Source organism: Paenarthrobacter sp. PPS72 (genome assembly GCF_048537125.1).
In the GTDB taxonomy this organism is placed as follows: Bacteria; Actinomycetota; Actinomycetes; order Actinomycetales; family Micrococcaceae; genus Arthrobacter; species Arthrobacter nitroguajacolicus_E.
Genome location: NZ_JBLYIE010000050.1, coordinates 1 through 57228 on the forward strand (window position 1 = coordinate 1; position 57228 = coordinate 57228).

Below are 57228 nucleotides of genomic sequence, written 5' to 3' on the forward strand. Positions count from 1 at the left end.
ACCCCGAAGCACGCACACCAGGCCCCGCAACGGGCGCACCAATAGCGATGGGGTAGGGTGGTCCCAGCTTCAAGAGATGTGGTGCCAAGCTCCGACTGGCCACACACCAACCCCATGTTCACGGGTGGTTCGGATGAGGAAGCGGCCCGTCCCGGACCAGAGACAACCGAGCGGGCAAGAGCACTCCCCCAAGGAGCAGTCCCTTGCCGTACCAAGGCGATACCACCCCTGCAGGCAGCACAACAGCCGCAAGCAGCCCAGCACCCCCAGCCAAAACAACCACAACGGCGCCCCACGTGGTGACGGTGATTCCCGCCGTCGACCTTTTCCTCGGCACGGTAACCATTACCGTTAAGGCCGGAACGGAGTGGTTCAGACATCCCCAACCACTCCTGATCGCGCAGTCGCTGGCACAAGCCGTCCGGCCGACACATTGGTGCGAGGCGTCAAGAACCCTGACGGTGACTGTTGCCGCCGCCGGAAAACGCGCCGGTGTGCAGCGACACTACACACTCAGCCGCGAAGACCCGGCAGAAGAGGGCCCGGCGTAAGAGGACCTGCCTAAAAAGATGGCCCCCTAGATCTCCTCGTCTTCCTCGCGGAACTCTTCGGTTTCGTCGATGGGGACAACACGTTCGTCGTCCTCTGGGGCGTCCACTTCCTCAACCCAGGGCTCGTCCACTTCCTGGTCTTCGGCGTAGTCGTAGGCCGGGTCGGACTCAATAGTGGTCCGTTCCGGGTAGTTGGCGTGTGATTCGGTGGTGTTCATGGCGCAACCTCCGTCTGGGCCGGTTCTCGTGGGCGGTTCGGCCCGTTGACCCGAATTCAGGAATCCAGTGGCGGAAGGGCCCCGCCCCTGTCCTTCCATCTGAGCACCGGCGCCAGCGAGGGTCAAGGAGATTACGGTGCACCGAACATTCCATTTGAGGAATACCAGCCAAAATTCCGCGCGGATAAGCGGTATTGTGGGGCGTGCAATGGGGCCGTAACTACCCCACCCAGCGCAGGAGACAAAGTGCAGATGCACCAGGAATCCCCCAGTTCGTCGAGCCCCGCTCCGGACCCCACCCCCGAGTCAGCCACGCCCGAGCCAGCAACCGCCGAAAACGCCGCTACGAACGCCGCGCCGCAACCCGCGCCGCCTTCCAATGCGGACATCCGACGGTGGCGCCAGTACCTTGCCGATGAGCGCGCCGAGGCCGCCGTTTACCGCGAACTCGCCCAACGGCGTGACGGTGAAGAACGCCAAATCCTGCTCGCACTGGCCGAAGCCGAAGGCAGGCATGAGGCCCATTGGCTCAAGCTCCTGGGCGACCACGCCGGAATGCCCAAGGCAGCTTCCACCCGCAGCCAGTTCCTGGGCTTCCTGGCCCGCAACTTCGGCTCCGTTTTTGTGCTCGCCTTGGCGCAGCGGGCGGAAGGCCGTTCCCCTTACGGAACCGAGCCTGCCGCGACGCCTGCCATGGTGGCCGACGAACAAATCCACGAAGAAGTGGTCCGGGGCTTGGCCACGCGTGGACGCAACCGGCTCTCCGGTACCTTCCGGGCCGCTGTTTTCGGCGCCAACGACGGCCTGGTCAGCAACCTTTCGCTGGTCATGGGCATGGCCGCGACCGGGGTGCCCAGCCCCGTGGTGCTCATGAGTGGAGTGGCTGGCCTGCTGGCCGGTGCGCTGTCCATGGGAGCCGGTGAATACGTCTCGGTCCGCTCCCAGCGGGAGCTCCTCAATGCCACCTTGCCCACGCAGGCAACATTGACTGCCGCGCCGTCGTTGGACATCGAGCACAACGAACTGGTCCTGGTGTACTTGGCTCGTGGCATGACCCGCGAAGCCGCGGAGCACCGCGCTGCCGAGCGCATGGGATTGTTCAGCTGCGACTGCGATCCCAGCCTCTCCCTGCAGCCGGAGAAGCCACCCACTGACGACCACGAATCCGTTGGTTCTGCCTGGGGTGCGGCGATGTCCAGCTTCTGTTTCTTCGCCTCCGGTGCCATCGTGCCCATCCTGCCCTTCATTTTCGGCATGACCGGTATCGCGGCCTTGCTGGTAGCCGGCGTTCTGGTGGGCATCGCGCTCCTGGCTACCGGCGCCGTCGTCGGTTTGCTGTCCGGAACATCGCCGCTGAGCCGCGGGCTGCGGCAGCTCGCCATCGGCCTGGGAGCCGCGGCGGCCACCTACGGGCTGGGCCTGGCATTCGGAGCAACGATCGTCTAAGTTGGACGGCTCGGTCCGGAGACCGTAATGTTGGTTCGTCCTCCGCGCTGCCCCGCGTGACCAGGGCATCAGGAATGGAGAACCGTGGACCCGGAGCGGGAAGTAACGCGTGCGCCAAAGCACCGACGCACTGGAACAGCCGCGCGTGTTCTCCGCGGAGCCATCATGGCCGCCGTTGCCGCCGTCGTCGCCGTCCTGGTCAGCGGGTATTTGCAGGGAAACCCCCACATTACGGCGCTGTTCCCGGGTTTGAACGTTCCGGGCGCCGCCCAGGACGGGCCGGGGGTAGCTGAACCGGCACGCGCCCTCGATGCACCTCCGCCGGGGCTTGAGGAGTCGGACGCCCCGTTGGCATCGCCTTCAGCGCCCGGAACCACCAACGATTCGTACAAATTCCTGGCCACCAACGACGACGGCACCCCGGTTGGTTACTCGCCCTGCCGCCCGCTTCATTACGTCGTCAACGACGCGTCCGCCCCCGTTGGCTCCCACGCCTTGCTGGCCACCGCCCTGGCAAATATTTCCGCGGCGTCCGGGATCCAGTTCATCAACGATGGCACCACGGACGAGTTGCCCGTGGAGCGGCGTGAGCCGTACCAACCCTCCAAATACGGCGACCGGTGGGCTCCCCTGCTGATCTCGTGGACCACACCCGTGGAAGCGCCTGCATTGGCGGACAATGTCATCGGTACCGGCGGCAGTACCATGTACTCCCTGAACAAGGGTCCTAAAAGCTACATCACCGGGAGCTTGGAGCTGGACACCCCGCAGGTCACGGAACTGCTTGCCAGTCCAGGCGGGGCCGATTACGTCCTGGCAGTCATGCAGCACGAACTGGGGCATGTGATGGGCCTGGACCATGTTGATGATCCGATCCAACTTATGTACCCGGAAATAGGGTTGCCCGACGGCCTCGCGGCGGGCGACCTCAACGGCCTGCACCTTCTTGCCTCGGCCCCTTGCCGCAAGGACATCTGAGCTTCAGGCCGCAAACATTCACGGCATGGACTTCCCGGCGGAGTGGGACTTATGCTGGCGACTACGGCCGACGGCGGCGCCCCACCTCCCGTCGCAGCCGCCATGTCAGGGGGTTCCATGGAACCTTACGGGTCGCCTGGATGGCCGGACCCCGATCCCCCTCGTCCGAATTACCTTCCGCATACCCCGCGCCCGCCGGATCCTCCTCCGGTCAGGCCGCCCATCAAACACAGCAGCATTGCTGCCATCCTGTTCCTCTTCAGCGTCCTCGGCCTGGTGTGTGCAGGAGCCTACTTCAGCGGTGAACTCCACCAGCTCATCTACGGATCGTCCGCCACGCAAAGCCAGGCACCGCGCCCCGGGTTGGTACCGTTCGGCCAGCGACAGGAGCCGGTGCCGGGATTCGAGGAAGCCGACGCCCCGCTGGGCACGCCGGCACCACTGAACCGCACCAGCTCCTCGTACAAGTTCCTGGCCGTCAAGGAAGACGGAACCCCACTGGCATACTCCCCGTGCCGGCCCATCCACTACGTCATCAACTCGGACCTCGCTCCGCCCTCCTGGCAACCCTTGGTGGAGGAAGCCGTGAGACAGGCCGGCGAAGCTACAGGACTAAGGTTCATCTACGACGGCCCCAGTTCCGAAGTTCCCTCCCCCAACAGGTCCGGATACCAGCCCGAGAGGTACGGCGACCGCTGGGCGCCTGTGCTCATCGCATGGAGCACACCGGAGCAGGTGCCGCGCCTGACCGGGCAGACCGTGGGCTTGGGCGGGAGCTCCTCCATTGGCCTCAGCAACGGCTATAAGGCCTACGTCACAGGGACGGTGTCCTTGGATGCTCCACAGTTCGCGGAGATCGTGGACGTTCCCAGCGGGGAGGAAATCGGCGTAGCGGTCATCATGCATGAGTTGGGACACCTGCTGGGACTGGATCATGTGGATGATCCCCGGCAACTCATGTTCGACCAAGCTTCCTGGGTTCGCGGATACGCTGCGGGAGATCGGACCGGATTGGCCCAGCTCGGCAGGGGCCCTTGCAGCAAGGACTTCTGAGGTCCTACCCGGCAACCACTGCGAGCGCGTCCTCCACGGTATCCACCAGGAAGATCCTGTCCTCCATAGGCTTACCTGCTGCGAGGCTCTGCAACATTGGCCAGGCCGGGAACGTCTCTTCCCAGTGTTTGCGACCCACCAGCACCATGGGCGTGATTATCTCCGGGGCTCCGTAGTAGTTTTCGCACGCGTCCTGGGAGATCTCCTGTATGGTGCCTGCCGCGCCCGGGAGGAACACAATGCCGCCGTTGCAGAGCTCCAGCAGGATGGCCTCACGGACAGCGTTGGCGAAGTACTTGGCGATGTGGGTGGCGAACAGATTGGGCGGCTCGTGTCCGTAGAACCAAGTCGGAATGCCGAGCGTCGGGGTGCCGTCCGGATAACGTTCGACGACGACGGCTGCTTGCCGCGCCCAAGCCGTCACGGAGGGCCTGAACCCCGGCACAGCGGCGAGCGCTTCAAGCGCGGCGGTGGAGTCGGCGTCGGGCCGTCGGCTCAGATAGGCGCCGAGGTTGGCGGCCTCCATGGCACCAGGACCCCCGCCTGTGGCTACTGTCAAACCTGCCTGGGCGAGCAGGCGTCCCAGCTGTGCGGCGTCGGCAAATTCTTGGGTGCCCCGCTGCGCGGCATGGCCGCCCATGACACCCACCAGCTTGGTCCCGGCGAGATCGCCGTGATCCAGCAGTTCGTCCAGGGCGTCGCCGATTGCGTGATCGTGCAGGGCTGCAGCGAGGGTGGCATCCAGGCGTCCGCGTTGCCCGGGCAGGATGCTCCACTGGTAGACGCGGGCATCGAGAGTGGATTCGTACTCTGTGGAGGCGATGTCCGCATAAAGTTCATTAGCCGTATAAATGCCGTTTCGGTACGGGTTGAACGGCACGTTGTGAAGTTTGGGGAAGATGAGTGCTCCACGCCGGCGAAGGCTCTCCTCCACGCCGTCGTCGAAAGTGCATCCCAGGAAGATCGCGCCTTGGGGGTCCAACGCTTTGAGGTCCCGTGAATGGCCCCGAAGATCCAAGGACTGCGCGTGCCAGCCGTTCATGGACCTGGCCCCGGCGCGTACCAGTTGGTGGAAGTGGACCACGCTTTCGACGTCGAGCGTCCGCGGGCTCGGGTTCAAGGCTCCGGAGCGTTTCATGCTTTCAGCGTAGTGGCGCTCGAAGAAGTTTGCCGGGACCCTACCCATGGCCCGTCTGCGGGAGTACAGTAGCGCTCACTGCATCGCTTTCACGCCGCTGATGGTCGGAGCAGTGAATAACTCCATTCGAAATGACGTCCTGGGGGCGTCGTAAGTTTGCCGGCTGGGGGGCCCAACATCTGCTCAAGGAGCATGGTTGTGGACCGTCCAAAATACGCTCGTCGTCATACTCGTTTACTGCTCATCAGCACCCGTTCATTCGCCCGGCGAATCCTTGGATTCCTGCTGGGCCTTTCTGTTGCCCTTTCCTCTTTGGTCTTCGGGCTGGCCAGGCCCGCCTCGGCCGCCGTACCTCCTTGCCCGGGCACAGGCGGTGCGCAGATGATCGTCGCTCATACAGATGACGACCTGATCTTCATCAGCCCCGATTTCATGCGGGACATCCAGGCCAAGCGTTGCGTCCAGACGATCTACGTCACGGCGGGAGACGCCGGGGAGGGCCAGTCCTATTGGGCCGGTCTGGAGGACGGGATCCGGTCCAGCTACGCCCAGATGGCGGGGGTCGCCAACGCATGGACGGCTTCGGACGCCGGTGTTCCCGAGCGCCCGGTCACCGTGCACACGCTCAACGCCGCGCCCAATGTCTCGGTAGTTTTCCTGCGGCTTCCGGATGGCTTCCCCAATGGCAATGGCAGCAGTCGCTTCAATGGCCAAAGCATCCTGAAGCTGTGGGACGGACGAATTTCGTCCATTCGTCCTGTGGATGGATCGGCAACTTACTCAAAATCGATGCTTCAAAACGTGTTGAACCGGCTGGTGGCCAATTACAAGCCCACCACGTTCCGTACTCAGGACTGGACAGGCTCGTTCACCTCCCCCTATGACCACACCGACCACTGGGCTGCGGCAAAGTTCGGGCAGTTGGCCACCCGCGCCTACACCGGACCTCATACTTCTTCCGCCTACGATGCATATGTCATCGATGAATACGCACAAAACGTCACTGGCGCCGAACTGACCAGCAAGGTCAACGCGTTCAGGCTTTTTGCCGAATTTGATGAGCTTCTTTGTGGCGCCATTTGCCCGGACGTGCCTTACAGCGACTGGCTGAAGCGGCAATACATTACGGCCATCGAGTGGACTGGAAACGCAGCGAAGTCGGCCGGAACCACCGTGTCGGCGTCCTCCCAAAAAGCCTCGGGACAAAGCCCGGAGAAAGCGCGGGACGGTTACGCCTGGGGCACCCCCATGGACGGGAACCGCGAGTGGGTCACTAATGGAGGCCGGGCAGGTAGCTGGATCCAGTACAACTTCTCCCCGGCCCGCACCATCAACGCGGTGACACTTTCCGACCGCCCGTTGCCCAGTGACCAGGTGACCGGCGGCAATCTCACCTTCTCCGACGGAAGCACCGTTCCGGTTGCTGCCCTGCCAAACAACGGCTCCGGGCTGACCGTGAACTTCCCTGCCAGAACAGTCAGTTCAGTGCGCTTCAACATCAGCTCCGTCAGCGGGTCCACCACCAATGTGGGCCTGGCGGAGTTCGAGGCCCACATCACCGCTGACGTGGTAGCCCCCGTGGTGACAGCCACACCGGCCGGCGGCACTTACGACGTCGGGCAGAAAGTCACGCTGACCGCGAATGAGCCGGCCACCATCTACTACACGGTGGACGGGTCTACGCCCACCGCCGCCAGCAGCAAGTACGCCACGCCCATCACTGTGAACGGACCCTTGACCCTGAAGTACTTCGCGGTGGACACCGCGAACAACCCTTCCACCGTGGTCACCCAGACCTACTCCACCGGTCCTGACGTAACCAAACCGGTGGTATCGGCCAACCCTGCGGGTGGCGCGTACGCTCCGGGCACCACCATCACACTCACTGTCAATGAAGCCAACTCGGTCATCAAATACACCACGAACGGCGCCGACCCCGTGACGGCCGGGCAGGTGTATTCAGCACCCATCACGTTCCCGGGTACGGCTCCCATGACGTTGAAGTATTTCGCCACGGATCCGGCCGGAAACGCCTCCGACGTCGCCACCCAGACGTACACGGTTCCCCCGGACACCACAGCTCCAACGGTCACAGCCAACCCCACCAGCCGGGCATTGGCCAGCGGGGCCACCATCACCCTCTCGGCGAATGAACCCGGGGCAGCCATCTACTACACCACCGATGGCAGCACACCCACGGCCACGGAATCAGCCACCAACATCAAGTACACAACTCCGATCATCATGGGAAGTTCCACGTTCGTCCTGAAGTACCTTGGGGTGGACACAGCCGGCAACCCTTCGGCCGTGGGCACGCAGACGTACACCGTGCCCGCAGCCGGACCGCCGTCGGCCCATGACTTCAACGGTGACGGTAAAGCCGATGTCCTGGCCTCCGATAATGCCGGTAATTTGTACCTCTACCCTGGGGACGGGGCGGGCGGCGTCCTCACACGGCAGATAGCCCTCGCGGCACCGGCATGGTCAACAATCAATGAGGCGATCACTCCCGGTGACTTCAACAGGGACGGCAAACCCGACCTGCTGGCCCGCGCCGGAGACGTCCTGTGGTTCTACCCGGGTGACGGCGCCGGGAGCTTCGGGGCCAGGATACAGGTCAGCACGGGCTGGAGCACCATGAGTCAACTGCTCTCCCCTGGCGACTTCAGCGGCGACGGTATTCCGGACTTCATCGGCCGGCTCAGCACAGGCGAGTTGCGGCTCTACGAAGGCAACGGAACCGGCGGTCAGCGCACACCTACCACCATTGGATCAGGCTGGAATGTCATGAATGCAATCTTCAGCACGGGGGACTTTAATGGAGACGGTAAGGGAGACGTGCTGGCCCGACGCTCTGACACAGGCGCCCTGTGGCTCTATCCCGGAAACGGAACCCGCGGGTGGCTCCAGTGGAAGCAGATCTCCACGGGTTGGGACAACAGAACATCGATGGCCGGGCCCCGCGACCTCAACGGCGATGGCAGCAACGACGTCATTGGCCGCATCGGCGACACCCTGTGGCTGTACCCAGGCACAGGCGCCGGAGCATTCAGCACTGTGCCGCCCATCAGCCTCGGCAACGGCTGGCAGGCCATGAAGATCATCGCCTAGTCGGCCCCCCCTGGACCTGGCGCGGGTCGGAGTTTTCCCCCAGACTCTTCGGCCCGCGTCAGCTACGTTATAGAACGACGACGGCCCTGCACCTTCCGTTGGGAAGGCACAGGGCCGTCGTCGTGAATTTGCTGTAAAGACTAGAGCGTTGCGTAGACTTCGCGCAGCAGCTTGGCGGTCTCGGACGGCGTCTTGCCGACCTTCACGCCTGCTGCTTCGAGAGCTTCCTTCTTGGCCTGGGCCGTACCGGCGGAACCGGATACGATAGCGCCTGCGTGACCCATGGTCTTGCCCTCGGGAGCGGTAAAGCCGGCAACGTAGCCAACAACCGGCTTGGTGACGTTGGCCTTGATGAAGTCGGCTGCGCGCTCTTCAGCGTCGCCACCGATCTCACCGATCATGACGATCGCTTTGGTTTCCGGGTCAGCTTCGAACGCAGCCAGGGCGTCGATGTGCGTGGTGCCGATGACGGGGTCGCCACCGATGCCGATCGCAGTGGAGAAACCGAGGTCGCGGAGTTCGTACATCATCTGGTAGGTCAAGGTGCCGGACTTGGACACGAGGCCGATGGGACCCTTGCCCGTGATGTTCGCCGGGGTGATGCCAACCAGGGCTTCGCCCGGGGTGATGATGCCGGGGCAGTTCGGCCCGATGATGCGGGTGATCTGCTTGCCGTCAGCGTCCACCTTGGACTGGGCAAGCGCCCAGAACTCGGCGGAATCCTGAACCGGAACGCCTTCGGTGATGACCACTACGAGGCCGATGCCGGCTTCGATGGCTTCAACCACGGCGTCCTTGGTGAATGCCGGGGGAACGAAGACGATGGAGACGTCCGCGCCGGTTTCGGCGATGGCTTCCTTGACGGTGCCGAAGACGTTGATTTCCTTGTCGCCGTGCAGGACCGTGGTGCCGGCCTTGCGGGCGTTGACGCCACCAACAATGTTGGTGCCGGCCTTGAGCATCAGGGCGGTGTGCTTGGTGCCCTCACCGCCGGTGATGCCCTGAACGATGACCTTGGAGTCCTTGTTGAGGTAGATAGACATTGTCGCGTCCCTTTACTTAGCTGCGTTGGCGAGCTCGGCGGCCTTGTCGGCGCCCTCGTCCATGGTGGCGGCCAGGGTAACCAGCGGGTGGTTGGCCTCGGTCAGGATGCGGCGGCCTTCCTCAACGTTGTTGCCGTCGAGGCGAACTACCAGCGGCTTGTTCGCGGAAGAACCGAGCTCAGCCAAAGCACCGACAATGCCCCTGGCAACAGCGTCACAAGCGGTGATGCCACCGAAGACGTTCACGAACACGCTCTTGACCTGGGAGTCGCCCAGGATGACGTCCAGACCGTTGGCCATGACCTCGGCGGATGCTCCACCACCGATGTCCAGGAAGTTGGCGGGCTTGACGTTGCCGTGGTTCTCGCCGGCGTAGGCAACGACGTCGAGGGTGGACATCACAAGACCGGCGCCGTTGCCGATGATGCCTACTTCGCCGTCCAGCTTGACGTAGTTGAGGTCCTGCGCCTTGGCCTTGGCCTCCAGCGGGTCAGCTGCGTCCTTGTCTTCCAGGTGTGCGTGGTGCACGTGGCGGAAGTCAGCGTTCTCGTCCAAGGAGACCTTGCCGTCGAGGGCAACGATCTCGCCTGCGCCGGTGCGGACCAGCGGGTTGACCTCAACCAGGGTTGCGTCTTCCTTCTTGAAAACGTCCCAGAGCTTCAGAATGACGTCGGCTACCTTGCCGCGCAGTTCTTCGGCGAAACCTGCAGCTGCGACGATCTCGTCAGCCTTGGCCTGGTCGATGCCCACAGCGGGGTCGATGGCGATCTTGGCCAGGGCCTCGGGACGCTCGACTGCAAGCTGCTCGATTTCCATGCCGCCCTCTACCGAGCACATGGCCAGGTAGTTGCGGTTGGCGCGGTCCAGGAGGACCGAGAAGTAGAATTCCTCGGCGATGTCAGCACCCTGGGCGATCATCACCTTGTTGACGGTGTGGCCCTTGATGTCCATGCCCAGGATGTTGGTGGAGTGCTCAAGCGCCTCTTCGGCGGTCTTGGCGACCTTGACGCCGCCGGCCTTGCCGCGGCCACCGACCTTAACCTGTGCCTTGACGACAGTTACGCCGCCGATCTTCTCGGCAGCTGCCTTCGCTTCTTCAGGAGTGTGCGCCACGATGCCGGCGAGCACGGGTACACCGTGCGCCTCGAACATATCGCGCGCCTGATATTCAAACAGGTCCACGGTTTAGTGTCCTTCTACGTCGAAGTAGTTTTCTGTTCAGCCGGGAACCGCGATGACCGCGATAGCCAGCTGCGGAAAGTACGCGGTAACAACCGGGATTGAAGCCGGTCACATTGCGTAAGGTCCTCTCGGAACTCTAGCCCTTTGAGGACTCCCGCCAGCTACACACTACCCGTTAAGTGAGTAACCTTACACTTCTATCGCATGTAGAACAACCGCATAATGGCGCGGTTTTTGGGGTGCACGACGGCGGTCCGGCCAGGTTTAGGACGCTTGTTTCAGGTTCCCGCGGACGGTCTTGCCGCCGTCGGAAATCAACTGGTATCCCTCGCGGCTGACGAAGAATGCCACGCCACCTGAGACGTTTCCGCAGGCAACGCCGCCGTTATAGGCCGAACACCGGAGACCGTTGCGCTCGATGTTCTGACCGTCCGCCAGCTCCCGGAGTTTGGAAATGGGCCCCCCGGGAGTGCCCTTCGGCCCGAACTCCGACTCCATTTGTGTTACGCCGGAACGACACGAGCCATACGTTGCCTTCTCCGGGGTCAGGAGCGCGGTCCCACCAAGATAACCAAGCCTGGTTCCGGCGCAGTCGTCCGCGATGTCGGTCAGGTCCGGCTGGGCATACTTGGCCAGCTCACAATGCGCCACCGGGACTACGGCGAATTTGTTGTTGGCAGCGTCAGAGTAGGAGTTGGCCTCATAGGGCAAGTTGAGGTGCCCGCCCCTGGCAGAGGTCAGGGCGCACACAATGTTCTTGTCAGCGGTGATGAACGCTGTGACATCCTCCCCTGCGGACAGGCTGGTCTGCTCCGTGACCGGAACCTGCCGCAGCTGCTCCAGCGGCGGCAGCGGAGCCGGCGGTACATAATCCGGATCTTTGGTGGCAAAGGAGCATCCCGCGGCCAGCACCATGATCAAGGCGGCCAGGATCCCCCAAACAGTCCGTCGCATGCCCCCCATTATGCCGTGCGGCTTCATGCATCCAGTTTGGTCAGGGGTGCGTACCGCAACAGCAGACGCTTCTCGCCGACGTCGAACTTCACCTTCGCCACCGTCTTATCCCCGGAGCCCTCGATCCCCAGCACCACTCCGTTGCCGAAGCTGGTGTGGTTGACCTTGTCCCCCACCACCACCGAAATGACTTCCTTTTGTGGTTGGACCCTGTTGCGCACGACGGCGGCAGGGACGTCGGCGTCGAAACCTGCGGTGGGGCTGGCGGCAGCACCACGGGAGGCGCCCGCGCCCCAGAACGATCCGCCGTAGCGGTTGGAGCCGATAGGGGCGCTTCCCCAGCCACCTGCGGACTGACGGCTCATACCTTCGCGCTTCCACTCCACCAGTTCCGAAGGGATTTCTTCCAGGAACTGGCTGGCCGGGTTGTACTGGCTCTGGCCCCACATGCTGCGGACCTCGGAACGAGTGACATAGAGACGCTTGCGGGCCCTGGTCAAGCCCACGTAGGCCAGGCGCCGTTCTTCCGCGAGCTCCTTGGGGTCCGTGGCGGAGCGCTGGTGGGGGAAGATGCCGTGCTCCATGCCGGTGAGGAATACCACCGGGAACTCCAGGCCCTTGGCTGTGTGCAGTGTCATGAGCGTGACAACGCCCATGCGCTTGGCCTCCGCAACGGCAGCGTCGATATCCGCACCCGGAGCATCCGGGATCTGGTCGGCATCAGCCACCAAGGAGACCTGCTCCAGGAACTCGCCGAGCGAGCCATCTGGATTGTCGCGCTCATATTCCCGGACCACGGCCACAAGTTCGGCAAGGTTCTCCACGCGGGATTCGTCCTGAGGATCGTTGCTTGCGCGCAGGCCTGCGAGGTAACCGGTCTGTTCAAGAACTGCCTCCAAGGCTGCGGAAGCCCCGGAGCCCGATGCCACCTCGGCGAGATCGTCCAGCAGTTTCACAAAGCCCAGAACGGCATTGACGGAGCGCGTGGCCATGCCCGGCGCTTGGTCAGCGCGGCGCGCAGCGGCCATGAAGGACGTGCGTTCCCGCTCAGCCAACGCCGCCACGGCGCCCTCGGCGCGGTCGCCGATTCCGCGTTTGGGTTCGTTCAGTACCCTGCGGAGGTTGACGTCGTCGTCCGGGTTCACCAGCACTCGCAGGTAGGCCAAGGCATCCTTGATTTCCTTGCGCTCATAGAAGCGGGTGCCGCCCACTACTTTGTACGGCAGCCCGACCCGGACCAGGACGTCTTCAATGGAACGGGACTGGGCGTTGGTGCGGTAGAAGATAGCGACATCTCCCGGACGCAAGCCGTCCTCATCCTGCAGCCGATCGATCTCCTTGGCGATGAACTGGGCTTCGTCGTGCTCGTTCTCCCCCACGTAGCCAATGATTTTCTCGCCATCGCCCTCCGCGGTCCACAGACGCTTTTCCTGGCGGTTGGGGTTACGGGAGATGACCGAGTTGGCAGCGCTGAGGATGTTCTGCGTGGAGCGGTAGTTTTGCTCCAGTTTGATGGTGCGGGCATTGGGGTAGTCGTGCTCGAACTCCACAATGTTGCGGATATCCGCGCCGCGGAAGGCATAAATGGACTGATCGGAATCGCCCACCACAGTGAGTTCGCTGGGTGCCACGCCCGTGTCCGTTCCCAGGCCCACGATTTCCCTGACCAAGGCGTACTGGGCGTGGTTGGTGTCCTGGTACTCGTCCACCAGGACGTGCCGGAAGCGGCGCCGGTAGGATTCCGCGAGCGCCGGGAAGGCACGGAACATGTACACGGTTTCCGCGATGAGGTCATCGAAGTCCATCGCGTTGGCTTGCCGGAGGCGCTGCGTGTAACCCTTGAACACTTCGGCTACGGCTTGTTCGAAGGGGTCGTTGTAGTTTGCTGAAGAAACGTAGGAGTCGGCATCGATGAGCTCGTTCTTGAGCGCCGAAATCTTGTGCTGGATGGCTTTGGGGGCGAACTTCTTGGGGTCCAGGTCAAGGTTCTTCGCCACAAGGGTAATCAGGCGCAGGGAATCAGCGGAGTCGTAGATGGAGAAGTTCGAATTCAGGCCCACATTGGCGGCCTCCCGGCGCAGGATGCGCACGCAGGACGAGTGGAACGTGGAGATCCACATTCCCTTGGCCCGCGGACCTACCAGGGCTTCGATGCGTTCCCGCATTTCGGCCGCTGCCTTGTTGGTGAAGGTGATCGCGAGGATTTCGCCGTGATGCGCACGCTTGGTGGCGATGAGGTAGGCGATCCTGTTACTCAGTACACGGGTCTTTCCCGAGCCCGCACCTGCAACGATCAGCAAAGGGCTTCCGGCGTGCTTTACGGCTTCTTCCTGCTGCGGATTCAGCCCTTGGAGGAGGGCATCAGCGTTTGGCAACCCGTGGGCGCCCTGGTTGCCCCACCCTTCCGGGGCAGGTGTTTGGTGAGCGTTCCCTGACCCGCCGGTTCCCTCCTGGAGGCGGGGGCCGGAGGCGCCTCCCCCGGAATGGGGAAGCTCCGGGGCAGCCTTGATTGCGGCTTTGGTGCCTGCTTTGAAGGGTCCGTCTGCGTAGGGGTCAAACAACATATCCATGGTGCCTACCAGTCTAGGCGGTGCCCCTGACACTATGAGGCGTCCTGTCCTCAGGGCGTCCTGTCCACAGGCATTGTGTCCACGGCGTTCTGTCCACAAGCCGGTGGATCCCGTTCAGGTCTCCGACAGTTGCTGGCCCTGGTCCTCGAGCAGCCAGCCGCCTGATATCAGCCGGTCCCTGAGCGCCAGTCTCGTCAACGGCTCCTGGCCCTCTTGGAACTTCCGCCGAACCGATGCGAGGTGCTTTTTTACACCGTCAACGGAGATGCCAAGGGCGTGGGCGGTTTCGGCCATGGTCCCGGCGACGCCACCCAGATAAACCGAAACCACCTGATGTTCCCTTGCGGACAACTGAGGTCCTGACTGTTCTGCTTCCATGGCCGAAGCCACTTCCGCCGTCATATACGGCAGCCCTTGAGCTGCCCTGCGGACCGCAGTTTCCACCACCCATGCAGCTGCCGTCTTGGGGATGTAGGCCAACGCGCCGGCCGTGATCGCTTGGCGCATTACTGCGGGGTCCACTACCGAGCTGCAGACCACAACCTGCGGCCCGGCCGACAGGATGGCCTGGATCTTGGCGCGCAGTGGCATTTGGTCACCGAGCAGTACGTCCAGGATCACGACGTCGGACAACGCCCCCAGGTTTGCGGCCGCTTCAGCCCAGGATGAAAACCGTCCCACTACGCTGATTCCGGGCGCATTTGCTTGAAGCCATTCGGCCAGTCCTTCAAGGAGTACGGCATGGTCTTCCACGATGTCTACTTCGACGGTGGGTCGGGACACCGGGTAGCGCACCATTTTGCGGCCTCCCCAACATATGATTCTGCCTAGTGGTCATCATATTGGGTGACGGCTGTCGGGGGAGACATTTTTGTGGGGGCATGCATGGGCGGGCTAACAACTCGGGTGCTGAACCTGGATCGTTCAGATCTGGTGGTTCGGGGCGGCGCATTGATGGGTTTTGTTTTCGTCGCGAGTTCATGGCTCTATGTCAGACCTATCATGGGCGGTCCCTTGTGGCAGCGTGCTGCGGCGTCCGCCCTGGTGGTACTGCTGGTTGTCTGCTTGGCTGCGATGTTGTGGACCGATGTTTGGCCTCTCCGGCTCCTTCTGGTGGTCAGCCTGATTACCCTGTCCGAGGTCATGGCAGGTGTCACCTACCGTCAGGAGTCCGATTCCCTTCTTCTGGCGCACAGCCTGGTCATGGGTGCCAGTTCCGTTGTAGCGCTCTCCTTACGCCGATCCTGGAAGTCGGCGGTTTTCACGGGGCTGATGGGAGTCCTGGTCTTCGGTCATACCCACGCTTCATCCATGGTTCACGATCTGGGCCCCGCCACCTTGTTGATCGTCACGGGTTTCTGGCTGATCATGCTGGCCATCCGGCACGCAGTGCCCAAAGCGCTGGACGTGCTGTGGCAGGACCATGCGGTCAGAGCCGTATCGCATGCCGCCCAAACAGTAGCCCGGAGCAGAATCAGTGCTCACCGGACAGACGCGCGCGTCCTGCACGACACCGTTCTGCGATCACTCGCGGTCGTGGCGCATGGCGGGGCGGTAACCGATCCTGAAGAGCTGCGGGAAATGCTTACGGTCAGGCAGTACGACGGCGGCGCGCCGGGTTCCGGGCCTTCCGCACCGCCCGCTGGACGGACGGCAGGGGCCGATGCTGCCGAACGCGCCCAAAGCCGCGTGGCCGTCGTCGAGCGTTCCACGGCACCTACCTTGTCTTCCATGCTGGAAGAGCGCGCCGCCCGCCATAACCGGCAGGGGTTCACCGTAGGTGTCTATGGGGAGGTGGGGACGCTTCCTGCACGGGTTCAGGCGGCCGTTGTGGACGCAGCGGAGGAGTGCATGGTCAACGCCGCCCGGCATGCCGGAACTGACAGGGTAGACGTGCTGGTCTCCCGTGCCGGGTCCTTGGTGTCAGTCCTCATCAGCGATGCCGGCTGCGGGTTCGATCCCGAAAAGATTTCCCTGGAGCGGTTTGGCGTCAGACGTTCCGTGGTGGAACGCATGGGCGAGGTTGGTGGCAGGGCAAAGGTTATGTCTGTCCGCGGTCGCGGAACCACGGTGGTCCTTGAAGTCGGGACATCATGAGCCTGGCGCATACCCGGGCGGCCCGTTTGGCCGGTCCACTTTTCGTGTCCCGCAGCATTCTCGTGGTTTCAAGCTCGATACTCTGGGTTCTCTCGTTGGTTACGGCCGCGTTATCGCTGGACGGTGGCAGCAAACAGTACTTGACGTTCGGCGCCTTGGCTTTCGATCTCGTCGGCTTTCTGGCGGCCGTCCTTGCCTCCGCTCCGAAAACCCCGCGCCCCCAGCTCCCTTGGCTGCGGTTACTGTGGCTTGCGTCCTCCATCGCCTCAGGCATGATGACATCCCAAGCAGTCACGGTTAGTTCCGGCTACTTCGCCTTGGCATTCAATGTGGTGCTCGGAACATCGCTGGTGTTCCTTGTCGCCATGCGCTGGGATCTGTTGGGCTTCCTCCTCCTGATCGCAGCCAACTCCGTTCTCAGCGGCGCTTACTATGCCACCACTCCGCGCTTCGGCTCCGGCGACGGACTCCTCATTTTCTTCATCACGCTTTTCCCCGGGCTCCTTGGCGCGCTCACCGTTTTCATTCTTCGCAGCATTGTTGAAGGTCATATGGCCCGGCAGACGCTCCATGCCCTGCAAACGCTTATGGAGCACGCAGATGCAAGAGCCTCGGAACGGTCGGGTGGCCTGGCTGAGACACATCTGCACATCCAGGAGCTGTTCGCCAAAGTGGCTGAAGCCCGCGGCGGCCCCCTTGACCCCGAATTATCTGAACAGGCACAAGCCTTGGGTGGGCAGCTGCGGGCCCAGCTGATGATGTCGCAGTCCACCAATTGGCTGACCGAGTCCCTGGCTTTGGCCGGGCTGGAAGGCAAAGTGGCTGTGGTGGCGCAGCCGGACCTCCTGGAACGTCTCCCGCAGGCGTCCCGCTCTGCCGTGCTGGCCGTCACCATGCTGCTGGCGGCCACACCCGTCAATGCCCCGGAGAACGCCGCAACCAGGACACCAGGCGCAACCGTGTCACCAGGAAAGCTTCATCTCTACGTCGAACCACATGTGGACGAAATGCTGCTCATGACCTGGAGAGTGACCGAGCTGAACCCCCACCGTTGCACCCCTGCGTTATGGAGCGAGCTCGAATCGCTGGGTGTACCGCGCGTCCGGACCGACCCCGAAGGAGCCAGCATCATGGTCCATGTGAAGGCGCCCAAGGCATGGTAACGCGTTTGCTTGTGGTGGATCACCACCAACTGATGATCGACACGTTGGATGCATGGTTCCGCTGCAACACCCCGGATTTGGTGGTATCGGCAGGACTCAACGTTGTCCCCGGCCATCATCGCGTGCCGTTGGGGCCTGAGCTGTCAGGAACAGCGCCGTTGGGGCCTGAGCTGTCAGGAACAGCGTCGTCGTGGCCAGAGCAGGAAATCACTGTGGCCATCCTGGGCACCCTCGATCCCAGCACGGAGCTGATCCCGGCAGTTCATCTTCTGGTGGAGTCGGGCCTCCGGGTGGTGGTTCTCGCCACAAGGCTGGACGGCTGGGAAGCCGGGGCAGTCCGGGTAGCCGGAGCCCTGGGATATGTGCCGAAATCTGCAGGTCCCCGGCACATCGAACTCGCCATCCGGGCAGCAGCAGCCGGACGGGAATACCTTCACCCGGACGCCGCCGCCGTGGTGGTGGATACGGCGCCCGTACGCGTGAAGCTATCGCTCCGGGAACAGCGGCTCGCGGAGCTTTACCTCGGCAGCGAAGCCATGTCCGTGCGCGGGGTAGCGGATGCCATGGGGATCAGCGAACAGACCGTCAAAGCCCACCTGCACAGGATCCGCCAGCGCTATGGAGCTGCCGGAATCAAGCTTGGCAATGTGATCAGCCTGCGCCAGCAGCTAAGCGCTGACGGCTGGATCACGTGACGGCTGGACCACGTAGCTGCCGGATCACGTGGCGGCTAGATCACCTGGCTGCTGCCGCAAGATCTTTGGGAACGGCCTTATTCGAGGCAAGGATACTGATCAAGGCCACCAAGAGGGGTACGCACAGTGCCCCCAGGAACCCCGAAACGACCAATTGCCTGTAGATCTCGGGTTGTCCGGACATCACCATAACTACCCAGAACTGCAGCCATCCGCCCAGCACCACAACAACGGCCAAGCGCCCGACGGCGGCCCCCTTGCGGAAGGCGACGGCCAATCCCAGCATGAGAGTCAGGAGCTGCAAGGCCACCAGAGCCACTGGGGCGGCTTTCATTGCTGTAAAAAACCCCAAGACCACGGGGAACCTTCGGTCCTTGGCGAATGGTTCGTGGCCCTGCCCTTCCATGAACGAACCTACGTAACCCAGTTCGGGTGTCAGCATGGCGGAGATGCCCCGTTCACCCATGCCGATCAGGCGTTCAGGATGAGTGGCATAGAAAGCGGCCAGCTTGGCGGGGCCGATCTGTTCCTGGAACTCGTTGAACTTCGGGTTCAAGGCGGCCGATTTCGGTGACGCCACCGTGGTGCCGCTTGCAGCGAGGAAACCGGGATCGAGTCCCAGCCATTTGAGGTCATCCTCCGGGACAGGACTGTGTGGCAAGAGTTCGGCAAAAACAGCGTTGTACAGGTTCACGTCGGTGGTGCGTTTAGGCTGCAAGGCAAAGACTGCCACTGACATAGCGGCAACGGCCACCACTGCGGTGAGCGGCAGGACGCGCTTCCGCCACCAGGTCTTCTGGGGCAAGCGCCGCCCGGAACGCCTGGACGGACCGGCCGGCAGCCAAAGCAGGCCCAGTGCAAGCAAGGGCAGCCAGGACACCATCTCCGGCTTGGCAGCAAGGGTAAAGGCTCCGGCAGCCACCACGAACGCAACGGCCAGCCAGCTGTTACCGCCACCATTCCAGTAGTGCAGGAGTGCCACCATCAAGGCCAGGATTCCCAGAAAAGCAGCAGCTTCGGGGTAGGGCGAAATGAAGAAATCAGCGAACACTCCGTCCGCCATCACCACGGTGACCAAAGCTGCAATGAGGATTCGGAAGTTGGCGCGGCCCGGCAGGGCGGCAACCAGCGCCGCTATCAGCGCCCCAAAGACCAGGCAGCAGACGATCCCCACCGCCCGCATGTCCATTCCGGCGCCCCATCCGAGGAGGGGCGTGATCAGCTTCCCTAACCACAAGAAGGCGAGCTGGGACGAGTAGACGGGCTCGCCGGAGCCGGCAGAACCGCACGCTTCACCAACGAATTCATGCGGAACCCAGCTGGGATAGATGAAGCTGGTGAACTCGCCATAGTCCCAGGGACGGACGTTGCTCACACCCAGTGAACAAATCAGCGCGTGGCCTTCGCCTTGGTCACCCATACCTACGGGTCCGGGAACGAACAGCCGGACGATCATGGCAATGGCTGATACTAGACCTGCGAGGATGGCCGGCAGGAGGAACCCTCCGGTTCTCAACTCACCAGGACCAAACACCCTGGCAAGGAACCTGCCGGTCCTGCGAAGATGCCCGGGCCGGGGGCTCTTGCCGGACCTGACGGGTACTGGCTCGAATTCCTCCACCGTGGCCGGGCTCTCAGGCTGGGTCTCAACCAACTGCTGCTCCACTACTTGCACCTCGTGCCCGCGCCAAGGTCCCGGTCCACGCGGCCGGCACTACTTGTTTGGGTGCAACGGCGCAGCGGATTGCCCGTGCACCGCCGTCTACCCTGACGATCGGCCTGACTTCCTTGTCTTCCGGGAGGACTTCTGCGTTGAGGAACTCCAGCACGAACGGCAAGCAGCGCTCCTGCTGTGCGGCGAGGCTGACCAGGGAGGCATCCTGGCCGATCCAAGCGCTGACATCCTCGGCTGTGTGGGGTTCCGAACATGAGGTGTCCGTGCCCTCGGCACTCAGCACGCCATCCTTGATGCCCTGCGAATAGCAAAGCCGGATATGTGCCGAGTCCGGGCCTGCGAGCGCTCCCTTGAGACTGCGGGTGCTTTGCTGCGGGGCCCCGGTTTTTGAGGTCAGCAGGACGTCGCAGCGGACCGCGCGGCTTCCGGCAGCCCATTCTGCGCGACTGGGATAGTAGCCTGCGATGGTCATGCCGGTTGTGGCGTCACGGGGCGCTCCACCAAGGTATTTGCGCAGTTCATCAGCGGGGCAGAGGCGGTTGGTTGCGTTACGAAGTTGCTCCTGCAACGGCCGTTCCATCTGGCTCGCCAAGGGCTCTGGAAAGGTTGTCACCAGGAACGTTTGTGAAGTGTGCGGTTCCGAGCAGTTCACCGGCGGCCTTGAGTCGCTGGGGGCAGCGTATTCTTCCTGCGTGGTGATGACGTGGCATTGATCCAGCTCAGCGGAGCTTTCCGCGGATACGTTCTCGGCGTCGGCGCCAGCAGGCCCGGCGACGCCGGATGCGCAGCCAGCCAATGCCACGAGCAAGGCCAGCGCTGCAGCCACGACGGCAGTCCGTGTGACACCCGGAAGAAGGGGAAGAGTCAGATTACGACGCACGCCGACCCTTGGGGGAAGCGGTGCGGCCCTTGCGGACGACGGCGGCACGCACCAGGACGATGATGGCGGCAACAAAACCAAAAATCACCACGAAGGACCCCAGGAAATGGTGCATCAGATCGAAGCCCTGCTGCCCCCAATTTTGTTGGGCAGCAGCAATCATGAAGTATCGGGTGGCGTTGCTGACGCTCACGATGACCAGCGCAATGATGGCGGCAGGCATCAGCCGCGAAACCGGGATGCGCCCCATCAGGAAGAGGACCCCGGCCAGCCCTGCGATGGGAGCCAGGAGCACTGCACTGGAACAAAGGCCGGTGACTTGCAAGGCAAATGGCTGGCCCCCTCCCACGTTGTGGAAGATGATGTCATCCACGCTGTACGACGCCCCGCCGAGGATGCCGTCGAACACGGCTGCCATGAGCCAGGCTTCTGCTGCCCGGATCTGCTCCTGCTGCATCATTGCCGCAGCGGCTGCGGCGAGGAAGACCAGCCCGATCAGGCCCCCGCTGCGTGCCTCCCTTACCGGGATGGCCCGCGGTCCTCGCGGGGCATGGATGTCACTGGTCTCGGCACTCATCGCCACTAGGCTTCCTTCGCTAGGAGTTTGACGTCTGTTTCCTGATTGCGCCGGGTTTTGGCCCACCCTTGGCGACCTGTGATAAGGCGGTACGTAGCCCGCAGCACGGTGACGTAGTTCTGATACATGTAGAGCCAATAACCAAGGCCCCACCCCACGCCCGTCAGGAAGTTCTTTTCCGGTGTGACCTGCCTCCTGTAAACCAGTCCCCAGAGGGCAAAAGGCAGGACGCCCGTTGCAAAAATCAGGGGAACGATGAACCAAGCCGCGCTGATCCAGGCCCCGAAGCTGCCCATGGTGAGGGCGCCTTGGGCCACCATGGTGATGAACAGGGTGGGCCACAGGACCAGTCCCATGATTTGGATGAATGGCTGGACCAGGAAGTAGCTGGACTCGATGGCGCCCACATTACTGAAGTACGGCGATTCAAAGATCCGCTTCAAGTAGACGCTGCATTGCATACCGCCGTGGCACCAGCGGGTCCGCTGCGTCAGGAGGCGCCGAAGGTCCGGAAGTGCTTCCTGTGCCACGTGGGTGTCATGCATGTACACGGTTTTGTAGCCGCCGAGCATGATGTGGATGGCCAGTTCATAGTCTTCCAGGAGGGCGCCGTGCCACGGTTGTCCGGAGGTCCTGGCAATGGCGTCCAGCGCGGACAAACGGGTGAACTGGCCGTTGCCGCCCAGGCCGACAGTCAGGGTGTGGCGTCGCAACGATTGCATGGCTGCAATGGTGGTGCGGAATTCCATGTCCTGCATCAGTACCAGGTACCGTCCGAAGGACTTCTTCAGACGCGCCAGGCCCGTGCCGCCCTTGAGGTCGGGGTCATCCAGGTTGGACATCCAGACGGCAGTCTGGGCAGCACCCACCTCGGCGTCACCGAACGCGAGGGACCCGGCAGCTTGACGGAAGGCATTTTCCGCGAGGTGACCGTCGGCGTCGACCACCAGGACGATCACTGATGAACGGTCGACGCCGGCGGGCAGCCACCCGTCCAGGGTGCGGTAGGCGGCATTAAGCGCGTCCCCCTTGCCTGTGCGGGCCAGCGGGCGGCGACGACGCACCAAGTGGATCATGCTGTCGCGGTCCGAGGCGGCTTCGACTATGCCCGCGGTTGAGTCGTCGCTGTCATCATCGACAACCCATACGTGTGCCCGCGGGAACCGGACGCGGAGCAATTCCAAGGTATTGGCGATGACCACTTCCTCGTCCCGGCACGGGATGAACACGTGCCAGGAGAAAGCATCGGGATCGCCCTCGGGGTCCGGCTTGCGCCGGAGGAAGGGCACCAGAATCACGAGGATGTACGAAAGAAAAACCACCAGGAGCACAAAAGCCAGCGCCTGTGCGGATTCGAGTACCGACATTTAATTCCGATGCTTGTGCAAGGCCGAATGGGCCATGGGAAAAATTGGGGTGGCGGGACGGCTCCCGGGGAGCCGCCCCGCCGATGGTATTACGAGGTGGGATCCGCTCCCCGCTTTGCGGCTTTGAGCCTGCTGTTACGCAGGACCACAAAACCGGTGATCAGCAGGGCGATACCCACCAGAATGACCCAACCAAGGGTTGGGGCGCCGGTGGCAGCGAGCGTGGTACCGCCTGCAACTGTGCCGCCGGCAGTCCAGTTATTGCCGTACATGAGTGGTTCTCCTTTCGCCGTTGCTTGATTCGCGCAAGGCGATCAGGCAGCAGCTACCGCGGTCCGGCGGCGCGAGCGAACGAACAGCCAGGAGAGCAGCGCCAGGAGTGCCACGCCACCGGTGATGGCCATGGTGTCGGTGTTGACCAGCGGGATCGCCGCTGCGTCAAGGTTGGGACCAACAGTTGCATTGGCCAGATTGACGGTGGCAATGGAGCCGCCGGCAATTGCTACCTGCAGGGCGCGCTGGGTAAAGGCGCCCGACGGAGCGGTTTCCTGAACGTTGACCTTGGCCGAAACCAGGGCGGTCAGTGCGGTGCTCAGGGGAGCTACGACCGTGGAAGCCACGGCACCGGTTACACCGTTGAGGGTGGTGGACAGCACTGCCAAGGCGGGGCCGGCTACGAGCTGCGTGAGCGGGCTGAGGTTGTTCACCGCGGCCGTGGCAGTTGCCAAGGTGCTGCTCACCACGGAGGTGAGCTTGTTCGCCACAGCCTGCGGAAGGAAGGAAATCAGATCCGTTCCGGCCGGCAGGGAGTTGAGGTCGGCAACACCGGCAACAGCCAGCAGATCCGCCTCGGAGATGGCAATGGTGCCGCCGGCTACCGGGTTTTCAACCGTTACGCCCAACGGGGTGAGGACAGCGTTGGCCGTGTTGATTGCGGTGCTGATGGTGCCTGCAACGCCTCCGACAACAGTGCCGCCCACTTCAGCGGAAACGCCGGCCAGGGCGTAGGCGCCCTGAGGTGCCGCACCCTGGTCCTTCTTGGCTGCTGCCGCGAGGGTGGTGACCTGGAGGTTGACGTTCACCAGATCGGCACCGCCGAGAATCGAGGCTGTGCCGACGCTGACGCGGGCTGCCGGAATGGCGGGATCGCCGGATGTCGGAAGGCCGCCGGGCAGGGTCACCAGGCCGGGAGCGCCGCTCACGGTACCGGAGAATGCTTCAGAGGAACCGTCGTTGACTGCCTTGCCGTACTGGCTGACTGCACCAACCTGGATGATGCCGTTGTTCTGCAGCAGCGGGATGTTGCCCGCGCCAACGTTGACCACGCCGAAGACGGCGCTGAGGTCCAGCGGGGTGTTGTTTTCGATGACGGCCGGTCCGGCCGGCGGCGTCCCGATCTGCTGGGCGGTTGCAGCACCGTTGGCAGCGAGTCCGGCGAAATTCGGGATGGCCAGGACGGAGCCATCGATGATCTGGCCACTGCCGATGGAAATCACGTCAGTGGGTGCTGCGTTTGCAGCCGGTGCGGCCACCAGGCCAATGGCCAAAGCCGAGACGGCGGTGACGCCGACAGCGGCGGGCCACAACTTGCTCTTGCTGTTCAAGTACTTCCCCCTTGCGAACGCTGCAGGACAAGTCAGGGCAGTCCTGCAGCTGAGACCGTGGAGGCGAACGCCTCCCCGGTGCAAAATAACAAGGGGAAACAGGGCAAGCCCGCGGGGTACCCGAAGGGGTTAACGCAGCTTCAGACCCTAAGCAAACTGCGGAACCGAGGTGAGGGCTTCGCTCAACTCGCGTACCGCCGTCTGGCCTCCCGCCACGAACCAGTTCAGTCCGTTGACCTTCACGACGGCGGTGTCCCCGCCGGCAGCGCGGACGATCGCCTTTCCGGGGAGCCAGTCCCATTCCGGGCAGCTGTGCTGGAACCAGCAACCGAGCTCCCCGTCAGCTACCCTGCCGAGGTCGCAGGAGCCTGAACCGAACATCCGCAGTGAGGCCGCGGAGACTGCGGCGGCGTGCCAAGGCATGGCGGCGCGGGGGTCCGCCAACCAAGTGGGGTGGATGTAGGTCGCTGCGGAGATTTGGCCAACAGGGAGGTCACCGGAACCTGAGATAGCCTCGCCGTTCAGGGTGGCCGGGCGTTCCTCCCCTCCCAGCCAGAGCTTGTCCAGTTCGGGCTGGTAGATGGCCCCAAGCAGCACCTCCGGATCGGCAGGCGCGTTGCCTCCGTGGTCTGCGTTGTCACGCTTGAGGGCGATGGCTGAGCACCAGTACGTGGAGCCGTGCAGGAAGTTGTAGGTACCGTCTACTGGATCGATCACCCAGGTCCGGCCGCTCGTCCCCGCGACAGAGGCGCCTTCTTCGCCCAGGATGCCGTCTTCCGGGCGGCAGCGCCGCAACTGTTCCAGGACGTAAGCCTCTGCTGCGTGATCGGCTGCGGTGACGACGTCGGACACTGAGGTCTTGCGTTCGCCCTGCAGTCCGCCCATCCGCATGAGCAGCGCCATCTGGCCTGCCTCGCGGACCAAGGCGCTGGCCAGTTGGTAGTCAGTCAGTGTTGGATCGAGTTCAGTTGCTGTGTGCCTGCCGGTGGTCATGGATCCAGCTTATGTGGCGGGATAATGGATGACATGTCCAAGACACCAGCCCAGCGCATCAAGAAGCACGGATCAAAGGCAGTGGTCCCGGACCACACACAGCCTCCCGTGATCAACACCACCACGCAGCGGACGCCGCAAAAGGCACAGGGCAATTCCAAACTCATTGTGATCGCGGGCGTCGTGGCCAGCCTGTTCCTGTTCTGGTACCTGCACCTGCTCACCCTGAACCAGATGACGCAGCTCTCGGGCGGCTTGGCAATGCCGGATTCGCTGATCGGTGGCTTCTCGCTGGACTATATCGTCCAGCTCCAAGAGGCCATGGACGAGGCCGCGCGTGGCCAGCTGAACTACGTGCATAAGACTGCCGGTACCCTGTTTCCGTTGATCTTCGGCTTCAGCTGGCTCCTGCTGATCGGCACCAATGTGGCACGGAAGTCATGGCGTTGGACCCTGTGGGCCGCTCCCCTGCTGTTCGCAGTGGCCCACCTTTGGTCCAACGTGGCCATTGATTCCGTGCTGGCCGCGGAATCGCCCGACGCCGGTTCTGTGGCCTTGGCATCAGCGGTCACCGTGGCATCCTGGGTACTGCTCCTGATCAGTCTCGTGTGCGGCGTGCTGGCCGTGTTCCTTGGTAAGAAGAGTCCCAAGCCCGCCTGAGAGTTCTCCGCAGCCGGCCCTCAGCGCGAGCCCACCCCCTGTCGCGCCGAGTGGGCCTTCCGTTCCGTGTGGGTGCGCTGGGCAATCACCAGGCCGGCCGCGGCAAGGCCCACCGTCACCGGGTAGCCCATGAGGCGCTCCAGCAAGCCCGGTTCAGGCACTTCCATCCCGGTGATGGCGCCAACTATGAGTGCCCCGAGGCAGGTGAGCCCGCACGCGGCGAGGAACCAACTCACCGGTGTCTGCCGCAACCACAGGATTCCCAGCAGCAGTAAGGCGAACCCGCCGGCGATGAAGAACATCAACGCGCCGGCAAAATGCCAAGGCGAACCCACGTCCTCGGGAACAAGGCCCACAATGATGGTACCCAGCCCGGCAACACCGGTAAGGATGCGAATGGAGACAGCCAATATCCAAGGCACCGTCAGGACCCGGGTCTGAGGGGAGCCGTCCGCCACAGCTCGAAAACGCCGGGCAGTCACACCCGGCTGTGCCGCCACGCTGAGCAAACCTGCAGTCAGGAACAGCGCACCGAGGACCAGGGCCAGGCCCTGCACCACAAACGAGGCATTCATCAGCCAGTGCAATGGCGAGCAAACAGCCCGGTCCTCGTAGATGCCGCAGGAAATTGCCCCGAGATCGCTGATGAAGCCGGCGGCTCGGCTGTACGGCTCGGGGCCTGCCCAGGCCTCGATCACGGCAGCCTCCGCCACGAAGTATTGGACCACGCTCAGCTGCGCCCACCCTCCGACATTCGCCCTGATGCTGCGGGTATCCGGAAGAAATGATCCAGCTGGCGCCGGTGCAGTCGCATGCCCTTTCATGAACGCCAGCCTAGCGGTGTTCGGGCAGCGCCCCGGCAGCTTGTATGCTTGTAGTCGTGTCCGGGCCCTCGAGCTCCAGCAGTGGGATTTAGAGTCATGGACACACAGGCCCTCGTAGCTCAGTGGATAGAGCACGGCTCTCCTAAAGCCGGTGTCGTTGGTTCGATTCCAATCGAGGGCACTTGAAACACCAGCAGCCCACCCAGGACTTGCAGGCCTACTTGGCCGGCAGCTGGCGTGTGGAGCGGACCCTCCTGGACCGGACCTCCGGCACCAACGGAACCTTCACCGGCGTCGTGCGCTATATCCGGAACCCCGACGGCGGCCTGCACTACCGCGAAGACGGAACCATGCATTGGCCCACCCATTCCGGCCCCGCATTCCGCGAGTACCTCCTGAAACCGAGCTCCGGGCCGGAGTCCATGGACGTGTTCTTCCCCGACGGCAGGCCCTTCCACGTGATGAGCTTTACCGAACAGTGCAACCAGGATAAGCACTGGTGCGACCCCGACGAATACCGCGTCAGCTACCTCTGGGAGGGTCCTGATTCGTTCGGCTTCACGTGGGATGTCCGCGGGCCCGCCAAGAATTTGCTGCTTGAATCGCACTTGGTCCGAATCGAAGCCCGTCCGAATCGAAGCCGGGAGGCAACCATGAAGGAAGCCGGCACGGACCTGATAGTGGTGAGCGCCGTCTGCGTCTACAACGGCGAAGGCCGGCTCCTGACCGTCCGCAAGCGCGGCACGGACAAGTTCATGCACCCCGGCGGCAAACCCGAGCCCGGCGAAACCGCCGCGGAGGCCGCTTCCCGGGAGCTCCTGGAGGAGGTCGGCATCGACATAGCGCCGAACCACCTGGAGCCCCTCGGTATGTGGCTCGCGGTGGCGGCCAACGAGGCAGCAACGAACATCGAAGCCACTGTCTTTACTGCTCCCGGAACGTGGGACGCGCACCCTTCGGCGGAGATCGCGGAGATTCGCTGGCTGGACGTGGACGCGCCGCTTCCCACGGACTTGGCCCCGCTGCTGACGGACCACGTACTGCCAGCACTCGCCCGGCCCAAGTAGCCGCCCCGCCCAAGTAGCCGCCCCGCCGAAGTAGGTCGCGCTACAGCTCCGGCACTGCTTCCCGGGCGGCCGCGGTGGCTTCCGCGAACTGGGTTTGATACAGCTCGGCGTACCGCCCGTCCGCGGCCAGCAGCTCAGTGTGCGTGCCTCGCTCCACGATCCTGCCGTCCTCAACCACCAGAATGGCGTCGGCCGCACGGATAGTGGACAGGCGGTGGGCAATCACGACGGCGGTGCGCCCCTCGAGTGCCTCCCCCAAGGCAGCCTGGACGGCGGCTTCATTGGTGGAGTCCAACGCCGCAGTGGCTTCGTCGAGGATCACAACTCGAGGCTGCTTGATCAGCAGGCGGGCAATGGTGAGCCGTTGGCGTTCACCACCGGAGAGACGGTAGCCGCGCTCCCCCACAACGGTTTCCAGGCCATCAGGCAAGGACCGGATCATCGGCTCCAAGCGGGCTCGCCGGAGCACATCCCACATGTCGGATTCGGTAGCATCCGGCCGGGCAAGCCGGAGGTTGGAGGCGATGGTTTCGTGGAACAGGTGGCCGTCCTGGGTCACCATGCCCATGGTGTCCCGCAAGGAATCGAAGCTCAGGTCACGAACATCAACGCCCGTCCCCGGCTTTTGTCCGCCGAGCCGCACGGCACCGGAGTCCACGTCATACAAGCGCGAGAGCAGCTGGGCCACCGTGGACTTACCTGCACCGGAGGAGCCCACCAGGGCAACAGTCTGCCCTGGTTCAACCCTGAAGCTCATGCCGTGCAGGACTTCCTCCCCGCCACGGGTATCCAAGGTGGCAACGTCCTCAAGGGAAGCCAGCGAAACCTTTTCCGCCGAAGGGTAGGAGAAGCGGACGTCGTCGAATTCCACCGCAACCGGTCCGGCCGGAACTGTCACAGCATCCGGCTTCTCAGTGATAAGCGGCTTCAGGTCAAGGATTTCGAACACCCGCTCAAAGCTGACCAAAGCACTCATGATCTCCACGCGGGCGTTGGATAGCGCAGTCAGTGGTGCGTAGAGCCTTGTCAACAGGAGGGCGAGAACCACAACATCACCGGGCGCCAACTGCCCGCCGATCGCCAGCCAACCACCCAAGCCATAGACCAGGGCCAAAGCCAAAGCCGAGACCAAGGTCAGCGCAGTGACGAACGTGAACTGCAGCATGGCAGTCCGGATTCCAATGTCCCGGACCCGGCCGGCCCGCTCAGCGAACTCATGGGATTCCTCATCCGGGCGGCCGAACAACTTCACCAGCGTGGCGCCCGGGGCGGAGAACCTCTCCGTCATCTGCGTGCCCATGGCTGCGTTGTGTGCGGCAGCCTCGCGGCGGAGGTCCGCCAGTCTGGAGCCCATCCGCCGGGCCGGAATCAGGAAGATCGGCAGCAACACCATGGCCAGCACGGTCACAAGCCAAGAGGTATTCAGCATGACCGCAAGTGTCAGGACAAGAGCCACCACATTGCTGACTACGCCGGACAGCGTGCCGGCGAAGGCGGACTGCGCTCCGATGACGTCGTTGTTCAGGCGGCTGACCAGGGCACCGGTTCGTGTTCGCGTGAAGAACGCAATGGGCATCCGCTGCACATGATCGAACACCCGCGTGCGGAGGTCCACAATGACGCCCTCGCCAATGATGGAAGACAACCAACGGGTCAACAAACCCACACCGGCCTCGCCCACGGCCACGATGGCGATCAGGATCGCCAGCCAGATCACCGTGCCCACGCCTGCGTTGGCGATGATGGCATCCACCACCTGCCCGGCCAACACCGGAGTAGCTACAGCAAGGAAAGCACCCGCTATGGAGGCGATCACGAAAGCAATGAGCTTGCCCTTATGCGGCGCGGCAAAAGCCATCACCCGCTTCAGGGTTTCCTTGGAGAACGGCTTCGAGCCGCTCTTGGCAGTGGTGATGTTGTACAGCGAGCTCCAGGCCACGCGGTCCATGCTCATGGGTTACTTCTCCTGGCTTGGGGTGTGATGAAGCTCTTGCACTTGTCCGTTTTCGAGGTGCCAGCGCGAATCGAGTCGAACGTTCTCCAGCAGCCTGCGGTCATGGGTGACCAGCAAAAGCGCTCCCTCGTAGCTTTCCAACGCCTCCTCCAGTTGCTCGATGGCCGGAAGATCCAAATGGTTGGTGGGCTCGTCCAATACCAACAGGTTCACGCCCCGGGCTTGCAGCAAAGCAAGCGCAGCGCGTGTCCGCTCCCCCGGCGACAACGAATCAACCGTGCGGGAGGTGTGATCCGCCTTGAGGCCGAACTTGGCCAGCAGCGTACGGACATCGGCACTGTTCCAGTCCATCAGCACCGCTTCAACAGCCTCGCCAAGTTGCCGCCCGCCGTCGAGCAATCCACGCGCTTGGTCAATTTCGCCGACGGCCACTGACGCACCCATGGAGGCCTCGCCGTCGTTCGGTTCCTGTGTTCCCAACAGCAGGCGCAAAAGCGTCGACTTGCCGGCGCCGTTCGGTCCCGTGATCCCTATGCGCTCGCCGCCGTTGAGTTGGAGGTTCACCGGCCCCAGCGTGAAGTCACCTTGGCGGGCGACGACGTTGCGCAAGGTCGCAACCACGGCACTTGAGCGGGGCGCCTGGCCGATGCTGAACTGCAGTTGCCACTCTTTGCGCGGCTCCTCCACCTCGGTAAGCCGGGCGATGCGGGACTCCATCTGGCGGACCTTCTGGGCCTGCTTCTCCGATGATTCGCTGCTTGCGGCGCGACGGATTTTGTCGTTGTCCGGGTTCTTCTTCATGGCGTTCCGGACGCCTTGGGAGCTCCACTCGCGCTGGGTGCGTGCGCGGGAGACGAGGTCGGCCTTGGTGTTGGCGAACTCTTCGTAACGTTCCCTGGCGTGGCGCTTGGCCACGGCGCGCTCTTCGAGGAATGCTTCATAGCCGCCGTCGTAGACGGCCACGGATTTTTGGGCAAGGTCCAATTCCACCACGGTGGTGACGCAGCGGGCCAGGAACTCGCGGTCGTGGGACACCAGGACCACGCCGCCCCGAAGGCCTTGAACAAAGGCCTCCAGCCGGGCGAGTCCATCAAGGTCGAGGTCGTTGGTGGGTTCGTCCAGGAGGACCACGTCGAAGCGGCTGAGCAGAAGGGCGGCCAAAGCCACGCGTGCGGCTTGCCCGCCGGAAAGGCCCGTCATCAGCGCGTCGGCGCCGAGCTCCAGTCCGAGGTCGGCGAGGACGGCCGGAACCCGGTCCTCCAGGTCCGCCGCGCCGGAGGCCATCCAGCGGTCGAAGGCCAGTGAGTAGGCGTCATCGGCGCCCGGAGCCCCTGAACCGAGGGCTTCGGCGGTGGATTCCATCTCGAAAGTTGCCTGGGCACAGCCGGTGCGCCGGGCGATGTAGGCCGCGATTGTTTCGCCGGCGGTGCGCTCGTGTTCCTGCGGCAACCAACCCACAAAGGCATCTGACGGCGCCAGGTTGACGCTTCCCGCCTGGGGTTGGTCCACTCCGGCAAGGATGCGCAGCAGTGTGGACTTGCCGGCGCCGTTGGCACCCACCACACCCACAACATCGCCCGGCGCAACGGTCAGGGAAAGGTCCGAAAAAAGCGTGCGATGGCCATGACCACCGGCGAGATCCTTGGCCACCAAAGTTGCAGTCATTGTCTATCCTCCAGCAAGGGAACGCAGAAATTCAGGCCGCGATTCCCGCGGGCATGGAAAAACCCGCTGGTCCGGACTTGGGGGGTGTACGGACCAGCGGGTTCAATCATCAAGCATAATTCAATGTGGCGTCGGCGTAAAATCGTTCTGTACTCCCACTTACGGCTTACGCCGCCTTTGCCCTCGCGACCCGTCCAGGAAAGTTCCACATGCCCCTACAGTCCAAGGCGTTCCAGCGCTGGCTTCATGGCATAGCGCCCGATGCCAGCACTGCTGACGTCTGCAGGATCGCCGGCATAAAACGAACAACATTGGCCCAGCAACTGGTCCGCGGCAAGGTCGCGGAGTCCACCTTGGTGAGTATCAGCCGCGGCTTCCACATCAATCCGGTGCAGGCCTTGTCAACTTTCGATCTTTACTCCGAGCTTCGGGGCGACCCCGTCCCGCCCACCTCCTGCGAGCTCGTCAGCCAGGTAGCCACCATCGATCTGCTGCGCGCGGTGGTTGACCGCAGTGAGCCCGGCACAGCTCCCGCTCCGCGCCTTTCCGAGCCACCGCACCCCACCTCCGTACGCAACTGGGTTGACGCGATCGACGACGGCGAGTTGCGGCACCGGGTCAGCGTCGCCACCGGGATCGCACCACAGAACTTCTCCGCCCACCTCACTGCCAACAGACTTCCGCCTGAGTTGGCGATTGCTACCTCGCGCGCTGCCGACGTGGGGCCGGCGGGAGGGCTGGTGGCAGGCGGGCTGATCACGGAGGCCGAAGCAGGATGGCCGCCCAATGCCCGCCAGGAAGCACTGGACAAAATGTCCCAGGGCAGACTGGTGACCTTGGCCGGCGAACGGCTCCTGGCGCTCGGCAAGACTCTGCGCCGGCAGGAACAAGACCATGAACGAGCCGAACGAATTTGGGAGAACCTCGGATGACGGCAGTCCTGCCCTGGGTCACGCTGGCTGTTTGCCTGGCGATAACCCTCGCCCGGGTCCCAAGTGCAGTGCGCGGCGAGAACCGCGAGGTCTTCTATATTTTCTCGCTGATCTCATTGAGCATCTTCATCAGTATCGAGGCCCCGTACCTGATCATCGATGGCTGGCTCGGCGGGATGAACATCGGCAACCTGATCCTGCGTTTCCTGCTGTACGGAACTTTCTACTTCATGGGGATCAGGATCGCCACCGCTTTCGGCTCAGCGTCCGCCGTTCGCGCCATCCGAGGCCCCCTCGGGATCGCCGCAGCAGCAATCATCGGCGCGTTCACCATCTACTTCTTCGTCATTACGGACACACAGGGATCTTCGGCCGGGATGAGCGGGCTGAAGTGGGGTCCTTCGCTGGACGGATACGCGGCGATGGGCCGCTTGTATCCAGGCTTCGTTGCAGCCTGCCTTGTACCTGCCATCTGGCGCACAGTGGTCAGTACTGCGCCCGTTCTCTTGCGGGTGGCATCGGGGTTCCTGCTTCTGGGGTTATCGCTGCTCCTGTCGTCCCAACTTTTTCCCCTCATACCCTTTTCTGAGGCTTGGCTCAGGGTCCTCATCAATTATTCGGCTGCCTTGTTCACGTGCCTTGGACTCGCCGGAATTTGGTTTTCCAAGTCATTTGCGCGGCGAAAGCAACGTCTCTCGGCGTAAGACTTTCACAAAACCATTAGATCGTGGCACAATCATGAATGTGTGAATGCGGCTTTGCAGCCTGGCACCGGAATCAGAGAACGGGTTTCCGGTGGATGTGGCGCCCACGTGATCACAATTGGGGGGATGAGTGGTGGCGGGCTGTTGGGGACCGCCCCCACTCAGCCTTTTTAACGGCACTTTGCACCACGTCACCAAGCCTGGCCGGGGCGGTGACTAAGATGGCTCCATGAACAGCCTTCGCACCCGCCGCTCTGTCCTCGCAGCAACCGTGGCCGCGGCCTCCCTTGCACTTTCCGCGTGCGGCGGAGGGTCAGCGCCCGCTCAATCCGGCGGTGACACCTCCCTTTCGGACGTCAAATCCAAGGGCGAACTCATCATCGCCACCGAAGGTACCTACCGTCCCTTCAGCTTCCACGCTGACGGCGCCGGAGAGCTCACCGGTTTCGACGTCGAGATCGCCCAGGCTGTTGCCGGGAAACTCGGCGTAAAGGCTACCTTCCAGCAAACGCAGTTCGACGGCATCTTCGCCGGTCTCGAATCCAAGCGTTTCGACACCATCGCGAACCAGATCTCCATCAATGACGAGCGCAAGGCCAAGTACGAGTTCTCCACGCCCTACACCATCTCCACCGGCGTGGTGGTCACCAAGTCGGACAACAGCAGCATCAACAGCTTCGCGGATCTCAAGGGCAAGACCACCGCCCAGTCACTGACCAGCAACTTCTACAAGATGGCCGTTGAAGCGGGCGCCAATGTCCAGGCAGTGGAAGGCTGGGCCCAGTCAGCCACGCTCGTGCAACAGGGCCGCGTGGATGCCACTGTGAACGACAAACTCACCTACCTGGACTATGCCAAGAACACTCCCGACTCCGGCCTGAAGGTTGCCGCCGAAGCACCGGAGAAGACCCAGAGCGCCATGGTTTTCCGCAAGGGCTCCACGGAGCTCACCGCAGCAGTGGACAAAGCGTTGGCAGACCTGAAGGCCGATGGCACCCTGGCCAGGATCTCCGAAAAGTACTTCGGCGCGGACGTCACCAAATAGATGAACTGGGACCTCATCTGGAGTTCCTTCGGTCCGCTGATCACCGGCGCCGTCACGGGGACCATTCCGCTGACGCTCGCGTCCTTTGCCTTCGGATTGGTCATCGCACTGGTAGTTGCCCTGATGCGCCTGAGCCCAAATTGGTTTATCTCCGGCATCGGCCGCTTCTACGTCTCGGTGATCCGCGGCACTCCCCTGCTGGTGCAGCTCTTCGTGATCTTCTTCGGCCTTCCCAGCATCGGCATCCGGCTTGATCCTTGGCCCAGCGCCATTATCGCTTTCTCGCTGAACGTGGGCGGATACGCTGCCGAAATCATCCGCGCGGCCATTCTGTCCGTGCCGAAAGGTCAGTGGGAAGCCGGCCACACCATCGGTATGTCCCGGCCGCAGGCTTTGGTGCGCATCATCCTTCCGCAGGCAGCACGAGTGTCCGTTCCGCCGTTGTCCAATACCTTCATCTCGCTGGTGAAGGATACGTCCCTTGCCTCGCTCATCCTGGTCACCGAACTGTTCCGCAACGCACAGCAGATCGCTGCGTTCAGCCAGGAGTTCATGGCCCTTTACCTGCAGGCAGCCTTGGTTTACTGGGTTATTTGCCTGGTCCTTTCCACGGCACAGTCCGCCGTGGAGAAGAGATTGGACCGCTATGTCGCGCACTAACGAACCAGCCCAGCCGCGCGTCAGCCCGGTCCTGAAGGCGCGGAGCCTTGCCAAAGCCTTCGGAAGCAACGTGGTACTGCGCGACATCGACATCGATATCCGGCGCGGTCAGGTGGTCGCCCTGATCGGGCCATCAGGATCCGGCAAGACCACGGTGCTGCGCTCCCTCAATGGCCTGGAAATTCCCGACGCCGGTACGGTCACCTTTGGAAGCGGCGATGCCTCGGCTGAGCTGGCCATCGACTTCGGCGCCAAGGTGGGGAAGAAGGAAGTGGCCGCGCTCCGCGACCGCAGTGCCATGGTCTTCCAGCACTACAACCTGTTCCCCCACATGACGGTATTGAAGAACATCATCGAAGGCCCCGTCCAGGTCCAGAAGCGACCTCGCGCCGAGGCAATTGCCGAAGCCGAACGCCTGCTGGAACGCGTTGGCCTCGCCGACAAGCGTGACGCCTACCCCTTCGAACTCTCAGGCGGCCAGCAGCAGCGTGTGGGGATCGTCCGGGCCTTGGCGCTGAAGCCTCAACTGCTCTTGTTCGATGAGCCCACGTCCGCCCTGGACCCCGAACTTGTGGGAGACGTCCTGGGCGTCATCAAAGAACTCGCCGAGGAAGGCTGGACCATGGTGATCGTGACCCATGAGCTTGCCTTTGCCCAGCATGTGGCAGACGAGGTAATTTTCATGGACGGCGGCGTCGTAGTGGAACGCGGGCCTGCAGCCGAAGTATTGCGGGCGCCGCGCCAGGAACGGACCAAGCTCTTCGTGAAGCGGCTTCAACACGACGTCTAGGCGATATACAGGGCCCGTACGGCCCACAAAATATGGGGGAAGAAACCTTTGGAAGAGACAGTCAACGTGCCCGGCGGGGGACGCTCCAAACGGACGGCGATCATTGTTGTTGCCGTGGTTTTGGCCCTGGTGGCCGCCGGGCTTGGCACTTGGTTTGCCCTCTCCCGGCCGTCGGGACCGGACCGTGCTGACGTTGTCCGTTTGGACAAGCACCGCGTGATCGTGGACAACTCGATGAACCTCTACGATCCCCTGGTCCAACAGTTTTCCGGGCGGTACTCGAACGCCATTTCCCAGAAAGCGGGACAGGCTGAAGAGGAAAAAGTCCTGAGCCAGGACCGTGAGCGCATAGTGCGTGAGTCACAGGCAAATCGCGAGCGTCTTGAACACATGGCGGAATCGCCCGTAGTGCAGGATCAGGAAGTGGCCGAATCCTTCAACCGATTCAAGGATCAGTACGGAGCGGTGATCGCCTACAACGATCAACTGGTGATCAACACCTCCAACATCTACCGCTCCGTGGGCGGACCGTGTGCGGCCCTGCATTCATCGCTGAACGTCGCAAGCGAGTCCTACGCCCAGGACTACGTCAAGAGTGCCGATGAGTGCTTGGCAGCACTGGGTGCCGCCAAGGACGGTGCAGATGCCGAGACCACCACCCTGCTCACGGAGGTGGAGGCAGTCATCCGCGGGCAGCGGGACAAGCAACAGGAAGTGCTCAATAGCAAGGACACCTTGGAGCGCCTCAGCAAGAGCACTCTTGCCGGCCTTGCGCTGTTGGATATCAATGAGGCATTCGCCAAGGCCCAGACAAGCTATGAAACCGCCACCAAGGACAAATACTCAAAAATCATCGAAAATGCCAACAGCTCAAACTCGGAATTCGAAGGCGTCCTCAAGAAGCGCTTGGAACAGTTTGAAGCAGCATCCGGTGAGGGGAAATAGCCATGACCACTGAGCCCGTCCGCACTAAGCGCCGTCCGCTCCTTATTGCCGTAGCCATTGCCGTTGTTCTGGCGGTGGTTGCCTCGGTAGTGGTGATCACCTTGACCAACGTCGCCCATCAGCAGCGCAGGGAAAGTCTGAGCGTCCTGAAGGATGAGCGTCTGACTGCCCTCGTCGAGGCAAGGGGAAAAGTCCAACCGGCCGTCAATTCCTACCTGGCAGCGTATAAGAAGGCACGCAACGTCCCGGCAACGCAGGAGGAGGCTGAGAAGAACTCCGCCAAAGAACGGGATGAGTTCCAGCAGGCCATCAACTCAGCACGGACTGCCTTGAGCAATGTGCAGGCGGGAAACGGAGCCGGCGGAGAAGGGGATACGATGCCTGTGGCCGCAGCCCAGCTTGCTGATTCCTATCAGGCCTATCTCGACTCCATGGAAGGGCTCGTGGAGTCATATCCGCTGTTCGAAGGACTCTTCAGGGAGGATGCCGGCTGTAGTGGACTGTTTGTGGGCTCCAAAGCGGCCACCCTCCGGGAACGTCAAACACTCCTGGGACAAGCAGCTGTCCCGTGCCGGGAGGCCGTCAACCAACTCAAACAATCCAAGAACATCTCCTATGTTGAGTTTGCCCGCACCTTGGACAATGAGATTGCACAGCTGGAATCCCACGCAGAAACCACGGCGAAGTCCGAGGAGAACTACAACGAGTTTGTCCGGCTCAAGGATGAGTACGTCAAAAAAATTGATGACGCCACCGCCCGGAATGCCACAGATGCGGAATACCTCAAGATTGCTGACGAACTCAAGGCCGTCAACACCCGGATAAAGAACAACAGGTCAGAATTCGACTTTGCCGCCAAACGCTACCTGAACGGCGTCAAGGGAATGCCTGCCCTGGTTGACGATGTTTTCTCGAAGAACATCTCAGCCGATATCAAACACCACGACGCCGTGATCCCCATCCGGGTTCAGGTGGTCAAGGATGCCATCGACGCGGAACTGGCGGAGTAACTCACTCAACAGAGCAATTCCGCCACTATCTCAGCGGCTGAGCCGCAGCGTGACCAGTTGGAAGGGCCGGAGTACCAGTTTGGTTGTGGAGTCTTCCTCCACGGTCACGCCGGGGGCTTCGGTGGGGCGTTCCAGGAGGTCCGTGGCTACCACTGCGGAGCACTCGAAGTTGGCCTTGAGGGTCCCGGTTGAGCGTTCCCCCAGTGATTCGTAGAGCCGGACGATGACGTCGCCCGAGCCGTCCTCGGCTAGTTTCACTGCTTCGACCACAATGGCGGGGTTGGTCACGGTGAGCAGGGGTTCAACGGCCTGCCCGCCGGTGACGAACCGAGGTTTGAGGTTGGTGCGGTAGCCCTCTTCCACGGCGTCAGCGATCCCGGCGCCGGGCCTGATGGAGACCTCGAGGGTGTGCTCGCCGCGGTCTGCTTCCGGGTCCGGGAACCGGGCCGAGCGCAGCAGCGAGGTCCGGACCGTCGTCGTGGTTCCGCCATCGGCCCGGACTGCCCTGGTGACGTCGTGCCCGTAGCTGGAGGAGTTGGTCACTGCCACGCCGTAGCCGGGTTCGGCGACGTGGATCCAGCGGTGGACGCAGATCTCGAACTTGGCAGCTTCCCAGGACGTGTTGGTGTGCGTGGGCCGGAAAACGTGGCCGAACTGTGTTTCGGACGCTGAACGGTCTGCCCTGACGTCCAGCGGGAAGGCGATCTTGAGCATCTTCTCGCGTTCCTGCCAGTCCACTGTGGTGGCGATCCCCAGCGACGCCGCACCGGGCTCCAGGGTCAGGCGTTGGGTGATGATGGAGGCGCCCACCTTGCGTTTGACCACCACGACGACGCCTGCCGGGGAACGTTCGACCTCGACCGCGTCCGCTTGGGTCAGCGGGGTGACGTTGCGGCGGTAGAACTCCTCGATGTCCCAAGCGTCCCACTCGTTCGGGGTATCCCGGAACAGTTCCAACAGGTTCCCGGCCTGCCCGGGAGCGATGGCGTTCCGGCCGCTGGCATGGTCCACCAACGAGGTCAACAGCCCGTCCGGGTTCAGGACCGCGCGGATGATGCCGTTATCGAGCACGTAGCCGTCCGCGTGCTCGTCCACCCGGACACTCGAATGGGGGTTATCGGGAGAATCGGGCGCCGTGGCCTTAGCCGCGCCCAGGGCGGGGACGCCGTGGCGCTGATGCGGGGCGGCGTTCAGCAAGAACTCCTGGCCGCCTTCGCCTACCAGGGCCTGGGCGGCGTGGCAGATGATGCCCTCCAGGTCCCGGGCTATGGCCGCGTAGTTCCGTTCGGCGTCCTGGTGGACCCAGGCAATGGAGCTGCCGGGCAGGATGTCATGGAACTGCTGCAGCAGCACCAGTTGCCAGAGCCGTTTGAGCTCCGCGGCGGGGTAGGCGTAGTCCGTACCGAGCCGGACGGCGGCCGTGGTGCACCACAGCTCCGCCTCCCGCAGGAGATGTTCGCTCCGACGGTTCCCGAGCTTGGTCTTGGCTTGGCTGGTGTACGTTCCACGGTGCATTTCCAGGTACATCTCCCCCACCCAGACCGGCAGGTTCGTGTATTCGGCCTCGGCCTTGGTAAAGAAGTCCTGGGCGCTGCCCATGCGGACCTTCGGGGAGCCTTCCAAATCCGCCGTGCGATGCGCAGCGGCCACCATTTCACGGGTCGGTCCGCCACCGCCGTCGCCATAACCGAACGGCACCAGCGACATCGTCCCCCGGCCGTGATCGCGGTAATTCCGCTCCGCATGGGCCAACTCACGACCATGCAGCTCAGCGTTATACGTATCCACCGGCGGGAAATGGGTGAACAACCGGGTCCCGTCAATGCCTTCCCACGCGAAAGTGTGGTGTGGCATCCGGTTGACCTTGTTCCAGGAAATCTTCTGGGTCAGGAACCAGCGTGAGCCGGCTTCCTTGACGATCTGCGGGAGAGCACCGGAGTAACCGAACGAATCGGGCAGCCACGCCTCCCGACACTCGATGCCGAACTCCTTCAGGAAGAAACTCTTCCCTTCCACGAACTGGCGGGCCATGGCCTCACCACCTGGCATGTTGGTGTCCGATTCCACCCACATGCCGCCCACGGGAACGAACTGGCCGGCCTTGACCTTTTCCCTGATCCGCACAAACAGCTCCGGGAAGAACTCCTTCATCCACGCCATCTGCTGGGCCGAAGAACACGAGAACACAAAGTCAGGGTCCTCATCCATCAACGCCACAACGTTCGAGAACGTCCGGGCACACTTACGGATGGTTTCACGGACTGGCCACAGCCACGCGGAGTCGATGTGCGCGTGGCCGGTAGCCAGAAGCTCATGGGCCGACGCGTACGCCGGACGGCTCAGGACCTGCGCAAGTTCTGCACGGCCCGTGGCGGCGGTTCCGGCAACATCGTCCGGGTCCATGACGTCCAGCATTCGTTCAAGTGCGCGCAGGATTTCATGGCGGCGGGGCATTTCCATGGGAAGTTCGTGCATCAAGCCGCTGAGGGTCCAGATGTCCTGGTTGAGTTCCCACACGGTCTCGTTCAGTTCGGCGATGGCGATCCGGCCCAGCCTGTAGCGAGGCTCATCACCGGAGGTGGCCTTGTCCCCCAAGGGGGTGGGGGCGAACGACCAACCCTGCGCAACGTCCGGATTGGCTGCTGCCTCCACATAGAAGTCAACGGAGTGGCCGCCACCCAAAAGCTTCAGCGGCACGTGATAGTTCCGGGGCGAAATTGCCTTGATGATGCTTGCGTCGGAGCGCCAGGCTGTGCCTTCACACTGGAAGCCAGGGACATCACTGTTGAAACCAAGATCAACAATGATTTCCACTGTTGTGGAATCAGTCATGCCCCAGTCCTGCGGCACCTCGCCCTGCAGGCGCAGCCATTTTGTGCTCCATGCCTTGCCCCAGGCAGCGCCGGGCTCCTGTGGCGCAAAGACCTGGCGTAGTGCTTCCGCAGCGGGCACGGGCTCACCCGGCGCATCCCAACTGCTCAGCTGAAGCGGAATCGCCCTACCGTAAATAGCCGGAAGAACACGTTCCCGAACAAACCTGTCGAGACGCTGTTCAGTGATCCGGCGGTCGTCGTGCAATTAATTCCCCTTTGGGCGTTCGCTGGGTGACAGGGATTGTTACCGCGCCCCAAAACTGCAGGGCACGGACGGCAAAACTTGAGTCGCCGGGCTTCCAATCGATGGATAAAATCTACGTTGTTCCAGCTCAATAGCCAAGTGATTGCCGGCTATCCCCCACCGCTTGCGAGTCCGTTGCCGCAGCTTCTGCCACAATTCTGTCCCGTCCGGCATAGACATTAAGGCTGAGCCCACGGCTGAAACCCGCCAGGGTGATCCCCGTTTCCTCCGCCAGTTCCGCCGCAAGGCTGGAGGGGGCGCTCACAGCCGCCAACACGGGAATCCCCGCCATGGCAGCCTTCTGGACAAGTTCAAACGAAGCCCGGCCCGAAACCTGAAGAACAGTCCCCTTGAGCGGCAACATGCCCGAACGCAACGCCCAGCCCACAACTTTATCCACGGCGTTGTGCCTGCCCACGTCCTCCCGGAGGCAGAGCAACTCCGTAGCGCCGTCGTCGTGGATCCTGAAAAGGCCGGCAGCGTGCACGCCACCGGTTTTGTCAAAGACCGCCTGCGCTTCACGGAGGCGGTCGGGCAGGGCGGCGAGCGCCCTCACCGGAACCGTGACACTGTCCTCCTTGGGGCTGTGGTGTGAGGACTTGCGCACTGCATCAATGGAGTCCGTGCCACAAATTCCGCATGAGCTGGAGGTGTAGACGTTCCGGCCGGTGTCGGGTCGTTCCACGTCAGGCCGAAGCTGCGCATCCACCACGTTGAAGGTCTGCACCCCGTTCTCGTCCTCACCAGCGCAGAAACGCTCCGAGACCAGCTGACCCGGCTCCCACACGATCCCTTCCGAGACCAGGAATCCCGCAACGAGGTCGAAGTCGTCCCCGGGGGTCCGCATGGTCACGGAGAAAGACATGTCACCCAAGCGGATCTCCAGCGGCTCCTCCACAGCCAAGACGTCTTCCTTGAAACGGATGGGATGCTCCAAGGCCTGCGGTGAGCCATCCAGGACAAACTTGTGCACCTTGCGGCGCTGGGTTACTCGTCCCATATCAGGATCCGTTCTCCTCATGCTTCACGAAGCGTACGGTCATTGCTTTGTAGCCGGGGGTGTTGGATTCCCGGGCCACCAGTTCACGGTGCACCAACGCGTTTGCCTCCGGGAAGTACGCCGCTGCGCATCCCTTGGCAGTGGGGTACCCGATGAGCCGGAACTTGTTGGCACGCCGTTCCGTGCCCCCGAAAGTGGAGATGACATCCACCAGGTCACGGTCCTTGAAGCCCAGTTCCTCCAGGTCATCAAGATGGACCAGGATCACCCGCCGACCGTCCGAGACGCCGCGGTAGCGGTCATCCAGCCCGTAGAACGTGGTGTTGTATTGATCGTGGCTGCGGACAGTCTGGAGGATCAGGTGGCCCGCCGGTGCCTCGAGGTATTCAAGCGGTCGAACGGAGAAAAGTCCCTTGCCGATGTCCGTGGCGAAAGTGCGGCTATCCCTGGGCGGGTTGGGGAGGACGAAGCCGTTCTTGGTGCGGACCCGGGCGTTGAAATCCTCAAAGCCCGGAATGACGCGGGAGATATGGTCGCGTATCACGTCGTAGTCCTCGGCCATGGCACGCCAGTCCACACTGTGGCTGTCCCCCAGGGTCGCTTGGGCCATTCGTGCCACAATCACCGGTTCGCTCAGGAGGTGTTCTGAAACAGGCTCCAGCCTTCCCTGCGTTTTGTGGATGACGGACATGGAGTCCTCCACCGAGAGGAATTGCTTGCCTTTGGGGTGCTTGTCATCAGTGTCCGTCCGGCCAAGCGTGGGCAGGATCAGGGACGTCTTGCCGTGGACGATGTGTGCCCGGTTGGGCTTGGTGGAGATGTGGACGGTGAGCCCCGCCTTCTTCAGGCCATCTTCCAAGGCTGCGGTGTCCGATCCCGCCGCCGCGAAGTTTCCACCCATCGAGACGAAAACATCCACTTCACCCTTTTCCAAGGCGTGCTGGGTTTCCACGGAGTCATAGCCGTGGTCCCGCGGCATGTGGAAGCCGAACTCCTTGTCCAGCGCGGCCAGGAAGGACTCCTTGGGTTTTTCCCAGATGCCCATGGTGCGGTCGCCCTGCACGTTTGAGTGCCCCCGCACTGGACAGGCGCCCGCCCCACGCTTGCCAAAGTTGCCCTGAAGGAGCAGCAGGTTGATGATCTCGCGGAGCGTATCCACTGAGTGCGGTTGCTGGGTCAGTCCGAGGGCCCAGCAGATGATGGTCGCCTTTGAGGAAGCCATCATTCCTGCGGCCTTGGTGATCTCTTCCCGACTCAGCCCTGTGGCCCGCTCAGTTTCGTCCCAGTCCAGCACCGAGCGGGCTCGCTCATAGGCTGCGAAACCTTCGGTTTGTTCCTCGATGAAGGAATGGTCGACGACGGATCCCGGGTTGCGCTTCTCTTCCTCCAGGAGCAGATGGCCCAGTGCTTGGAACAGCGCGAGGTCGCCGCCCACTTTGATCTGGAGGAACTCATCAGCGATGGTGGTGCCCCCACCGATAACGCCGTTGAGGGACTGCGGATCCTTGAAGTTCAGGAGGCCGGCTTCGGGAAGCGGGTTGACCGCGATGATTTTTCCGCCGTTGTTTTTGCAGTCACGGAGGGCGGACAGCATTCTGGGGTGATTGGTCCCGGGGTTTTGGCCAACCACCAGTACCAGCTCCGCATGGTGGATGTCCTCCAGTGAAACCGTGCCTTTGCCGATTCCGATGGTCGGATTGAGTGCGCTGCCGGAGGACTCGTGGCACATGTTGGAGCAATCGGGCAGGTTGTTGGTCCCGAGGCTTCTAGCAAACAACTGGTACATGAAGGCGGTCTCGTTGGCCGTCCGGCCGGAGGTGTAGAAGACGCACTTGTCAGGCGTGGTGGCGTTGATGTGTTCGCCGATCAAAGCGAAAGCGTTGGTCCAGCTGATGGGCGAATAGTGGGTATCACCCGGTTTGATGACAACGGGCTCGGACAGTCTTCCTTGGCTTCCCAGCCAGTATTCCGTCTTATCCTCGAGGTCAGCCAGGGAATGTTTCGCCCAGAATTCAGCACCCACTGTCCGGGTGGTGCTCTCCTCGGCGATCGCCTTGGCGCCGTTTTCGCAAAACTCTGCCGGACTGCGCCTGCCGGTAATCGATTCCGGCCACGCACACCCAGGGCAGTCAAAGCCATCATGCTGGTTGACCCTGAGCATGGAACGGACCGTGCGGGTCACCCCGGCCTGGGCGTAACCGCGTTCGAGCGCTACCGTGACAGCCTTGAGTCCTGCCGCGGCTTGTTTGGGCGGATGGATTTGCAGGTCATCTTCATTGATGTCCTGTTCTGGAGCATGCCTGTTCATGAATCCATCATTGCACTTTGTCGCGAGGACCCGGGCCGCTGCACGCGGCCCTCAGGCGTCCAGCGCGCTCCAGTCCACAGGGCCTGAAGGAGCCTTTCGTTGTTGCCGGGGGGCGGCCTTTCGGGTCTTGTCCTCCGGCGCCTTCGGCACGGGCAACGGCTTACCCCACGGTAAGGCGAAAGCGGGAGCCATTTCGCCCAGCTGGACTCCATGGGGCGGCACCACCATGACCCCGTCCGCACCGGCCAGGCCACGCATCATTCCGGGGCCGGCATGTTGCGTCGGCGATGCCAGCCCGTACACCAGCTTGAAGGGCATCAGGCGGGTGCGTCCAGGCTCTGCATCGATGGTGGTTCCGCAGGGAACCTCGCCTACTTCTTCCAAGCGACTGTGGCCCAAGGCGGCCAGCAGTGGCGCACCCACGGTAAACAACGCCATCATCGCGGCGAGCGGATTTCCCGGCAGTCCCAAGACGAACCGGCCATCGGGCAGCTCCGCCAGCACCGCGGGATGCCCCGGACGCATGGCGATGCCGTCGATCAGTAGTCGTCCCCCAAGCTCAGCCACGGCCTTGCGGAGGTGGTCGGTTCCCGAGCGTCCGGTTCCACCCGTAGTAATAACGACGTCGGCAGGCGGTTCCGCTTCAATGTACGGTTCGTCCGGTGCCAGCTCGTCAAGCATCGGCTCGGTGTCCTGGAGGGCGGACATCCACTCCTCGTAGCTGTCCCCCACACGGAGCTGCTCCCCTGCGATGCCGCCCAAGAGTTCGACGACGGCGCCAAGTTGGGGCCCAAAGGTGTCCCTGACCTGGCCGGGCAGGGGAACTCCCTGGGCCACGACTTCCGAACCCGTCAGGAGGAACCTGACCAGTGGCTTTCCGAGCACCTCCAGCTGGTCCAGACCCGCCAGCGCTGCCAGCGCGATGTGTGCCGGATTCAAGACGGCGCCGGCTTTAAGCAGGACGTCACCTTCAGCGGCTTCTTCTGCAGCTTTGCGGATGTGTTGGCCGTTGCGGGGCTCCCCCGGCTTGGCGGTGCCGCCGAGCGCAAGAACCGGCAGGCCGTCGTCGTCCTTGGTAATGACACCGCTCTCACTGCGCAGCACTGCCTTGGCCCCGGGCGGGATGAGCCCGCCGGTAACAATGGGGCTCGCTTGGTGCGGTGCCAGCCTCTGTCCGGGCTCACTCAGGATCCAGGGGCCACTGCCGTTAACCGCCCACCCGTCCATAGCCGACGAAGCATAGTGGGGCATGTCCTGCACTGCCAGGGCATCCGAAGCCAACGTGCGTCCCAGGGCGGAGCTGAGCGGCACGGGCCCCGGCGGGATGGGAGAAGCAACATCGAACGCACGCTGCCGGGCCTCATGCCAGGTGTGTGCCGCGTGATGGCCCTCCTTGGGGGCATCCGTCATTCCGGGTCAGTCCCGGACTCCGAGTACTCCTTGGCTACTTTGCGGGCCAGTTCCAGGGCTGCGTTCATGGACGCGTCATCGCTGGCCTGACCGATCCCGCGGGCCATGCCTGCAGCATATCCGGCAATGAACGTGGTCAGGGGCGCAGCAGGGCGCACCACTGAATGCGCTGCTACTCCTGCAACGGCGAGAACCTCGTTGATGTCCACTTCCACGCCCTCAAGCTCAAAAGCCTGCAGCAGTGTGCGGCACCATTCCTCGAGGGTCTCTTCCTGGCTCTTCACGTCCGCCTCCAACTCGTAGTCAATGCCCAAGGCCGCCGCGTCCTCCCACGTATCCACGTCATCCGTGGAACCAGCGGGGACGTCGACGTCCAGAACGTTCAGCCTAGCAAGCAGCCGGAACACTGAAGAGTTCGTTAACCCGGAACCTTCGGAAGCTACAGCCACTTCCCTTTCCAACGCCGCTGTACGGTAGACCCCCAGGAGTGGTTGCTTACGCCCATCGGGAGAGACGGCCATGACTCCTTCCACCCTGGGGGCGGACGCGACGGCGGCCAAAAGAAGGCCGACACCGCGGGAGGCATGAGGCATATCGCATGCCAGCACCAGCGTCCAAGGCGTGCTCGAACTGTTCTCGTTCAACGCGGCCAGTCCAGCCGCAATGGCCGCCGCAGGCCCTGCAAAAACTGGTTCCTCGCGTGCCCGCAGAACCTTGGCCGACTGTCCGCCAGTTTCAGAGCTTCTCCCGGCACCGCCCCTTCCGATGTCGCCTGCCACGGACGCGTCCGGCCCCACCACAACCACGGCCGAAGCACCCCGGGCAGCCTTCAGGGCGTGCGAAAGGAGGGTGGCGCCGTCGTACTTCAACGATGGCTTGGGCACGCCACCGAGGCGGGTGGCCCGGCCACCCGCCAAAATCACGGCATTGAACTCCATCCGCCCAGATTACCCGGGACGGACGGAGACCAGCAGAAATCGATCAGGCAGCGGATTCCGGCAACAGGAACGGGTCCCAGTCCGGCGCAGGTTTCTCGAGTTCTTTGATCTGCCACATGGTTCCCTGGGGCACGCCGGGCGTGAAACGGAGTTTCCAGCCCATTTCTGCCAGCGTGTGGTCGCTCTTGGCGTTATTGCATTTCAAGCACGCCGCAACCAGGTTTTCCCAGGAATCCGCGCCGCCCCTGGATTTGGGGTGGACGTGGTCTATGGTGTGGGCTGTTTTCCCGCAGTAGGCGCAGCGGTGGCCGTCGCGGCGGAGTACCCCGCGGCGACTCACGGCAGTGATCTTGTTGTACCGGGGACGGATGTAGCGGTTCAGGAGGATCACGGATGGTCTTCCGAGAATCTCCTGCGGCCCGACGACAGGCTCGTCGCCTTCGGCCACTACGCTAGCTTTTCCAGTCAGCACAAGGACCAGCGCCCGGCGGAATGTTATTACCGCCAGCGGTTCATATCCAGCATTCAGAACGAGTGTGCGCATGCACGTACCTCTTCACGGCCGCACCCGTCAGGGGCACGAGGGCCGGCTGCCCTCTGCATGTACGGGCTGTGGATCGACAACATAAGGGTAAGCACTTATATGCCGTATCAACGAATTTTTCTGTCGATTCGTCAGCGGTGTCGGCAAGAGTTCATGCGCGGTTAAGGGAGGTGACGGAAATCGAGGGCCGCCTATGTGCGGCCATCACCTACATTGAGGGAGGGAACTCCCCCGACACACCGAGCCTGCAGCGTGTCGGGCGGCTCTCGAATTCACAGTGGGTGGCCACCGTACGGAGAATTCGCCCATGTAGGTAATCAGGCCGAAAGTCTGCAGCGCCGCGTGCAGGAGTGCTAGTGGGCGTCGTTGCCTTCAAGTCACATTCCGGTCACGGAGTGTCCCTCGAATGCGAGAGGTGACCATCAAGTGGCTTAGAGCCAGCTCATGGGGTCTACAACTTCACCGTTGACCTGGACCTCAAAGTGGAGGTGGCAGCCGGTGGAAGCGCCCGTGGTGCCGCTGAAGGCGACGTTGTCGCCACGGTTTACGGTCTGGCCTACTTGGACGTTGAGGGAAGACAGGTGGTTGTACGTGGTTTCGAGACCATTGCCGTGGTCGATGACAACGCGGTTGCCTCCCCCGTACTCGTGCCATCCGGCGAAAGTGACTTTGCCACTGGCTGCCGCGTTCACGGATGTCCCGCACTGGGCTACGAAGTCCTGCCCGCGGTGGAAGTCACCGGCGCCGCCCGTGAGGGGGCTGATGCGGTACCCAAAAGGTGACGCCGTGGTGAGCGAGGCAAGAGGGCTGGCCATAGTCCCAACGGATGAAGCGCGCTGGATGCTTCCGGCCGACTGCGCGCTGAGCAGCTGCTTCAGCTTCCCGTCGGGGTCTGCGGTAGTAGCGACGGCGGCGCGGCTGAAGTCGATCTTGGCTGACGCGGCAGCGGAAACCTCAGGCTGGCTGCCCGCAGGGGCGGCAACGGCAAGGGCAGACTCAGTCTGGCCTGATTCCGAAGTGGCCATAACCGGGCTGGTGGCGGGCAGGCCGACAGTCAGGGCAAGTCCGGTTGCGGCAAGCGCAACACCGGCCTTCTGCCCTACGCCGCTGGCAGCGGCGAAGTCGGCAACCTGGCGCAACGGGCTCTTACGGCGGCGCACCTGACGCTCGGTGTCGCGAGGCCGGATCTCCGTTACGACGGTGGCTGGCCGCAGCTCAGCAGCGGGGCCGGACGCGCGGCGACGGCCCCTGACGTTCTGCGATGTCAATCTCTGTTCCTCTCTCAAAAGCCTGCGAAGTTAGCTGTCGGATTCGGGTCAGAGAGTACAAAGACCCGGTCCGCACGAGGCGCTCACGGCACACAGGTATCCCAAGAGGGACTTGCATACGTGGGCACTTCTGCTGCGGACTTCACCCCAAGGCTGCTTCTTTAGACAGCCGCTTGTGGTTCCCCCGCCTCTGCCAGTGGTGGTGACACACCTTGATCCGCTGGCAGAGCTCGGCTCCGGATCAGGTAACGCTTTGGTATCAGCGCTAGTAGATAACTATAGGGGATTAAGGCCCTCGGTAATAAATTCGTTATCAACAGGCGCGGGCTCCAAGGCGCAGCCCTTTATCATCAATTCCGAAAAACCGCAGGTCACACGCGCGCTCAAGGCCCAAAAGTGAGGTTTGACACGGCATTGGTCATTGGTGGTTAGCTGAGGGAGACGAAGACGTGTGCAGCAACCTCAGGAGGTAGCTCCAAGGCGCCCTCGATACCCGGGACCCGGACCGAGATGTAGTCGCCAACGCGTTCCAGTGAGACGGTTGCGCCTGGACGGATTCCGCCTTCATCCAACTGTGTGAGGAGCTCGGGCTCTACCTGGATGGGCTCGGCGAGGCGGCTGACCACAACACGGGAATCGATGGCATAACCGTCCATCGCCTGCAACAGATTGACATCCAGCCGGGAGAGAGGCTGGATCGCGAGGCCACCAAGCGCTTCAAGTCCCGGGATGGGGTTGCCATAGGGGGACTCCGTGGGGTGCTCCAGGAGCTCGTATAGCCGACGCTCCACGCGCTCACTCATGACATGCTCCCAGCGACACGCTTCATCATGCACGTAGGCCCAGTCGAGGCCAATAACGTCGGCCAGCAGGCGTTCCGCAAGGCGGTGCTTGCGCATGACTTCAGTGGCGCGCTTCCGGCCCACTTCGGTCAATTCCAGGTGGCGGTCGTTGGACACGATCACCAGGCCATCGCGCTCCATGCGACCAATGGTCTGGGAAACAGTGGGTCCGGAGTGGCGCAATCGCTCGGCAATTCGGGCCCGAAGAGCCACAATGTTTTCTTCTTCAAGCTCCAAAATGGTCCGAAGATACATCTCAGTGGTATCGATCAGATCCGTCATCCAGCTCAGCTCTCCTCGAACGCAGTTCCTTGCGTAATCTCCACCGTACCGCGTCCCCAGCAAGGGCGGACGGTGTGCCCGCCGCCCCATGAACGCCAACCACCAGCCTAGCTTATTTGGAATTACTCTGGATAATTTCGGTCGGATCGTGGTCGCATCGTGTTCGTCCACGTTCCACGTGGCGGACTATGACGGCCGCAGGTTCCTGCGCCCGGGCCGGGTCAGGCAGAATTGTGGTGTCGAAGGGGCAGTAGATGCCCCCTGCCACGACCCATCTCTAGCCGATACCCATTGGAGCCCTACGTGAGCGACAACAGCATCACCATTCCTGCCGACCTGCTGCCCAAGGACGGACGCTTCGGCGCTGGACCGTCCAAGGTTCGCCCGGAACAAATCGAAGCGTTGTCCGCCGCGTCGAACACCATCCTCGGCACTTCCCACCGTCAGGCTCCGGTCAAGAACCTCGTGGGCTCGGTCCGGGAAGGGCTCAGCGAGTTCTTCCGCGCTCCTGAAGGGTATGAGGTTGTCCTCGGCGTCGGCGGTTCGACGGCGTTCTGGGACGTGGCCGCATTCGGCCTGGTGGAGAAGAAAGCCCAGCACCTCTCCTTCGGCGAGTTCGGCTCAAAATTCGCAGCCGCCACCAACAAGGCACCGTTCCTTGACGCTTCGTCCATCATCAAGGCTGAACCCGGCACGCGCCCCGTGGCAGCAGCCGAGGCCGGCGTGGACGTCTACGCGTGGCCCCAGAATGAAACATCAACCGGTGTGGCCGCTCCCGTGAAGCGCGTCCACGGTGCCGACGAAGACTCCCTCGTCCTGGTGGACGCTACCTCCGCGGCAGGCGGACTGGACGTCGATGTCGCCGAGTCCGACGTCTACTACTTCGCCCCGCAAAAGAACTTCGCCTCAGACGGTGGCCTCTGGTTGGGCCTCTTCTCCCCCGCCGCCTTGGAACGTGCGGCCCGGGTGAAGGCCAGCGGCCGCTGGATCCCTGACTTCCTGGACCTGCAGACCGCCATCGACAACTCCAAGCTGAACCAGACCTACAACACCCCTTCCCTGTCCACCTTGGTAACCCTGGACGCCCAGGTGCAGTGGCTCAACAACAACGGCGGCCTGGATTTCGCCAGCAAGCGCACGGCAGATTCCGCCAACCGCATCTACTCCTGGGCTGAGGCCTCGGAGTACGCAACGCCTTTCGTCGCCAACGCCGAAGACCGCTCCAACGTCATCGCCACCATCGACTTCGACGACTCCATTGACGCCGCAGCGATCGCCAAGGTCCTGCGCGCCAACGGCGTGGTGGACACCGAGCCATACCGTAAGCTCGGCCGCAACCAGCTCCGTATCGCCACCTTCGTGGCCATCGAGCCGGAGGACGTCTCGGCATTGCTCGCCAGCATCGACTACGTGGTGGGCGAACTGAAGAAATAGCATCACAGGCTGAGGTGTCGGCGTCGTGCGGGTAGTTCCCGGACGGCGCCGCCGCCATTTAAGGCGTGTTAAGCGCCCTGCCGGCTTGCGCCGTCGTCGTCGTCCGTTTCGGGACGGGCAAGCAACGACTCCAGCCGGAAGTGCTTAAGGCCGCGGGCCCTGCGGTCAAAGCGGAGCCTCAGCTGCTTGGCGCGGATGATCCACAGCAATCCCACGACGGCGGTGCTGACGCCGGCAACCGCCGCAACGCCAACGGCCCATCGAGGTCCACCGACGTTGGCCACCCAGCCCACCAACGGCGCCCCGATGGGAGTGCCTCCCATAAAAATGGCCATGTAGAGGGACATGACCCGCCCGCGCATCACTGGCTCCGTAGTGGATTGAACGTAGCCATTGGCGCTGGTGATCAAGGTGAGGGCGAACAAACCGCAGGGAACCAGGGCGAGCCCGAAAAGCACTGCGTTGGGAGCCAGTGCGGCGAGCGCGCTGGCTGCCCCAAAGCCGCCGGCGGCCCCGAAAATCAGCCTGAGGCGTGGCCGTCCGCGCCGGGCAGCCAACAGCGCACCGGTGACCGATCCTATGGCCATGACTGAGTTCAACGCTCCGAACGCGCCGGCGTCCATGCCGAACTGAGTGCCGACCATCGCGGCGATGAACAGCGGAAAGTTGAGCCCAAACGTGCCCACAATGAAGATCGCCACCAGGACGATCTGGATATCCGGCCTGTTCCTGACGTAGCGCAGGCCTTCCCGGATACGACCTTTGCCGGCCGCAGCCCTCGGCTGGATCCGGAGGGACGATGCGGGAATGAGTTTGAGCGCCCACAGCATGGCCACGAAAGACAGGGTGTTGATGAGGAACACCCAGCCCGGTCCCACCAGCACGGTCAGTACGCCTGAAACAGCGGGTCCGATCATCCGGGCCACGTTGAACGAGGCGCTGTTGAGGGCAACTGCGTTGGGCAGGTAATCGTCGGTGACGAGTTCGGAGACGAAAGTCTGTCGGACGGGAGCATCGAGGGCAGTCACGATTCCCAAGAGCAGGGCAAAGAGGTAGACGTGCCAGAGTTCGGCGATCCCCAGCAGCACCAGCACGCCCAGGCCGGTGCTGAGGAGGGCCATGGCCACCAAGGTGAGGAGAAGCAGCCTCCGCCGGCTATAACGGTCGGCCAGCAATCCCGCCCACGGAGCGAGGAAAAGCTGGGGACCCAGTTGGAGGGCCAACGTAACGCCCATGGCACCGGCGTCATGCGCTGTCAGGTGATCGAAAACCAGCCAGTCCTGCGCAGTACGCTGCATCCAGGTGCCGATGTTGGAGATCAGCGCGCCGACGAACCAGATGCGGTAGTTGAGGATTCCGAGTGACCTAAAGGTGGACATCAGCGTCCGCCTTCACTGTGGTCACCCCGGGTTTCCGCAATGCCTATTCAGCCCCGGCTTCGTCGTCGGCTTCGTCGTCCGGGATTTCAGCTTCCTCGGAATCAGCGGCCTCATCAGCCGGTTCAGTGGCTTCGTCTTCGGCCGCCTGCACGGATTCTTCCGTGACGTCCTCAACGGTCTCTTCCACCAGCGGGGTCTCATCCTCCGGGCGGACGCGTTTGGCCCACGGCACCCATTCGGGAGCCAGGATGGAATCCTCGGAAGGCAGCAATCCAAGCTCGCTGACAGTCACGATCTTGGAGCGCGAGTTACGGGTCACCACGGCGTACCACTGCCAGCCCCCGTATCCGGCGAGCCGGGATTCGAACAGGTGGGTCACCACGCGGTCGCCTTCGGACTTGGCGCCAAGGTGCGCCCCGACTTCGCCCGGGTTGGCTATACCTTCAACTGCCTCACGCGCAGTATCGACGGCGGCAGCCAGGAAGGCGTCCGGCTTACCGGTACGCCACACGGGCAAACCGGCGCGGGGCTTGGCCGCGACCGGTTTCCGCGCGGGGGCGTCCCCGTTTCCAGGAGCCTGGGCAGCGTCAGGGCCGGCCTTGGTTTCCTGTGCGGATTCCGTTGTCATGGCCGAGTCCTAGGCTTCCAGCTCGTCGGCAACCTTGCGCAGTGCCATGCTGATGGCCTTTGCCTTGTTGCCATCGGGGTACTTGCCTGAAGACAAGGAGCCGGAGAGGTTATCCAGCACGGTGACAAGGTCCTGCACCATAGGCGCGAGGTCCTTGGCGTTCATGCGCTTGGCTTTGGCAATGGACGGCGTCTTTTCCAGGACACGCAGCCCCAGTGCCTGTGCTCCGCGGCGGCCATCAGCCACACCGAATTCCACACGGGTTCCGGCTTTGAGCTCCGTTACACCCGCGGGCAGGGACGTCTTGGGCAGGAATACTTCCTGGCCGTCTTCAGCCGCGAGGAATCCGAAGCCTTTTTCCTTGTCATACCACTTGACCTTGCCGGTAGGCACGTAATCAACCTTCTTCGTTCTTGCTTTGGGAGACACGTCGGGCCGATCACCGCATCCGCAGGGACCTGCGGGATCGAGGGTGACAGCCCGGTCCGTGTTGGTCTGTTCCCTCAAGGTTATCCTGCCGGACCCCCTATTCCTGCTTTGCCGCGACCACGCGGTACGCGAAGAGGGCAACAACTGCAGCAATGAACCGCCTTCGCGTGCTGCTGCTAGCGTTGTGGGCATGACTTCCCCGGGTTACCGCCGCCCCATCATGATCATCGCCGCCGTCATTGCCGTCATTTCCCTGGCTGCCGTTGGCACGGTCATGGCTGTGGCATTCAACGGGGGTGTGCCGCCGTTATGGGTGACGTGGACGGCGCTTTACGGACTACCAGTGGCCTTCATGCTCGCGGTAGTCCTGGTACTTGACGCAGTCCGCCAGCGCCGCCGGCAGTAACATCCAGCGCCGCCGGCAGTAATATCCAGCGCCGCAAGCACTAACCTCCTGCCCCGCTGACGCGCACGAGCGGCCCGGGGGCGGTAACGTTGGATTGATGTCCCTTATACGCGCGCTCAGCAAGGAACTCGAAGCGCGCAGCGACAATTCGCTGCGGGCCTTGTTTGCCGCGCGACCGGACCTGATTTCCCCCATGGCTCCTGACTTCCCGGCTTTGGCCGCGAGGGCAAGCGCACGGGTCAGCGTCCAACGGGCCCTGGAGCGGCTGAACAAGCCTGAAATGCAGGTGCTGGAAACACTGCACCTGTGCACCAATGCCGATACCGGGCACAGTATTTCCGCGGCCGGGCTGAAGAAGGTCATTGCCGGTTCCACTCTTTCGGCGCTGGAGCCCATCCTCGCCAAATTGCAGGAATTGGCACTGGTACATAGGGCAGATCCGCCCACCGGTTCGCCAGCCACCGCGTCGCGTCAGCGCTTCTACCTTCCAGTGGGCAGCCTCAAGGACGTCATCGGCATCTACCCGGCCGGCCTCGGGCGGAGCTACACCGAGCTTGTACGGCTCCAACCCGCCTTTGCCCAGCGGGTAGTGCAATTGGTGGCCGAGCTCCACCAAAGTGGTGCGGGAATCCACCCCGCCAGCACTCCGATGGACGCGGCTTTGGCACTGCAGCGCTGGACTTCCACTCCCGAGAACCTGCGTTCCATCCTGGCCACGGCACCGGACCGGACCGTGGGCTTGTTGGACAAGTTCGGCAGCTGGGCCATGGGCGCAGTACCCCAGGCACAGCGCCGGGCTTCGGTGACCCACGAAAGTCACGACGTCGGCCCCATCGATTGGCTGTTGGCGCGCGGCTTGTTGGTTCCCTTGGACGCCGGCCACGTGGAGCTCCCCCACAGCGTGGGCCTTGCCTTGCGTGGAGGGGCAATCGTGGATGATTTCACGCTGGCGCCACCGGTTCCGGAGCTCGGCCATACGAGTGCTGCCCTGCGACGCAACGCGGCAATGGGGGCCATCGCCGAAATCCTGCGATTGACTGCTGAGCTGCTGTTCGCAGTACGGGACCAACCCCTGGCTACCCTCCGCAGCGGCGGTGTGGGTGTGCGCGAACTGCGGCGTTTGGCTGAATCCATCCGTTTGGGGGTCCATGAAACGGCCGTCCTCCTGGAGTTGTGCGCCATGGCGGGGCTGCTTCGCTTGGATGTGGACAGCTCCACATGGATTCAGCCGCCGACGCTCGAATGGCTTAACCTGCCCCGGCAGGAACAGTGGCTCTGGTTGGTCAACGCCTGGCTGGCGAGCGAGCGGGCGCCGTCCCTGGTGGGGCAGCCACTCACCGGCCCGTCGTCGACGACCGCCCATCAAGGGGCAGCCGGCACCACCATCAACGCTTTGTCCGCGGAGGCGCAGCGGCCCGACGCCCCGGTGGTACGCCGTCGGGTTCTGGAAATCCTGAACGAGCTCACGGTTGAGGCCGAAGCACCGGATGGGAAGGCGCCGGTTTTGGATGCCAGGGCCGTCCTCCAGCGGGCCGAGTGGGCGCAGCCGCGGATGTCCCGCCGGTTCAGTTCCCTGGTTCGGGGCATCTTGGAGGAAGCCACACTCCTGGGCCTGATGGGCTCGGGCGCCTTGACCCAGTTGGGTTCGGCCATCGCTGACGGCCAGCCGGAAAAGGCCATGACCATCCTCGGTGAGCACCTGCCTGCTGCCGTTAACCACATCCTCCTCCAAGCCGATCTCACGGCTGTGGCGCCCGGGTATCTGGCGCCGGAACTCAGCGAGACCTTGCTGTTGATGGCCGATGCCGAGGGACAAGGTCCTGCGTCCATCTACCGGTTCTCTGCCACCACCATTCGCAGGGCGCTCGACGCCGGACAGGATGCGGAATCACTGTTGGCGTTCCTCCGTGAGCATTCCGCTACGGATGTGCCCCAGCCTTTGGAATACCTTGTCCAGGACACTGCTTCCCGGCATGGCCGGCTCCGTATCGGCACGAGTGCCAGCTTCATCCAGAGCGACGATGAAACTGCCATCACCGATCTCCTGCTCGAGGCCCGCACATCCGCTTTGAGCCTGGTGCGCATCGCCCCGACTGTCCTGACGTCCTCTGCCAGTCCGCGCGAAACAGCGCGTGTACTCCGGGAGCTGGGGCTCTCGCCCGCGGTGCAGGAGGCCGAGCCCGCCGTCGTGCGTTTCAAACGAACCACAGCGGTGCCCGGGAGCGTGCGGCCCGTTTACACGGCGCCGCGAACGGCACCGCCGGACGACGACGTCGAGGCACAGCTTTCAGTCCTGCGGCAGCACCGTGCAGTCCCGGCCGAAACAGCGGGCGAAGCCTCCACCCAGCTCGGCTTGGAGACCCTCCAAACGGCCATCCGGCTCAAACAGGCGGTCACCATGAACGTGGTGGACAGCCTGGGGAATGCCAACACAGAAACCGTTGTTCCTGTATCTGTCTCCGGTGGGCGCGTCAGGGTGTTCGATCCCGCCAAGGACACCGAACGGGTGCTGTCCATCCACCGGATCATCGATGTGGAACCCGCGGGAGAACTGCGTTCATGAAAACCGCGCCGTGATGCTGCGCAAGTGAGGATTAAACCCCAGTGAGGATTCAACAGTGACCGACGGTCCGCTGATCGTACAAAGTGACAAGACCATCCTGCTGGAGGTCGACCATGAGCTGGCTACGGAGGCCAGGCACGCCATCGCCGCTTTCGCCGAGCTGGAGCGTGCCCCCGAACATATGCACAGCTACAGGCTGACGCCGCTGGGTCTCTGGAACGCCAGGGCGGCAGGACTGGATGCGGAGCAGGTGCTGGATACGCTGCTGAAGTACTCCCGCTTTCCCGTGCCACATGCGTTGCTGATCGATATCGAAGAGACCATGTCGCGCTATGGCAGGCTCAGGCTTGAGAAGGATGCCCAGCATGGACTGGTGATGCGGACCGACGACTACCCGGTGCTGGAGGAAGTCATCCGTGCCAAGAAGATCGCTCCCCTGTTGGGGCCGCGGATCGATGGTGAAACTGTGGTGGTGCACTCCTCCCAGCGTGGACAGTTGAAGCAGCTGCTCCTCAAGCTTGGGTGGCCCGCTGAAGACCTGGCCGGCTACGTTGACGGGCAACCGCACCTCATCATGCTGGACGAAAGCGGATGGCAGTTGCGCCCGTACCAAAAGCTGGCCACGGAGAACTTCTGGGCTGGCGGCAGCGGCGTCGTCGTGCTTCCTTGCGGTGCTGGAAAGACGTTGGTGGGCGCGGCTGCCATGGCGACTTCCTCCACCACCACGCTCATCCTGGTCACCAACACTGTCTCTGCACGGCAGTGGAAGGATGAACTGCTCAAGCGGACATCGTTGACTGAGGACGAGATCGGCGAATACTCCGGCGCGGTCAAGGAAGTCCGGCCCGTCACCATAGCCACCTATCAAGTCCTCACCACTAAGCGGGGCGGGCTCTACCCACACCTGGAACTCGTGGATGGGCACGATTGGGGACTCATCATCTATGACGAGGTCCACCTGCTGCCCGCGCCGATCTTCCGGATGACCGCGGACCTCCAGGCCCGGCGGCGGCTTGGCCTCACGGCAACGTTGGTTCGTGAAGACGGCCGGGAAGGTGAAGTCTTCAGCCTCATCGGTCCCAAGCGCTACGACGCGCCGTGGAAAGACATCGAGGCACAGGGCTACATT

The 57228-nt window shown here is 63.0% G+C and carries 49 protein-coding genes, 1 tRNA gene, 1 pseudogene and 2 riboswitches (1 of these 53 only partly in view); of the genes and pseudogenes, 23 read left to right on the forward strand and 28 right to left on the reverse strand.

The annotated features are described in order from the left end of the window. Window positions 1-67: 67 nt before the first annotated feature. Window positions 68-187: riboswitch (SAM riboswitch) on the forward strand. A 16-nt stretch (window positions 188-203) separates the two neighbouring features. Continuing rightward, on the forward strand, window positions 204-551 hold the full coding sequence (locus ACLRGI_RS18325; protein WP_419202975.1) for a hypothetical protein: 348 nt from the start codon (window positions 204-206) through the stop codon (window positions 549-551). 26 nt (window positions 552-577) lie between these two features. Here the strand turns inward: ACLRGI_RS18325 and ACLRGI_RS18330 are convergent, their stop codons facing one another. Beyond that, on the reverse strand, window positions 578-769 hold the full coding sequence (locus ACLRGI_RS18330; RefSeq protein WP_017197666.1) for a hypothetical protein: 192 nt from the start codon (window positions 767-769) through the stop codon (window positions 578-580). Between the two features lie 252 nt (window positions 770-1021). Here ACLRGI_RS18330 and ACLRGI_RS18335 point away from each other — a divergent pair, with 252 nt between their 5' ends. The 3 genes from ACLRGI_RS18335 to ACLRGI_RS18345 all read left to right on the forward strand — a co-directional run bounded on the left by ACLRGI_RS18335 (window position 1022) and on the right by ACLRGI_RS18345 (window position 4246). Further along, window positions 1022-2215 carry a VIT1/CCC1 transporter family protein gene (locus tag ACLRGI_RS18335; RefSeq protein WP_419203082.1) on the forward strand — a complete coding sequence of 398 codons (1194 nt, stop codon included), beginning with the start codon at window positions 1022-1024 and terminating at the stop codon, window positions 2213-2215. An 84-nt stretch (window positions 2216-2299) separates the two neighbouring features. Beyond that, a complete protein-coding gene (locus ACLRGI_RS18340) occupies window positions 2300-3193 on the forward strand; it encodes a matrixin family metalloprotease (protein ID WP_419202976.1) in 894 nt (297 codons plus the stop codon). A 51-nt stretch (window positions 3194-3244) separates the two neighbouring features. Further along, window positions 3245-4246, forward strand: coding sequence for a matrixin family metalloprotease (locus ACLRGI_RS18345; protein WP_419202977.1), 1002 nt, complete (start codon window positions 3245-3247; stop codon window positions 4244-4246). 4 nt (window positions 4247-4250) lie between these two features. On the opposite strand, the gene ACLRGI_RS18350 is transcribed toward ACLRGI_RS18345, so the two are convergent. Beyond that, window positions 4251-5384 (reverse strand): LOG family protein, encoded by a 1134-nt coding sequence (locus ACLRGI_RS18350; protein ID WP_419202978.1) that lies wholly within the window; start codon window positions 5382-5384, stop codon window positions 4251-4253. 192 nt (window positions 5385-5576) lie between these two features. Here ACLRGI_RS18350 and ACLRGI_RS18355 point away from each other — a divergent pair, with 192 nt between their 5' ends. Then, window positions 5577-8495, forward strand: coding sequence for a chitobiase/beta-hexosaminidase C-terminal domain-containing protein (locus ACLRGI_RS18355; RefSeq protein WP_419202979.1), 2919 nt, complete (start codon window positions 5577-5579; stop codon window positions 8493-8495). 140 nt (window positions 8496-8635) lie between these two features. On the opposite strand, the gene sucD is transcribed toward ACLRGI_RS18355, so the two are convergent. The 5 genes from sucD to ACLRGI_RS18380 form a co-directional block, all read right to left on the reverse strand. Further along, window positions 8636-9538, reverse strand: a complete 903-nt coding sequence (gene sucD / locus ACLRGI_RS18360; RefSeq protein WP_091465756.1) for a succinate--CoA ligase subunit alpha — start codon at window positions 9536-9538, stop codon at window positions 8636-8638. Between the two features lie 12 nt (window positions 9539-9550). After that, window positions 9551-10720 carry an ADP-forming succinate--CoA ligase subunit beta gene (gene sucC, locus ACLRGI_RS18365; protein WP_419202980.1) on the reverse strand — a complete coding sequence of 390 codons (1170 nt, stop codon included), beginning with the start codon at window positions 10718-10720 and terminating at the stop codon, window positions 9551-9553. Window positions 10721-10984: 264 nt separating this feature from the next. Then, entirely contained in the window at window positions 10985-11683 is a 699-nt protein-coding gene (locus ACLRGI_RS18370) for a hypothetical protein (protein ID WP_419203084.1), read from the reverse strand. Between the two features lie 14 nt (window positions 11684-11697). Further along, window positions 11698-14244, reverse strand: coding sequence for a DNA helicase PcrA (gene pcrA, locus ACLRGI_RS18375; protein ID WP_419202981.1), 2547 nt, complete (start codon window positions 14242-14244; stop codon window positions 11698-11700). A 114-nt stretch (window positions 14245-14358) separates the two neighbouring features. Then, window positions 14359-15042, reverse strand: a complete 684-nt coding sequence (locus ACLRGI_RS18380) for a response regulator transcription factor (protein ID WP_419202982.1) — start codon at window positions 15040-15042, stop codon at window positions 14359-14361. Window positions 15043-15246: 204 nt separating this feature from the next. Here ACLRGI_RS18380 and ACLRGI_RS18385 point away from each other — a divergent pair, with 204 nt between their 5' ends. From ACLRGI_RS18385 to ACLRGI_RS18395, 3 genes are read left to right on the forward strand one after another with little or no spacing between them, the layout of a single operon-like run. Further along, window positions 15247-16341, forward strand: a complete 1095-nt coding sequence (locus ACLRGI_RS18385) for a sensor histidine kinase (protein WP_419202983.1) — start codon at window positions 15247-15249, stop codon at window positions 16339-16341. Beyond that, window positions 16338-17504, forward strand: coding sequence for a hypothetical protein (locus ACLRGI_RS18390; protein WP_419202984.1), 1167 nt, complete (start codon window positions 16338-16340; stop codon window positions 17502-17504). The genes ACLRGI_RS18385 and ACLRGI_RS18390 overlap by 4 nt, the downstream gene beginning before the upstream one ends. After that, entirely contained in the window at window positions 17498-18199 is a 702-nt protein-coding gene (locus ACLRGI_RS18395) for a LuxR C-terminal-related transcriptional regulator (RefSeq protein WP_419202985.1), read from the forward strand. The genes ACLRGI_RS18390 and ACLRGI_RS18395 overlap by 7 nt, the downstream gene beginning before the upstream one ends. Before the next feature lie 40 nt (window positions 18200-18239). Here the strand turns inward: ACLRGI_RS18395 and wsfD are convergent, their stop codons facing one another. From wsfD to ACLRGI_RS18430, 7 genes are all read right to left on the reverse strand, one after another. After that, window positions 18240-19865, reverse strand: coding sequence for a glycan biosynthesis hexose transferase WsfD (gene wsfD, locus ACLRGI_RS18400; protein ID WP_419202986.1), 1626 nt, complete (start codon window positions 19863-19865; stop codon window positions 18240-18242). Next, window positions 19846-20754, reverse strand: coding sequence for a septum formation family protein (locus ACLRGI_RS18405; RefSeq protein WP_419202987.1), 909 nt, complete (start codon window positions 20752-20754; stop codon window positions 19846-19848). The genes wsfD and ACLRGI_RS18405 overlap by 20 nt, the downstream gene beginning before the upstream one ends. Continuing rightward, window positions 20744-21331 carry an exosortase S gene (gene xrtS, locus ACLRGI_RS18410; RefSeq protein WP_419202988.1) on the reverse strand — a complete coding sequence of 196 codons (588 nt, stop codon included), beginning with the start codon at window positions 21329-21331 and terminating at the stop codon, window positions 20744-20746. Before xrtS ends, ACLRGI_RS18405 begins: the two co-directional genes overlap by 11 nt. 5 nt (window positions 21332-21336) lie before the next feature. Further along, window positions 21337-22698 (reverse strand): XrtP-associated glycosyltransferase, encoded by a 1362-nt coding sequence (locus ACLRGI_RS18415; RefSeq protein WP_419202989.1) that lies wholly within the window; start codon window positions 22696-22698, stop codon window positions 21337-21339. 89 nt (window positions 22699-22787) lie between these two features. Next, the gene (locus tag ACLRGI_RS18420; protein ID WP_419202990.1) at window positions 22788-22970 is read right to left on the reverse strand and encodes a hypothetical protein; all 183 of its coding nucleotides are present in this window, start codon (window positions 22968-22970) and stop codon (window positions 22788-22790) included. Between the two features lie 42 nt (window positions 22971-23012). Beyond that, entirely contained in the window at window positions 23013-24302 is a 1290-nt protein-coding gene (locus tag ACLRGI_RS18425) for a PVV-CTERM domain-containing choice-of-anchor G protein (RefSeq protein WP_419202991.1), read from the reverse strand. A 147-nt stretch (window positions 24303-24449) separates the two neighbouring features. After that, on the reverse strand, window positions 24450-25295 hold the full coding sequence (locus ACLRGI_RS18430; protein WP_419202992.1) for an inositol monophosphatase family protein: 846 nt from the start codon (window positions 25293-25295) through the stop codon (window positions 24450-24452). Window positions 25296-25328: 33 nt separating this feature from the next. On the opposite strand from ACLRGI_RS18430, the gene ACLRGI_RS18435 reads away from it, so the two are divergent. After that, complete coding sequence (locus ACLRGI_RS18435; protein ID WP_419202993.1) at window positions 25329-25955, forward strand: hypothetical protein; 627 nt, start codon at window positions 25329-25331, stop codon at window positions 25953-25955. Window positions 25956-25975: 20 nt separating this feature from the next. On the opposite strand, the gene ACLRGI_RS18440 is transcribed toward ACLRGI_RS18435, so the two are convergent. Then, window positions 25976-26779, reverse strand: a complete 804-nt coding sequence (locus ACLRGI_RS18440) for a DUF998 domain-containing protein (protein WP_419202994.1) — start codon at window positions 26777-26779, stop codon at window positions 25976-25978. Between the two features lie 108 nt (window positions 26780-26887). Between ACLRGI_RS18440 and ACLRGI_RS18445 the strand changes: the two genes are divergently transcribed. The 3 genes and pseudogenes from ACLRGI_RS18445 to ACLRGI_RS18455 all read left to right on the forward strand — a co-directional run bounded on the left by ACLRGI_RS18445 (window position 26888) and on the right by ACLRGI_RS18455 (window position 27846). Beyond that, window positions 26888-26960, forward strand: a tRNA-Arg gene (locus tag ACLRGI_RS18445). A gap of 1 nt (window position 26961) precedes the next feature. After that, window positions 26962-27405, forward strand: a pseudogene (locus ACLRGI_RS18450) (DUF6314 family protein); the annotation flags it as partial. Between the two features lie 27 nt (window positions 27406-27432). Beyond that, on the forward strand, window positions 27433-27846 hold the full coding sequence (locus ACLRGI_RS18455; protein WP_419203085.1) for an NUDIX hydrolase: 414 nt from the start codon (window positions 27433-27435) through the stop codon (window positions 27844-27846). Between the two features lie 40 nt (window positions 27847-27886). Here ACLRGI_RS18455 and ACLRGI_RS18460 read toward each other — a convergent pair whose 3' ends face one another. Together ACLRGI_RS18460 and ACLRGI_RS18465 are read right to left on the reverse strand one after the other, a co-directional pair. Beyond that, window positions 27887-29800: an ABC transporter ATP-binding protein gene (locus ACLRGI_RS18460; RefSeq protein WP_419202995.1), complete on the reverse strand. Its 1914-nt coding sequence runs from the start codon at window positions 29798-29800 to the stop codon at window positions 27887-27889. Window positions 29801-29803: 3 nt separating this feature from the next. Further along, window positions 29804-31465 (reverse strand): ABC-F family ATP-binding cassette domain-containing protein, encoded by a 1662-nt coding sequence (locus tag ACLRGI_RS18465; protein WP_419202996.1) that lies wholly within the window; start codon window positions 31463-31465, stop codon window positions 29804-29806. A 209-nt stretch (window positions 31466-31674) separates the two neighbouring features. On the opposite strand from ACLRGI_RS18465, the gene ACLRGI_RS18470 reads away from it, so the two are divergent. The 7 genes from ACLRGI_RS18470 (at window position 31675) to ACLRGI_RS18500 (ending at window position 37551) form a co-directional block, all read left to right on the forward strand. Continuing rightward, entirely contained in the window at window positions 31675-32397 is a 723-nt protein-coding gene (locus tag ACLRGI_RS18470) for a hypothetical protein (RefSeq protein WP_419202997.1), read from the forward strand. Then, the gene (locus ACLRGI_RS18475; RefSeq protein WP_419202998.1) at window positions 32394-33101 is read left to right on the forward strand and encodes a hypothetical protein; all 708 of its coding nucleotides are present in this window, start codon (window positions 32394-32396) and stop codon (window positions 33099-33101) included. The genes ACLRGI_RS18470 and ACLRGI_RS18475 overlap by 4 nt, the downstream gene beginning before the upstream one ends. A gap of 229 nt (window positions 33102-33330) precedes the next feature. After that, complete coding sequence (locus ACLRGI_RS18480) at window positions 33331-34146, forward strand: amino acid ABC transporter substrate-binding protein (protein WP_419202999.1); 816 nt, start codon at window positions 33331-33333, stop codon at window positions 34144-34146. Further along, window positions 34147-34806 carry an amino acid ABC transporter permease gene (locus ACLRGI_RS18485; protein ID WP_419203000.1) on the forward strand — a complete coding sequence of 220 codons (660 nt, stop codon included), beginning with the start codon at window positions 34147-34149 and terminating at the stop codon, window positions 34804-34806. Continuing rightward, on the forward strand, window positions 34793-35596 hold the full coding sequence (locus tag ACLRGI_RS18490) for an amino acid ABC transporter ATP-binding protein (protein ID WP_419203001.1): 804 nt from the start codon (window positions 34793-34795) through the stop codon (window positions 35594-35596). The genes ACLRGI_RS18485 and ACLRGI_RS18490 overlap by 14 nt, the downstream gene beginning before the upstream one ends. A gap of 48 nt (window positions 35597-35644) precedes the next feature. Then, window positions 35645-36541, forward strand: coding sequence for a hypothetical protein (locus tag ACLRGI_RS18495; protein WP_419203002.1), 897 nt, complete (start codon window positions 35645-35647; stop codon window positions 36539-36541). 2 nt (window positions 36542-36543) lie between these two features. Then, on the forward strand, window positions 36544-37551 hold the full coding sequence (locus ACLRGI_RS18500; RefSeq protein ID WP_419203003.1) for a hypothetical protein: 1008 nt from the start codon (window positions 36544-36546) through the stop codon (window positions 37549-37551). 30 nt (window positions 37552-37581) lie between these two features. Here ACLRGI_RS18500 and ACLRGI_RS18505 read toward each other — a convergent pair whose 3' ends face one another. From ACLRGI_RS18505 to ACLRGI_RS18540, 8 genes are all read right to left on the reverse strand, one after another. Next, complete coding sequence (locus ACLRGI_RS18505) at window positions 37582-40629, reverse strand: alpha-mannosidase (protein WP_419203004.1); 3048 nt, start codon at window positions 40627-40629, stop codon at window positions 37582-37584. Between the two features lie 127 nt (window positions 40630-40756). Continuing rightward, on the reverse strand, window positions 40757-41668 hold the full coding sequence (fdhD, locus tag ACLRGI_RS18510; RefSeq protein WP_419203005.1) for a formate dehydrogenase accessory sulfurtransferase FdhD: 912 nt from the start codon (window positions 41666-41668) through the stop codon (window positions 40757-40759). A 1-nt stretch (window position 41669) separates the two neighbouring features. After that, complete coding sequence (locus tag ACLRGI_RS18515; RefSeq protein WP_419203006.1) at window positions 41670-43976, reverse strand: FdhF/YdeP family oxidoreductase; 2307 nt, start codon at window positions 43974-43976, stop codon at window positions 41670-41672. 51 nt (window positions 43977-44027) lie between these two features. Further along, window positions 44028-45386 carry a molybdopterin molybdotransferase MoeA gene (locus tag ACLRGI_RS18520; protein WP_419203007.1) on the reverse strand — a complete coding sequence of 453 codons (1359 nt, stop codon included), beginning with the start codon at window positions 45384-45386 and terminating at the stop codon, window positions 44028-44030. Continuing rightward, window positions 45383-46324 carry an NTP transferase domain-containing protein gene (locus tag ACLRGI_RS18525; protein WP_419203008.1) on the reverse strand — a complete coding sequence of 314 codons (942 nt, stop codon included), beginning with the start codon at window positions 46322-46324 and terminating at the stop codon, window positions 45383-45385. The genes ACLRGI_RS18520 and ACLRGI_RS18525 overlap by 4 nt, the downstream gene beginning before the upstream one ends. A gap of 43 nt (window positions 46325-46367) precedes the next feature. Beyond that, complete coding sequence (locus ACLRGI_RS18530) at window positions 46368-46868, reverse strand: HNH endonuclease (RefSeq protein WP_419203009.1); 501 nt, start codon at window positions 46866-46868, stop codon at window positions 46368-46370. Between the two features lie 431 nt (window positions 46869-47299). Beyond that, a complete protein-coding gene (locus ACLRGI_RS18535) occupies window positions 47300-48136 on the reverse strand; it encodes a M23 family metallopeptidase (protein WP_419203010.1) in 837 nt (278 codons plus the stop codon). Between the two features lie 6 nt (window positions 48137-48142). After that, window positions 48143-48372, reverse strand: a riboswitch (cyclic di-AMP (ydaO/yuaA leader). Between the two features lie 192 nt (window positions 48373-48564). Beyond that, the gene (locus ACLRGI_RS18540) at window positions 48565-49260 is read right to left on the reverse strand and encodes an iron-dependent transcriptional repressor DtxR (RefSeq protein WP_419203011.1); all 696 of its coding nucleotides are present in this window, start codon (window positions 49258-49260) and stop codon (window positions 48565-48567) included. Between the two features lie 303 nt (window positions 49261-49563). Here ACLRGI_RS18540 and serC point away from each other — a divergent pair, with 303 nt between their 5' ends. Further along, window positions 49564-50694, forward strand: a complete 1131-nt coding sequence (gene serC, locus ACLRGI_RS18545; protein ID WP_419203012.1) for a phosphoserine transaminase — start codon at window positions 49564-49566, stop codon at window positions 50692-50694. A gap of 68 nt (window positions 50695-50762) precedes the next feature. Here the strand turns inward: serC and ACLRGI_RS18550 are convergent, their stop codons facing one another. Genes ACLRGI_RS18550 through ACLRGI_RS18560 form a run of 3 tightly spaced genes read right to left on the reverse strand, consistent with a single transcriptional unit; the run spans window position 50763 to window position 53094 of the window. Beyond that, on the reverse strand, window positions 50763-52073 hold the full coding sequence (locus tag ACLRGI_RS18550; RefSeq protein ID WP_419203013.1) for an MFS transporter: 1311 nt from the start codon (window positions 52071-52073) through the stop codon (window positions 50763-50765). A gap of 43 nt (window positions 52074-52116) precedes the next feature. Then, on the reverse strand, window positions 52117-52701 hold the full coding sequence (locus ACLRGI_RS18555) for a DUF3027 domain-containing protein (protein ID WP_419203014.1): 585 nt from the start codon (window positions 52699-52701) through the stop codon (window positions 52117-52119). A gap of 9 nt (window positions 52702-52710) precedes the next feature. Next, window positions 52711-53094, reverse strand: a complete 384-nt coding sequence (locus ACLRGI_RS18560) for a cold-shock protein (RefSeq protein WP_090820714.1) — start codon at window positions 53092-53094, stop codon at window positions 52711-52713. A gap of 226 nt (window positions 53095-53320) precedes the next feature. On the opposite strand from ACLRGI_RS18560, the gene ACLRGI_RS18565 reads away from it, so the two are divergent. From ACLRGI_RS18565 to ACLRGI_RS18575, 3 genes are all read left to right on the forward strand, one after another. After that, window positions 53321-53536 (forward strand): hypothetical protein, encoded by a 216-nt coding sequence (locus ACLRGI_RS18565; RefSeq protein WP_419203015.1) that lies wholly within the window; start codon window positions 53321-53323, stop codon window positions 53534-53536. 97 nt (window positions 53537-53633) lie between these two features. Next, window positions 53634-56099: a helicase-associated domain-containing protein gene (locus tag ACLRGI_RS18570; RefSeq protein ID WP_419203016.1), complete on the forward strand. Its 2466-nt coding sequence runs from the start codon at window positions 53634-53636 to the stop codon at window positions 56097-56099. Window positions 56100-56154: 55 nt separating this feature from the next. Next, window positions 56155-57228, forward strand: the 5' portion of a protein-coding gene (locus ACLRGI_RS18575; protein ID WP_419203017.1) for a DNA repair helicase XPB. Its footprint extends 585 nt past the window's final position; only the first 1074 of its 1659 coding nucleotides appear in the window; it begins with the start codon at window positions 56155-56157; the stop codon falls past the right edge of the window.

What these genes read in the sequence shown, in the direction of transcription:
- ACLRGI_RS18330 (WP_017197666.1), bottom strand. Translation starts at nt 769, where the DNA reads ATGAACACCACCGAATCACACGCCAACTACCCGGAACGGACCACTATT.
- ACLRGI_RS18335 (WP_419203082.1), top strand. Translation starts at nt 1,022, where the DNA reads ATGCACCAGGAATCCCCCAGTTCGTCGAGCCCCGCTCCGGACCCCACC.
- ACLRGI_RS18345 (WP_419202977.1), top strand. Translation starts at nt 3,245, where the DNA reads ATGCTGGCGACTACGGCCGACGGCGGCGCCCCACCTCCCGTCGCAGCC.
- ACLRGI_RS18350 (WP_419202978.1), bottom strand. Translation starts at nt 5,384, where the DNA reads ATGAAACGCTCCGGAGCCTTGAACCCGAGCCCGCGGACGCTCGACGTC.
- ACLRGI_RS18355 (WP_419202979.1), top strand. Translation starts at nt 5,577, where the DNA reads ATGGTTGTGGACCGTCCAAAATACGCTCGTCGTCATACTCGTTTACTG.
- sucD (WP_091465756.1), bottom strand. Translation starts at nt 9,538, where the DNA reads ATGTCTATCTACCTCAACAAGGACTCCAAGGTCATCGTTCAGGGCATC.
- ACLRGI_RS18370 (WP_419203084.1), bottom strand. Translation starts at nt 11,683, where the DNA reads ATGGGGGGCATGCGACGGACTGTTTGGGGGATCCTGGCCGCCTTGATC.
- pcrA (WP_419202981.1), bottom strand. Translation starts at nt 14,244, where the DNA reads ATGGATATGTTGTTTGACCCCTACGCAGACGGACCCTTCAAAGCAGGC.
- ACLRGI_RS18380 (WP_419202982.1), bottom strand. Translation starts at nt 15,042, where the DNA reads ATGGTGCGCTACCCGGTGTCCCGACCCACCGTCGAAGTAGACATCGTG.
- ACLRGI_RS18385 (WP_419202983.1), top strand. Translation starts at nt 15,247, where the DNA reads ATGGGCGGTCCCTTGTGGCAGCGTGCTGCGGCGTCCGCCCTGGTGGTA.
- ACLRGI_RS18390 (WP_419202984.1), top strand. Translation starts at nt 16,338, where the DNA reads ATGAGCCTGGCGCATACCCGGGCGGCCCGTTTGGCCGGTCCACTTTTC.
- ACLRGI_RS18395 (WP_419202985.1), top strand. Translation starts at nt 17,498, where the DNA reads ATGGTAACGCGTTTGCTTGTGGTGGATCACCACCAACTGATGATCGAC.
- xrtS (WP_419202988.1), bottom strand. Translation starts at nt 21,331, where the DNA reads ATGAGTGCCGAGACCAGTGACATCCATGCCCCGCGAGGACCGCGGGCC.
- ACLRGI_RS18415 (WP_419202989.1), bottom strand. Translation starts at nt 22,698, where the DNA reads ATGTCGGTACTCGAATCCGCACAGGCGCTGGCTTTTGTGCTCCTGGTG.
- ACLRGI_RS18420 (WP_419202990.1), bottom strand. Translation starts at nt 22,970, where the DNA reads ATGTACGGCAATAACTGGACTGCCGGCGGCACAGTTGCAGGCGGTACC.
- ACLRGI_RS18430 (WP_419202992.1), bottom strand. Translation starts at nt 25,295, where the DNA reads ATGACCACCGGCAGGCACACAGCAACTGAACTCGATCCAACACTGACT.
- ACLRGI_RS18435 (WP_419202993.1), top strand. Translation starts at nt 25,329, where the DNA reads ATGTCCAAGACACCAGCCCAGCGCATCAAGAAGCACGGATCAAAGGCA.
- ACLRGI_RS18440 (WP_419202994.1), bottom strand. Translation starts at nt 26,779, where the DNA reads ATGAAAGGGCATGCGACTGCACCGGCGCCAGCTGGATCATTTCTTCCG.
- ACLRGI_RS18455 (WP_419203085.1), top strand. Translation starts at nt 27,433, where the DNA reads ATGAAGGAAGCCGGCACGGACCTGATAGTGGTGAGCGCCGTCTGCGTC.
- ACLRGI_RS18460 (WP_419202995.1), bottom strand. Translation starts at nt 29,800, where the DNA reads ATGAGCATGGACCGCGTGGCCTGGAGCTCGCTGTACAACATCACCACT.
- ACLRGI_RS18465 (WP_419202996.1), bottom strand. Translation starts at nt 31,465, where the DNA reads ATGACTGCAACTTTGGTGGCCAAGGATCTCGCCGGTGGTCATGGCCAT.
- ACLRGI_RS18470 (WP_419202997.1), top strand. Translation starts at nt 31,675, where the DNA reads ATGCCCCTACAGTCCAAGGCGTTCCAGCGCTGGCTTCATGGCATAGCG.
- ACLRGI_RS18475 (WP_419202998.1), top strand. Translation starts at nt 32,394, where the DNA reads ATGACGGCAGTCCTGCCCTGGGTCACGCTGGCTGTTTGCCTGGCGATA.
- ACLRGI_RS18480 (WP_419202999.1), top strand. Translation starts at nt 33,331, where the DNA reads ATGAACAGCCTTCGCACCCGCCGCTCTGTCCTCGCAGCAACCGTGGCC.
- ACLRGI_RS18485 (WP_419203000.1), top strand. Translation starts at nt 34,147, where the DNA reads ATGAACTGGGACCTCATCTGGAGTTCCTTCGGTCCGCTGATCACCGGC.
- ACLRGI_RS18490 (WP_419203001.1), top strand. Translation starts at nt 34,793, where the DNA reads ATGTCGCGCACTAACGAACCAGCCCAGCCGCGCGTCAGCCCGGTCCTG.
- ACLRGI_RS18500 (WP_419203003.1), top strand. Translation starts at nt 36,544, where the DNA reads ATGACCACTGAGCCCGTCCGCACTAAGCGCCGTCCGCTCCTTATTGCC.
- fdhD (WP_419203005.1), bottom strand. Translation starts at nt 41,668, where the DNA reads ATGGGACGAGTAACCCAGCGCCGCAAGGTGCACAAGTTTGTCCTGGAT.
- ACLRGI_RS18515 (WP_419203006.1), bottom strand. Translation starts at nt 43,976, where the DNA reads ATGAACAGGCATGCTCCAGAACAGGACATCAATGAAGATGACCTGCAA.
- ACLRGI_RS18520 (WP_419203007.1), bottom strand. Translation starts at nt 45,386, where the DNA reads ATGACGGATGCCCCCAAGGAGGGCCATCACGCGGCACACACCTGGCAT.
- ACLRGI_RS18525 (WP_419203008.1), bottom strand. Translation starts at nt 46,324, where the DNA reads ATGGAGTTCAATGCCGTGATTTTGGCGGGTGGCCGGGCCACCCGCCTC.
- ACLRGI_RS18530 (WP_419203009.1), bottom strand. Translation starts at nt 46,868, where the DNA reads ATGCGCACACTCGTTCTGAATGCTGGATATGAACCGCTGGCGGTAATA.
- ACLRGI_RS18540 (WP_419203011.1), bottom strand. Translation starts at nt 49,260, where the DNA reads ATGACGGATCTGATCGATACCACTGAGATGTATCTTCGGACCATTTTG.
- ACLRGI_RS18550 (WP_419203013.1), bottom strand. Translation starts at nt 52,073, where the DNA reads ATGTCCACCTTTAGGTCACTCGGAATCCTCAACTACCGCATCTGGTTC.
- ACLRGI_RS18555 (WP_419203014.1), bottom strand. Translation starts at nt 52,701, where the DNA reads ATGACAACGGAATCCGCACAGGAAACCAAGGCCGGCCCTGACGCTGCC.
- ACLRGI_RS18565 (WP_419203015.1), top strand. Translation starts at nt 53,321, where the DNA reads ATGACTTCCCCGGGTTACCGCCGCCCCATCATGATCATCGCCGCCGTC.
- ACLRGI_RS18570 (WP_419203016.1), top strand. Translation starts at nt 53,634, where the DNA reads ATGTCCCTTATACGCGCGCTCAGCAAGGAACTCGAAGCGCGCAGCGAC.